The 56,002-nt window shown below is 44.8% G+C and carries 67 protein-coding genes and 4 tRNA genes (2 of these 71 only partly in view); 8 read left to right on the top strand and 63 right to left on the bottom strand.

The window, feature by feature from the left end; genetic code table 11:
* Positions 1–742 carry the 3' portion of an Ldh family oxidoreductase gene (locus tag GC130_RS09105; RefSeq protein ID WP_151997973.1) on the top strand. The gene continues 326 nt to the left of window position 1, outside the view, so only the last 742 of its 1,068 coding nucleotides appear in the window; the start codon falls outside the window, past its left edge; its stop codon occupies positions 740–742.
* Here the strand turns inward: GC130_RS09105 and GC130_RS09100 are convergent.
* The 51 genes from GC130_RS09100 to GC130_RS08850 all read right to left on the bottom strand — a co-directional run bounded on the left by GC130_RS09100 (position 739) and on the right by GC130_RS08850 (position 37,619).
* The gene (locus GC130_RS09100) at positions 739–1,266 is read right to left on the bottom strand and encodes a hypothetical protein (RefSeq protein ID WP_151997972.1); all 528 of its coding nucleotides are present in this window, start codon (positions 1,264–1,266) and stop codon (positions 739–741) included. The two genes, GC130_RS09105 and GC130_RS09100, sit on opposite strands and share 4 nt — an antisense overlap.
* Positions 1,267–1,302: 36 nt before the next feature.
* A complete protein-coding gene (locus GC130_RS09095) occupies positions 1,303–1,608 on the bottom strand; it encodes a septum formation initiator family protein (protein ID WP_151997971.1) in 306 nt (101 codons plus the stop codon).
* An 89-nt stretch (positions 1,609–1,697) separates the two neighbouring features.
* Positions 1,698–2,978: a phosphopyruvate hydratase gene (gene eno / locus GC130_RS09090; protein ID WP_151997970.1), complete on the bottom strand. Its 1,281-nt coding sequence runs from the start codon at positions 2,976–2,978 to the stop codon at positions 1,698–1,700.
* Between the two features lie 7 nt (positions 2,979–2,985).
* Entirely contained in the window at positions 2,986–4,083 is a 1,098-nt protein-coding gene (carA, locus tag GC130_RS09085; RefSeq protein ID WP_151997969.1) for a glutamine-hydrolyzing carbamoyl-phosphate synthase small subunit, read from the bottom strand.
* A 199-nt stretch (positions 4,084–4,282) separates the two neighbouring features.
* Positions 4,283–4,876, bottom strand: coding sequence for a 50S ribosomal protein L17 (gene rplQ, locus GC130_RS09080; RefSeq protein WP_151997968.1), 594 nt, complete (start codon positions 4,874–4,876; stop codon positions 4,283–4,285).
* A gap of 6 nt (positions 4,877–4,882) precedes the next feature.
* Positions 4,883–5,875 carry a DNA-directed RNA polymerase subunit alpha gene (locus tag GC130_RS09075; RefSeq protein ID WP_151997967.1) on the bottom strand — a complete coding sequence of 331 codons (993 nt, stop codon included), beginning with the start codon at positions 5,873–5,875 and terminating at the stop codon, positions 4,883–4,885.
* Positions 5,876–5,903: 28 nt separating this feature from the next.
* Complete coding sequence (gene rpsD, locus GC130_RS09070; protein ID WP_151997966.1) at positions 5,904–6,509, bottom strand: 30S ribosomal protein S4; 606 nt, start codon at positions 6,507–6,509, stop codon at positions 5,904–5,906.
* 19 nt (positions 6,510–6,528) lie between these two features.
* Positions 6,529–6,921 (bottom strand): 30S ribosomal protein S11, encoded by a 393-nt coding sequence (rpsK, locus tag GC130_RS09065; RefSeq protein WP_151997965.1) that lies wholly within the window; start codon positions 6,919–6,921, stop codon positions 6,529–6,531.
* 12 nt (positions 6,922–6,933) lie between these two features.
* Complete coding sequence (gene rpsM / locus GC130_RS09060; protein ID WP_151997964.1) at positions 6,934–7,311, bottom strand: 30S ribosomal protein S13; 378 nt, start codon at positions 7,309–7,311, stop codon at positions 6,934–6,936.
* 2 nt (positions 7,312–7,313) lie between these two features.
* On the bottom strand, positions 7,314–7,430 hold the full coding sequence (gene rpmJ / locus GC130_RS09055; protein ID WP_151997963.1) for a 50S ribosomal protein L36: 117 nt from the start codon (positions 7,428–7,430) through the stop codon (positions 7,314–7,316).
* A 6-nt stretch (positions 7,431–7,436) separates the two neighbouring features.
* The gene (gene infA, locus GC130_RS09050) at positions 7,437–7,655 is read right to left on the bottom strand and encodes a translation initiation factor IF-1 (protein ID WP_151997962.1); all 219 of its coding nucleotides are present in this window, start codon (positions 7,653–7,655) and stop codon (positions 7,437–7,439) included.
* 8 nt (positions 7,656–7,663) lie between these two features.
* Positions 7,664–8,983 (bottom strand): preprotein translocase subunit SecY, encoded by a 1,320-nt coding sequence (gene secY, locus GC130_RS09045; RefSeq protein ID WP_151997961.1) that lies wholly within the window; start codon positions 8,981–8,983, stop codon positions 7,664–7,666.
* 4 nt (positions 8,984–8,987) lie between these two features.
* Positions 8,988–9,434 carry a 50S ribosomal protein L15 gene (gene rplO, locus GC130_RS09040; protein ID WP_151997960.1) on the bottom strand — a complete coding sequence of 149 codons (447 nt, stop codon included), beginning with the start codon at positions 9,432–9,434 and terminating at the stop codon, positions 8,988–8,990.
* Between the two features lie 4 nt (positions 9,435–9,438).
* Complete coding sequence (rpmD, locus tag GC130_RS09035; protein ID WP_151997959.1) at positions 9,439–9,618, bottom strand: 50S ribosomal protein L30; 180 nt, start codon at positions 9,616–9,618, stop codon at positions 9,439–9,441.
* A 5-nt stretch (positions 9,619–9,623) separates the two neighbouring features.
* A complete protein-coding gene (rpsE, locus tag GC130_RS09030; RefSeq protein WP_151997958.1) occupies positions 9,624–10,142 on the bottom strand; it encodes a 30S ribosomal protein S5 in 519 nt (172 codons plus the stop codon).
* A gap of 6 nt (positions 10,143–10,148) precedes the next feature.
* Positions 10,149–10,499 (bottom strand): 50S ribosomal protein L18, encoded by a 351-nt coding sequence (rplR, locus tag GC130_RS09025; RefSeq protein WP_151997957.1) that lies wholly within the window; start codon positions 10,497–10,499, stop codon positions 10,149–10,151.
* Between the two features lie 5 nt (positions 10,500–10,504).
* Positions 10,505–11,059, bottom strand: coding sequence for a 50S ribosomal protein L6 (gene rplF, locus GC130_RS09020; RefSeq protein WP_151997956.1), 555 nt, complete (start codon positions 11,057–11,059; stop codon positions 10,505–10,507).
* Positions 11,060–11,071: 12 nt separating this feature from the next.
* Complete coding sequence (gene rpsH, locus GC130_RS09015) at positions 11,072–11,470, bottom strand: 30S ribosomal protein S8 (RefSeq protein ID WP_151997955.1); 399 nt, start codon at positions 11,468–11,470, stop codon at positions 11,072–11,074.
* Between the two features lie 84 nt (positions 11,471–11,554).
* Positions 11,555–11,824 carry a 30S ribosomal protein S14 gene (rpsN, locus tag GC130_RS09010; RefSeq protein ID WP_151997954.1) on the bottom strand — a complete coding sequence of 90 codons (270 nt, stop codon included), beginning with the start codon at positions 11,822–11,824 and terminating at the stop codon, positions 11,555–11,557.
* A gap of 1 nt (position 11,825) precedes the next feature.
* Positions 11,826–12,380 (bottom strand): 50S ribosomal protein L5, encoded by a 555-nt coding sequence (rplE, locus tag GC130_RS09005; RefSeq protein ID WP_151997953.1) that lies wholly within the window; start codon positions 12,378–12,380, stop codon positions 11,826–11,828.
* Complete coding sequence (gene rplX / locus GC130_RS09000; protein ID WP_151997952.1) at positions 12,373–12,717, bottom strand: 50S ribosomal protein L24; 345 nt, start codon at positions 12,715–12,717, stop codon at positions 12,373–12,375. Before rplX ends, rplE begins: the two co-directional genes overlap by 8 nt.
* Before the next feature lie 3 nt (positions 12,718–12,720).
* Positions 12,721–13,089 (bottom strand): 50S ribosomal protein L14, encoded by a 369-nt coding sequence (gene rplN, locus GC130_RS08995; protein WP_151997951.1) that lies wholly within the window; start codon positions 13,087–13,089, stop codon positions 12,721–12,723.
* Position 13,090: 1 nt separating this feature from the next.
* Complete coding sequence (rpsQ, locus tag GC130_RS08990) at positions 13,091–13,348, bottom strand: 30S ribosomal protein S17 (RefSeq protein WP_151997950.1); 258 nt, start codon at positions 13,346–13,348, stop codon at positions 13,091–13,093.
* A gap of 7 nt (positions 13,349–13,355) precedes the next feature.
* Positions 13,356–13,550, bottom strand: a complete 195-nt coding sequence (rpmC, locus tag GC130_RS08985) for a 50S ribosomal protein L29 (RefSeq protein ID WP_151997949.1) — start codon at positions 13,548–13,550, stop codon at positions 13,356–13,358.
* Positions 13,547–13,972, bottom strand: a complete 426-nt coding sequence (gene rplP, locus GC130_RS08980; RefSeq protein WP_151997948.1) for a 50S ribosomal protein L16 — start codon at positions 13,970–13,972, stop codon at positions 13,547–13,549. The genes rpmC and rplP overlap by 4 nt, the downstream gene beginning before the upstream one ends.
* Before the next feature lie 22 nt (positions 13,973–13,994).
* Positions 13,995–14,762, bottom strand: a complete 768-nt coding sequence (gene rpsC / locus GC130_RS08975) for a 30S ribosomal protein S3 (RefSeq protein WP_151997947.1) — start codon at positions 14,760–14,762, stop codon at positions 13,995–13,997.
* Between the two features lie 5 nt (positions 14,763–14,767).
* Positions 14,768–15,160: a 50S ribosomal protein L22 gene (rplV, locus tag GC130_RS08970; RefSeq protein ID WP_151997946.1), complete on the bottom strand. Its 393-nt coding sequence runs from the start codon at positions 15,158–15,160 to the stop codon at positions 14,768–14,770.
* A gap of 4 nt (positions 15,161–15,164) precedes the next feature.
* A complete protein-coding gene (gene rpsS / locus GC130_RS08965; protein WP_151997945.1) occupies positions 15,165–15,443 on the bottom strand; it encodes a 30S ribosomal protein S19 in 279 nt (92 codons plus the stop codon).
* 3 nt (positions 15,444–15,446) lie between these two features.
* Entirely contained in the window at positions 15,447–16,271 is an 825-nt protein-coding gene (gene rplB / locus GC130_RS08960) for a 50S ribosomal protein L2 (protein WP_151997944.1), read from the bottom strand.
* A gap of 12 nt (positions 16,272–16,283) precedes the next feature.
* Complete coding sequence (gene rplW / locus GC130_RS08955; RefSeq protein ID WP_151997943.1) at positions 16,284–16,571, bottom strand: 50S ribosomal protein L23; 288 nt, start codon at positions 16,569–16,571, stop codon at positions 16,284–16,286.
* A gap of 5 nt (positions 16,572–16,576) precedes the next feature.
* Positions 16,577–17,203: a 50S ribosomal protein L4 gene (rplD, locus tag GC130_RS08950; protein WP_151997942.1), complete on the bottom strand. Its 627-nt coding sequence runs from the start codon at positions 17,201–17,203 to the stop codon at positions 16,577–16,579.
* A gap of 1 nt (position 17,204) precedes the next feature.
* Complete coding sequence (rplC, locus tag GC130_RS08945) at positions 17,205–17,837, bottom strand: 50S ribosomal protein L3 (protein ID WP_151997941.1); 633 nt, start codon at positions 17,835–17,837, stop codon at positions 17,205–17,207.
* Positions 17,838–18,020: 183 nt separating this feature from the next.
* On the bottom strand, positions 18,021–18,326 hold the full coding sequence (rpsJ, locus tag GC130_RS08940) for a 30S ribosomal protein S10 (RefSeq protein WP_151997940.1): 306 nt from the start codon (positions 18,324–18,326) through the stop codon (positions 18,021–18,023).
* A 7-nt stretch (positions 18,327–18,333) separates the two neighbouring features.
* Positions 18,334–20,442, bottom strand: coding sequence for an elongation factor G (gene fusA / locus GC130_RS08935; RefSeq protein WP_151997939.1), 2,109 nt, complete (start codon positions 20,440–20,442; stop codon positions 18,334–18,336).
* Positions 20,443–20,455: 13 nt separating this feature from the next.
* Entirely contained in the window at positions 20,456–20,923 is a 468-nt protein-coding gene (gene rpsG, locus GC130_RS08930; RefSeq protein WP_151997938.1) for a 30S ribosomal protein S7, read from the bottom strand.
* A 9-nt stretch (positions 20,924–20,932) separates the two neighbouring features.
* A complete protein-coding gene (gene rpsL, locus GC130_RS08925; protein WP_151997937.1) occupies positions 20,933–21,310 on the bottom strand; it encodes a 30S ribosomal protein S12 in 378 nt (125 codons plus the stop codon).
* A 94-nt stretch (positions 21,311–21,404) separates the two neighbouring features.
* A complete protein-coding gene (locus GC130_RS08920; RefSeq protein ID WP_151997936.1) occupies positions 21,405–21,734 on the bottom strand; it encodes a DUF3467 domain-containing protein in 330 nt (109 codons plus the stop codon).
* Positions 21,735–21,740: 6 nt separating this feature from the next.
* Positions 21,741–26,063, bottom strand: a complete 4,323-nt coding sequence (rpoC, locus tag GC130_RS08915; RefSeq protein WP_151997935.1) for a DNA-directed RNA polymerase subunit beta' — start codon at positions 26,061–26,063, stop codon at positions 21,741–21,743.
* A gap of 46 nt (positions 26,064–26,109) precedes the next feature.
* Positions 26,110–29,976: a DNA-directed RNA polymerase subunit beta gene (gene rpoB / locus GC130_RS08910; protein WP_151997934.1), complete on the bottom strand. Its 3,867-nt coding sequence runs from the start codon at positions 29,974–29,976 to the stop codon at positions 26,110–26,112.
* 144 nt (positions 29,977–30,120) lie between these two features.
* Positions 30,121–30,507: a 50S ribosomal protein L7/L12 gene (gene rplL / locus GC130_RS08905; RefSeq protein WP_151997933.1), complete on the bottom strand. Its 387-nt coding sequence runs from the start codon at positions 30,505–30,507 to the stop codon at positions 30,121–30,123.
* A gap of 33 nt (positions 30,508–30,540) precedes the next feature.
* Positions 30,541–31,074 (bottom strand): 50S ribosomal protein L10, encoded by a 534-nt coding sequence (gene rplJ / locus GC130_RS08900; protein ID WP_151997932.1) that lies wholly within the window; start codon positions 31,072–31,074, stop codon positions 30,541–30,543.
* Between the two features lie 2 nt (positions 31,075–31,076).
* The gene (gene rplA / locus GC130_RS08895) at positions 31,077–31,775 is read right to left on the bottom strand and encodes a 50S ribosomal protein L1 (protein ID WP_151997931.1); all 699 of its coding nucleotides are present in this window, start codon (positions 31,773–31,775) and stop codon (positions 31,077–31,079) included.
* 10 nt (positions 31,776–31,785) lie between these two features.
* Positions 31,786–32,229, bottom strand: a complete 444-nt coding sequence (gene rplK, locus GC130_RS08890; RefSeq protein ID WP_151997930.1) for a 50S ribosomal protein L11 — start codon at positions 32,227–32,229, stop codon at positions 31,786–31,788.
* A 4-nt stretch (positions 32,230–32,233) separates the two neighbouring features.
* Positions 32,234–32,785: a transcription termination/antitermination protein NusG gene (nusG, locus tag GC130_RS08885; protein WP_151997929.1), complete on the bottom strand. Its 552-nt coding sequence runs from the start codon at positions 32,783–32,785 to the stop codon at positions 32,234–32,236.
* Between the two features lie 24 nt (positions 32,786–32,809).
* Complete coding sequence (gene secE / locus GC130_RS08880) at positions 32,810–33,001, bottom strand: preprotein translocase subunit SecE (protein ID WP_151997928.1); 192 nt, start codon at positions 32,999–33,001, stop codon at positions 32,810–32,812.
* 21 nt (positions 33,002–33,022) lie between these two features.
* Positions 33,023–33,093, bottom strand: a tRNA-Trp gene (locus GC130_RS08875).
* Positions 33,094–33,198: 105 nt separating this feature from the next.
* Positions 33,199–34,386: an elongation factor Tu gene (gene tuf, locus GC130_RS08870; RefSeq protein ID WP_151997927.1), complete on the bottom strand. Its 1,188-nt coding sequence runs from the start codon at positions 34,384–34,386 to the stop codon at positions 33,199–33,201.
* 60 nt (positions 34,387–34,446) lie between these two features.
* Positions 34,447–34,518, bottom strand: a tRNA-Thr gene (locus GC130_RS08865).
* Between the two features lie 155 nt (positions 34,519–34,673).
* Positions 34,674–34,746: transfer RNA gene (locus GC130_RS08860), tRNA-Gly, on the bottom strand.
* An 82-nt stretch (positions 34,747–34,828) separates the two neighbouring features.
* A tRNA-Tyr gene (locus GC130_RS08855) sits at positions 34,829–34,911 on the bottom strand.
* Between the two features lie 149 nt (positions 34,912–35,060).
* On the bottom strand, positions 35,061–37,619 hold the full coding sequence (locus GC130_RS08850) for a M1 family metallopeptidase (RefSeq protein WP_201568292.1): 2,559 nt from the start codon (positions 37,617–37,619) through the stop codon (positions 35,061–35,063).
* Positions 37,620–37,662: 43 nt separating this feature from the next.
* Here GC130_RS08850 and GC130_RS08845 point away from each other — a divergent pair, with 43 nt between their 5' ends.
* The 3 genes from GC130_RS08845 to frr all read left to right on the top strand — a co-directional run bounded on the left by GC130_RS08845 (position 37,663) and on the right by frr (position 39,527).
* Positions 37,663–38,166, top strand: coding sequence for a biotin/lipoyl-containing protein (locus GC130_RS08845; protein ID WP_151997925.1), 504 nt, complete (start codon positions 37,663–37,665; stop codon positions 38,164–38,166).
* Positions 38,167–38,247: 81 nt separating this feature from the next.
* Positions 38,248–38,952, top strand: coding sequence for a UMP kinase (gene pyrH, locus GC130_RS08840; RefSeq protein WP_151997924.1), 705 nt, complete (start codon positions 38,248–38,250; stop codon positions 38,950–38,952).
* An 11-nt stretch (positions 38,953–38,963) separates the two neighbouring features.
* Positions 38,964–39,527, top strand: coding sequence for a ribosome recycling factor (gene frr / locus GC130_RS08835; protein ID WP_151997923.1), 564 nt, complete (start codon positions 38,964–38,966; stop codon positions 39,525–39,527).
* Between the two features lie 63 nt (positions 39,528–39,590).
* Here the strand turns inward: frr and nadD are convergent, their stop codons facing one another.
* From nadD to GC130_RS08810, 6 genes are all read right to left on the bottom strand, one after another.
* Complete coding sequence (gene nadD, locus GC130_RS08830; RefSeq protein WP_151998054.1) at positions 39,591–40,163, bottom strand: nicotinate (nicotinamide) nucleotide adenylyltransferase; 573 nt, start codon at positions 40,161–40,163, stop codon at positions 39,591–39,593.
* Positions 40,164–40,224: 61 nt separating this feature from the next.
* Positions 40,225–40,785 (bottom strand): guanylate kinase, encoded by a 561-nt coding sequence (gene gmk, locus GC130_RS08825; RefSeq protein ID WP_151997922.1) that lies wholly within the window; start codon positions 40,783–40,785, stop codon positions 40,225–40,227.
* Positions 40,785–41,054: a zf-HC2 domain-containing protein gene (locus GC130_RS29220; RefSeq protein WP_339787116.1), complete on the bottom strand. Its 270-nt coding sequence runs from the start codon at positions 41,052–41,054 to the stop codon at positions 40,785–40,787. The genes gmk and GC130_RS29220 overlap by 1 nt, the downstream gene beginning before the upstream one ends.
* Positions 41,055–41,091: 37 nt before the next feature.
* Positions 41,092–41,670 (bottom strand): sigma-70 family RNA polymerase sigma factor, encoded by a 579-nt coding sequence (locus GC130_RS08820; RefSeq protein WP_151998053.1) that lies wholly within the window; start codon positions 41,668–41,670, stop codon positions 41,092–41,094.
* A 225-nt stretch (positions 41,671–41,895) separates the two neighbouring features.
* Complete coding sequence (ahcY, locus tag GC130_RS08815) at positions 41,896–43,203, bottom strand: adenosylhomocysteinase (RefSeq protein ID WP_151997921.1); 1,308 nt, start codon at positions 43,201–43,203, stop codon at positions 41,896–41,898.
* An 85-nt stretch (positions 43,204–43,288) separates the two neighbouring features.
* Positions 43,289–44,050 (bottom strand): biotin--[acetyl-CoA-carboxylase] ligase, encoded by a 762-nt coding sequence (locus GC130_RS08810; protein WP_193217813.1) that lies wholly within the window; start codon positions 44,048–44,050, stop codon positions 43,289–43,291.
* A gap of 40 nt (positions 44,051–44,090) precedes the next feature.
* Here GC130_RS08810 and rsfS point away from each other — a divergent pair, with 40 nt between their 5' ends.
* The 4 genes from rsfS (at position 44,091) to GC130_RS08790 (ending at position 48,261) form a co-directional block, all read left to right on the top strand.
* Positions 44,091–44,483: a ribosome silencing factor gene (rsfS, locus tag GC130_RS08805; protein ID WP_226940416.1), complete on the top strand. Its 393-nt coding sequence runs from the start codon at positions 44,091–44,093 to the stop codon at positions 44,481–44,483.
* A 67-nt stretch (positions 44,484–44,550) separates the two neighbouring features.
* Positions 44,551–46,647 carry an ATP-dependent zinc metalloprotease FtsH gene (gene ftsH / locus GC130_RS08800; protein ID WP_151997918.1) on the top strand — a complete coding sequence of 699 codons (2,097 nt, stop codon included), beginning with the start codon at positions 44,551–44,553 and terminating at the stop codon, positions 46,645–46,647.
* Positions 46,648–46,712: 65 nt separating this feature from the next.
* The gene (locus GC130_RS08795; RefSeq protein ID WP_151997917.1) at positions 46,713–47,480 is read left to right on the top strand and encodes a UDP-2,3-diacylglucosamine diphosphatase; all 768 of its coding nucleotides are present in this window, start codon (positions 46,713–46,715) and stop codon (positions 47,478–47,480) included.
* Entirely contained in the window at positions 47,473–48,261 is a 789-nt protein-coding gene (locus GC130_RS08790; protein WP_193217812.1) for a hypothetical protein, read from the top strand. The genes GC130_RS08795 and GC130_RS08790 overlap by 8 nt, the downstream gene beginning before the upstream one ends.
* Positions 48,262–48,280: 19 nt before the next feature.
* Here GC130_RS08790 and GC130_RS08785 read toward each other — a convergent pair whose 3' ends face one another.
* The 6 genes from GC130_RS08785 to hutH all read right to left on the bottom strand — a co-directional run.
* Positions 48,281–49,621, bottom strand: coding sequence for a TolC family protein (locus GC130_RS08785; RefSeq protein WP_193217811.1), 1,341 nt, complete (start codon positions 49,619–49,621; stop codon positions 48,281–48,283).
* 269 nt (positions 49,622–49,890) lie between these two features.
* Positions 49,891–50,106, bottom strand: coding sequence for a hypothetical protein (locus tag GC130_RS08780; protein ID WP_151997914.1), 216 nt, complete (start codon positions 50,104–50,106; stop codon positions 49,891–49,893).
* A 548-nt stretch (positions 50,107–50,654) separates the two neighbouring features.
* Entirely contained in the window at positions 50,655–51,629 is a 975-nt protein-coding gene (gene hutG / locus GC130_RS08775) for a formimidoylglutamase (RefSeq protein WP_151997913.1), read from the bottom strand.
* Between the two features lie 127 nt (positions 51,630–51,756).
* On the bottom strand, positions 51,757–52,983 hold the full coding sequence (gene hutI, locus GC130_RS08770) for an imidazolonepropionase (RefSeq protein WP_151997912.1): 1,227 nt from the start codon (positions 52,981–52,983) through the stop codon (positions 51,757–51,759).
* 185 nt (positions 52,984–53,168) lie between these two features.
* The gene (hutU, locus tag GC130_RS08765; protein ID WP_151997911.1) at positions 53,169–54,839 is read right to left on the bottom strand and encodes a urocanate hydratase; all 1,671 of its coding nucleotides are present in this window, start codon (positions 54,837–54,839) and stop codon (positions 53,169–53,171) included.
* Positions 54,817–56,002, bottom strand: partial view of a histidine ammonia-lyase gene (hutH, locus tag GC130_RS08760; protein WP_151997910.1) — the 3' portion only. The gene runs 392 nt beyond the window's last position; 1,186 of the gene's 1,578 nt are visible here — the last part of the coding sequence; its start codon lies off the right edge, out of view; the stop codon is at positions 54,817–54,819. Before hutH ends, hutU begins: the two co-directional genes overlap by 23 nt.

Raw genomic sequence — 56,002 nt, 5'->3', positions numbered from 1 at the left:
GGTGAAAGGATCCAACCATTTTGGCATTGCCGGCTATCATAGCATGATGGCACTGGAAAAAGACATGATTGGCATTTCAATGACCAATGCCAGCCCGCTGGTTGCTCCAACATTTAGCACTACCAGGCTGCTGGGCACCAACCCAATTTCGGTGGCCATTCCCGCCAAAACGCAACCGCCATTTGTTGCCGACATGGCCACTACCACCGCTGCCAACGGCAAGCTGGAAATTCTGCAAAGAAAGAACCTTGAGGCCCCTCTCGGCTGGGTGCAGGAAAAAGACGGAACCCCCACCACTAACGCCAATGGTGTGAAAGACGGCGGTGCGCTGCTTCCACTCGGGGGCGACAGGGAACACGGTTCGCACAAGGGCTACTCGCTGGGTGCCATCGTCGATATATTCTCGGCTGTGCTGTCAGGTGCCAACTACGGCCCCTGGGTGCCTCCGTTTGTGGCCTTCCTCTCCCCTCCTGCCGATCCTGTGGGCGAAGGTATCGGGCACTTCTTTGGCGCCATGCGGGTGGACGCTTTCCGTCCGGCTGACGAGTTTAAGGAGCACATGGACAACTGGATCAGCACGTTCAGAAAGGCGGAAACGGTAAAAGGTCAGGAAAAAGTGTTGATACCCGGCGACCCGGAAAGAGAAATGGAAAAGGAAAGAATGGAAAGTGGTATTCCTCTTCTGCCTCCAGTAGAGAAAGATTTAAGAGAGCTGGGCGATAAACTTGGTGTGGCTTTTTAGAAGGTAAAGCCTACCCTTAACACTATAGGGCTGTTATAGGGAGATCGAATGTCGTCGTATAGCAGATTGTATAGAGCACTTATCATAAAGCCGCCGCCACTTCTACCTATTGGTTGAAAAAGCCCACCACCTGCAAACAAACCAGGCACCCATTCCCTTCTTGTTTCGGTGCCTGAATTAAAGAACTCGATGCTGAGATTTTCAAATTCTCCGTGGACGAAAAATTGTCTCCCGATATTCCTCCTTACGAAGGTGCGCCAGCCATAGGTTGAAAAGGAATCATCATAGCTCTTGTACTTGAGATATTGATAAGTAACACCAACGCCAGCCGAAAGCTTTGGCGTAATCATATAGCCTGCCAGCGGAGAAAGATCGACAAACGTTACAGAGCCAAACTGAGCTCCAAAGTTGCCTCCAAGGTACACCCTGTCAAAAAAACTACTGTTCTCCTGATCGTAGTCTTTCTGCGCAAACGATGAAAACGAAATGAAAAATAGGATGAAAGCTGCAACTAATGATTTCATACGGTAAACAACGTTGTATTTCGTAATAACACCTGTCTACTCTTCTGCCACTATGATGTATAAGTCCTCCGTGGGCTTTTTCATCATGTAGCGCTCTCTGGCAAACTTCTCAAGCAGGTCACTATCGCTTAGCAGCTCGTGCCGGTCTTGCCGTACCTCTTCAATTTTCTCCAGATAATACTCCTTCTGAGCCTCCAGATCACTCAACTTCCGGCTTAGGCGCAGTTGCGTAAAAACATCGTTGGAGTCCAGGAAAAGCATCCAGATAAGGAAAAAGAAGGTAAAGAGGAAATAGAAGTTCCTCGTGTAGGGGGGCAGATTCTTGAAAAACCTCGAAATCATACTGGAAATGTAGTCTATTTCCCAAAAATAAAAAAATCCCGGCAACATGCGAAGCGCACGACAGCCGGGATTTCACAAAATGATCTTAATTACTTTTTAACAGGGAAATAAGCTGTTTCTCCCAATTCCTCTTCGATCCTAAGCAACTGATTGTACTTAGCCATCCTGTCGGAGCGTGAAAGAGAACCAGTCTTGATTTGTCCAGCGTTAGTAGCCACGGCAATATCAGCAATGGTAGCATCTTCCGTTTCACCTGAACGGTGAGAAATCACAGCCGTCCAGCCAGCTTTGTGTGCCATTTCAATAGCAGCAAGCGTCTCGGTCAAAGAACCGATTTGGTTTACTTTGATAAGAATGGAGTTACCACACTTCTCGTTGATCGCTCTTTCAAGGAACTTCACGTTGGTCACCAAAAGGTCGTCACCAACGATCTGGCACTTGTGTCCGATTTTCTCGGTCAAAAGTCTCCAGCCTTCCCAGTCGTTTTCAGCACAACCGTCTTCTATGCTGTCAACAGGATATTTCTCTACAAGCTCTGCAAGGTATTCAACCTGCTCAGCGGTTGTTCTTACTTTGCCAGTATCACCTTCAAATTTCTTGTAGTTGTATTTGCCGTCTTCATAGAATTCAGAAGCAGCGCAGTCAAACGCAATCATTACGTCTTTTCCAGCTTTGTATCCTGCCTTCTCAATCGCCTTCAAAATATCAGCAAGTCCTTCTTCTGTTCCACCTGAAAGGTTGGGAGCAAACCCACCTTCGTCTCCTACAGCAGTGCTCAATCCTTTGTCGTGAAGAATCTTCTTAAGGGCATGGAAAATCTCAGCACCCATTCTCAGCGCATCGCTATAAGTAGGGGCCCCTACAGGGCGAATCATAAATTCCTGGAATGCGATGGGCGCATCTGAGTGAGAACCACCATTGATGATGTTCATCATTGGCACAGGCAACGTGCTTGCGTTAGGTCCGCCTAGGTATCTGAACAGAGACTGTCCTGACTCTTGTGCTGCTGCCTTAGCAACTGCCAGAGAAACACCAAGAATAGCGTTGGCACCTAACTTTCCTTTGTTCGGCGTGCCATCAAGCTCAATCATTATCTTATCGATAAGCTTCTGATCGAAAACACTAAGGCCAATCAGTTCGCCGGCTATTTTCTCGTTCACGTTTTCAACAGCCTTGAGCACACCTTTTCCAAGATATTTCGACTTATCACCGTCTCTAAGCTCAACAGCTTCGTGCGTACCTGTAGAAGCACCAGACGGCACCGCCGCTCTGCCCATAATTCCATTTTCAGTGTAGACATCTACCTCAATAGTAGGATTGCCCCTGGAGTCAAGAATCTGCCTTGCGTGAATTCCTTCAATTAAACTCATTATGTTTTTAGTTTAGATGTTCAACGAACTGATCAAATAAATACCTGGAGTCGTGCGGCCCCGGAGAAGATTCCGGATGGTACTGCACAGAAAATACTTTCTTGCCCTTCAATTTCATGCCCGCCACCGAACTGTCGTTCAAATGCATGTGCGTTAGTTCAGCAACGGAAGAGCTTTTCAGCTCGTCCATGTTTACTGCAAACCCATGGTTTTGCGACGTAATCTCGCTCTTCCCCGACACCAGATTCTTCACAGGGTGATTAAGTCCTCTGTGGCCATGGTGCATCTTAAAGGTGCTGATACCACAAGCAAGCGCTAAAATCTGATGACCAAGACATATACCGAACAACGGTTTGTCCGCTGCAAGAATTTCCTTTACTGTGGTGACGGCGTAATCCATCACTGATGGGTCACCAGGGCCGTTTGAAATGAAGTACCCTGTTGGCTTCCATGCCTCCATTTCTTTGAAGGTGGTTTGCGCCGGAAACACTTTACAATATATGCCCCGGGCTGCCATGTTCTTGAGAATCGATTGCTTAATACCAAGATCAAGCACCGCCACTTTCATTTTGTTATTTTCGTCACCGTAGGTATATGCCTCCTTTGTGGTCACTTTAGAAGACAGCTCAAGCTTGTCCATTGACGGCACTTGCTTAAGCTTAGCCATCAACTCCGTTTTGTCAAAAATCTCGGAAGAGATAATTGCGTTCATCGCTCCTTTGCTCCTTATGTGCCTTACGAGGCTCCGGCTATCAAGCCCAGAAATACCGACTGTATTGTGTTTGATAAAATAGTCGTTGAGGCTCGAGTCAGCCGTTTTTCGGCTAAACAACTTCGAAAACTCATTCACAACCACACCGCTGATTTTAGGTGTAGCCGATTCCTGCTCATCCGCATTCACTCCATAGTTCCCAATGTGAGAAGTGGTGTTCACCACAATCTGGCCGAAGTATGACGGATCAGTATAAATCTCCTGATAGCCGGTCATCCCTGTGTTAAAGCAAATCTCCCCTCCGCTCGTTCCAATTTTACCGATAGCGTCGCCCTCGTACAAGGTTCCGTCTTCCAGAAGTAAAACAGCACGTGGATTCGGTGTGTATTTCATGTGTATGCAGCGTTTACCTTTGTATAACTAATGTGATTTATTTGAAAGCCTACCAGCTTTCAAAACTAATTAGCCAGCTTGACATTAGAGGCGAATAAGCAGGCACAAAAATAGAAAGAATTTTCTAAGACCCACCGCTTCAAAACAAAAAAGGGTTGACAAAAGCCAACCCTTTCAATTGAAATATTCTATTTTCTAATTATTTCTTCTCTTCTTCGGCTGAGTCGTCAGCGCTGGCCTCATCAGTACCTTCTTCAGGTGCTTCTTCAGTAGTTTCAGCAGCAACTTCTTCAACAGCCGCTTCGGCTACCGGAGCTTCTTCCACAACTACTGCATCTGTAGCAGACGCTTTAGCTTCGTCAGCACCAGCAGCAGCCTTGCTACGACGGGTTCTCTTAGCCTTAGGCTTCGCAGTAGCTTCTCCAATCAGCAATTCATTGAAGTCAACAAGCTCCATCATACAGATTTCTGCGTTGTCACCAAGTCTGCTACCCAAACGGATAATCCTTGTGTAGCCACCTGGGCGACTCGCAGTTTTTTCAGCCACAGGGCCAAACAGCTCCTGTACAGAATACTTGTTTTGAAGATAAGAGAAAACAATTCTTCTGTTGTGAGTAGAATCGTCTTTTGTCTTGGTGATCAATGGCTCAACATACTTTCTAAGTGCCTTGGCCTTAGCTACAGTAGTTGTTATACGCTTATGAAGAATCAGCGAAGACGCCATGTTAGAAAGGAGCGCCTTTCTGTGGCTTGCTGTCCTGCCTAAGTGATTTATTTTTTTACCGTGTCTCATGATAAATTAATCCTCCTCTAATTTGTACTTACCCAGGTCCATACCGAAAGTAAGCCCTTTCTCCTGTACAAGTTGTTCCAACTCAGCAAGCGACTTCTTACCGAAGTTTCTGAATTTCATCATGTCAGAAATTTCAAGTCTCACCAGATCGCCCAATGATTTAACATCAGCCGCCTTCAGGCAGTTGTAAGCTCTAACAGAAAGATCCAGGTCGTTCAGCGCCGTCTTCAAAAGCTTGCGCATATGAAGTAGCTCCTCATCAACAGCATCTGGCTCCTTAGCATCGGCTGCTTCAAGCACCATGCTCTGATCAGAAAACAACATGAAATGTTGGATAAGTATATTTGCTGCTCCCTTAAGAGCTGCTTCAGGGTGAATAGAACCGTCAGTTTCGATATCAAGAATCAACTGCTCGTAGTCAGTCTTTTGCTCAACCCTGGTATTCTCTACGCTATATTTTACGTTCTTAATAGGAGTAAAAACAGAGTCAATCGGAATATACCCGAAAACCTGATCGCCTGATGGCTTGTTCTCATCAGCGGCTACATAGCCTCTACCCTTTTCGATTGTAACTTCTATCTCGAATTGTGCACTCTGATCAAGGTTACAGATAACCAACTCAGGGTTCAATACTTCGAATGAAGAAGTGAACTTGCCGATGTCGCCAGCTGTAAACTTAGCTTGCTTCGATATAGAGACAGTAACTTTATTGTCTACCATGTCAGCAATCTTCTTGAACCTAACCATTTTGAGGTTCAGAATGATCTCTGTTACGTCTTCCATAACTCCCTCAATTGTAGAGAATTCATGCAAAACTCCTGGTATTTTTATTGCTGTAATTGCATAGCCTTCAAGAGAGGAAAGAAGTATTCTTCTCAGTGCGTTACCAATGGTAACTCCGTATCCTTTCTCGAGCGGTTTAAAGGTGAAAAGCCCATGAAAATCATCGGCCTTTTCCATAACCACTTTCTCGGGCATTTGAAATGCTAGTATTGACATAGCAATAGAAAGTGTTTAATTGATAAAATTATTTTGAATACAATTCGACGATAAGCTGCTCCTTGATGTTTTCAGGAACTTCATCTCTCGATGGAGCTTGAATAAACTTACCAGTCATTTGTGAACCGTCCCACTCTAGCCAGCCAAATTTATTGGAAGAACGTGCTGCAAGACTCTCCGTGATAGCCAATAACGACTTAGATTTTTCACGAACGCCTACAGTATCTCCAGCTGAAAGAGAATAACTTGGGATATTTACTACTTCACCATTTACAGTAATATGCTTGTGAAGGACTAACTGACGTGCTCCTCTTCTTGTTGGGGCAATACCTAAACGGTAAACAGTGTTGTCCAGTCTGCTTTCAAGAAGCTTCAACAGGTTCTCACCAGTGATGCCGTCCTTGCGTTGAGCAGTATTGAATGTCTTAGCAAATTGTCTCTCCAACAATCCGTAGAGGTACTTAGCCTTCTGCTTCTCCAACAGCTGGATAGCATATTCTGACTGCTTACGACGACGGCTTCTGCCGTGCTGTCCTGGAGGATAAGCCTTCTTCTGAAGGGCTTTGCCACCACCCAAAACGGGCTCTCCAAATTTTCTCGAAATCTTGGTTTTTGGACCAGTATATCTTGCCATTTCTTTCTACAGTCTTTAATTAAACTCTACGTCTTTTAGGCGGGCGACATCCGTTGTGAGGAAGCGGGGTCACATCTTTAATCACAGTGACTTCGATGCCAGCATTTTGAATAGTCCTGATAGCAGACTCTCTGCCTGATCCAGGGCCTTTCACAAATACCTCCACCTTGCGGAGTCCTTGATCATATGCCTTAGCTGCACAGTCTTGTGCTGCTACTTGTGCTGCGTATGGAGTGTTCTTCTTCGAACCCCTGAAGCCCATCTTACCTGCTGAAGCCCAAGAAATAACTTGTCCGTTATTATTGGTCATCGCAATGATGATGTTGTTGAATGAAGCCCTTATATGTGCTTGCCCAACTGCTTCAACAGCTACAACACGCTTTTTCGCCTTGTCTTTTCTCTTCTGAGCCATTGCTAAAAGTTATTATTTAGTAGCCTTCTTCTTGTTAGCCACTGTTTTCCTCTTACCTTTTCTAGTACGGCTATTGTTTTTGGTACGCTGACCTCTAACAGGTAACCCTTTTCTGTGACGTAGTCCTCTGTAACATCCAATATCAAGTAAACGCTTGATGCTCAACTGAATTTCAGATTTCAGTACACCCTCAACCTTAATATTCTCAGTGATGATCAAACGAACTGCGTTCGCTTCCTCCTCAGTCCACTCCGACACTTTCTTGTCCCAATTGATCCCCGCCTCAGCAAGTATTTTCTGAGCCGTTCTACGACCAATTCCGAAGATATAGGTCAAACCTATCTCTCCTCTTTTATTATCGGGAATATCAACTCCAGCTATACGAGCCATAATTAACCTTGTCTTTGTTTAAACCTAGGATTCTTCTTATTGATAACGTACACCTTACCATTACGGCGGATTATCTTGCAGTCTACGCTACGTTTCTTTACAGATGCCTTTACTTTCATGACTACTTATTTATATCTGTATACTATTCTTCCTTTTGTCAAATCATAGGGCGACATCTCCATTTTTACTTTATCGCCTGGCAAAATCTTGATGTAGTTCATCCTCATTTTACCTGAAATGTGGGCTACTACCTGATGCCCATTCTCTAACTCCACTCTGAACATCGCATTGGATAGTGCTTCTACTATCGTACCGTCCTGTTCTATAGATGATTGTTTCGCCATATTATAAATTACGCTACAGCCACGTTTTGAGATCTGCCTTTTAATCTACCCGACTTCATCATACCCTCATAATGTCTCATAAGAAGGTAGCTTTCTATTTGCTGTAAAGTATCTAAAATAACCCCCACCATGATCAACAGCGACGTTCCGCCGTAGAACTGTGAAAACTCACGTGTGACGCCTGCCATACTCGCAAATGCTGGCATGATAGCCACCAATGCAAGGAACAAAGATCCTGGCAACGTAATTCTTGTAAGCACTCCATCTATAAATTCAGAAGTTGCCTTTCCTGGCTTAATGCCCGGTATAAAACCTCCGTTTCTCTTCATATCATCACCAATCTGATTAGGATTGATGGTGATGGCTGTGTAAAAGAAGGTGAAAATTATAATCAACGATGCAAACAATGCATTGTACTGCCACGACTGGAAGTCAGAAAACGTAGTCCCTATGTATTGTGCCATGTCACTAGTGTCAGCCCAGATACTTGCAATAAGTGCGGGGAGAAACATAAGCGACTGAGCGAAAATGATTGGCATTACACCAGCTGCATTCACTTTTAGTGGAATGTACTGACGCTGACCGCCATATACCTTATTACCAACTACCTGCTTTGCATATTGGACTGGTATTCTTCTCACAGCCTGTGTCAACATCACAACCGCCATTACTACAAAGAACAATGCAACAATCTCGAGCACAAGGATAAGACCCTGACTCATGCCCCTCGACAGAGATTCAGCAATGATTGCTGCGGGGAACCTCGACACGATGCCTATCATGATAAGCATTGAGATTCCATTGCCTATACCCTTATCAGTAATTTTCTCACCCAACCACATACAGAAAATGGTACCGGCTGTAAGAATAACAATTGAGCTACCTGTAAAGAACGTCCTGTTGGCCATCACAATAGCTTCTGCTGGAATAGTGGCAGTTAAATACCCGATTCCCTGAGCCAGCGTGATAAATATGGTCAATACTCTTGTATACTGATTAATCTTCTTTCTGCCGCTATCACCTTCCTTTTGTAGTCTCTGGAAATAAGGGACAGCCACAGTTAACAGCTGCAAAACGATAGAAGCTGAAATGTATGGCATAATGCCCAACCCAAATATGGAGGCATTACTAAAGGCACCACCTAAGAACGTATCAAGCAAACCAAATATTCCCTGGGCTTCACCAGCAAGTTTAGATGGGTCAATACCTGGAAGGACTATATAAGATCCCAATCTAAAGATCAGTAGAAATCCAACCGTGTTCAAAATTCGAATACGGAGATCCTCAATGCTAAAGATATTCCTTATGGTGCTAATAAATCGCTTCATTCTATTAAAGTACGGTTACCTTACCACCTGCCTTTTCAATTGCTTCCTGAGCAACTTTTGAAAAAGAACTTGCAGATACATCTACTTTTGCTTTCAACTCACCTCTGCCCAATACCTTAACAGTATCGTTCTTAGAAGCCAATCCATGCTCAATAAGCGTGTCAAGAGTCACCTCTTTCACCTTGTAGGTGTCTACAAGTGTCTGAAGCACGTCAAGGTTGATTGGTTTTGAAATAACCTTGTTTCTATTCTTGAAACCAAACTTCGGCACACGGCGCTGAAGTGGCATTTGTCCACCCTCAAATCCTTTTTTCTTGCTATAGCCAGACCTGGATTGAGCACCTTTGTGACCACGAGTGGAAGTACCGCCCATTCCTGAGCCCTGACCTCTTCCTATTCTCTTTCTACTCTGGGTAGACCCCTTTGCAGGTTTTAGTGTACTTAAGTCCATAATCTTAAAGAGCTTTAACTTCAACTAAATGAGTAACCTTAGCAATCATTCCTGCGATTTGAGGAGTAAGTTCCTTTTCGACAGAACGATTTATTTTTGCAAGGCCCAAAGCCTTAATTGTCGCCTTTTGAACTGCAGGACGACCTATTGTGCTTCTTATCTGTGTAATCTGAACTTTTGCCATCAGAATTATCCTTTGTAAACTTTTTCTAGTTCGACACCTCTTTGGTCAGCCACGGTGAACGCATCACGCATTTTTGTCAGAGCGTCAAAAGTTGCTTTTACCACGTTGTGTGGGTTTGACGAACCTTTTGACTTAGCCAAACAATCGTGAACGCCAGCACTTTCTAATACCGCACGCATCGCACCACCGGCAATTACACCTGTACCAGGTGCAGCTGGTTTAATCAAAACCCTGCCGCCGCTGAACTTACCGTTCGATTCGTGTGGAAGCGTTCCTTTCAATATCGGAACCTTAACAAGGTTCTTTTTAGCATCGTCGATACCTTTAGTGATTGCATCGGTTACTTCATTGGCTTTACCCAATCCGTAGCCTACTACTCCATTGCCATCACCTACTACTACGATAGCTGAAAAGCTAAAACGACGTCCACCCTTCACTACTTTCGCTACCCTGTTAATGGCAACTACTCGTTCTTTAAGATCTATTTCGGACGCTTTTACCGATTTTACGTTTGACTGTGTCATGTTCAATTAGAATTTAAGACCACCTTCTCTGGCTCCTTCAGCAAGTGCTTTTACACGTCCGTGGTATGGGTAACCACCACGATCAAAAACACAAGTTGCCAAGCCGCTTTCCTTAGCCTTTTCAGCAATTTTCTTCCCAACCAATTTAGAAACATCATTGTTGATCTTTCCCTTCTGGCCTACATCCTCCGAAGAAGACGCTGCGAGTGTGTGACCACTCAGGTCATCAATTAGTTGAGCATATATTCCCTTGTTGCTTTTGAAAACCGAAAGCCTGGGTCTGTCAGAAGTTCCGCTAATCTTGTTACGGATTCCTCTTTTTATTCTTAATCTTCTGTCTCCTTTACTGGTGGCCATCTTAATTATTTTTTAGCAGCAGTTTTACCAGCTTTTCTACGAACTTGCTCTCCCACAAAGCGAACACCTTTACCTTTGTAAGGCTCTACTTTTCTTAGTGATCTGATCTTGGCAGCAACTTGTCCAATAAGCTGTTTATCGATACTTTCTAGACTTATCGTTGGGTTCTTACCTTTTGGAGTTTCAGTGTTCAACTTAACTTCATCTGGCAGAGCCAAAAATATATTGTGAGAATAGCCAAGGTTTAATTCAAGAACGTTTCCCTGATGTGAGGCTTTGTAACCTACACCTACCAGCTCCAGCTCCGCTTTGTAACCATTACTTACTCCCTCAACCATATTAGCGATCAAAGACCTGTACAAACCGTGCATAGCTTTATGACGCTTTTGTTCAGTTGGTCTTTCAACAACCAATTCTGATCCCTCCAATTTAACCTGGATGTCAGGATCTATATCTTGTGTTAACTGGCCTTTAGGTCCTTTAACCGTAACAACAGTTTTATCTATTGATATGGTTACTCCGGCAGGCACAGTTACTGGTTTCTTTCCTATTCTTGACATGACATCAATATCTTAATAAACGTAACAAAGTACTTCTCCACCAATATTCTGTGTCCTGGCCTCTTTGTCTGTCATTACACCTCTTGAGGTTGAAATGATAGCTACACCCAAGCCATTAAGAACACGAGGAATTTTTTCAACGTGAGCATACTTACGCAAACCAGGCTTACTTATTCTCTCAAGAGATAAAATGGCGTTTTTCTTCGTAACAGCGTTGTATTTCAACGCTATCTTGATAACACCTTGCTTATCATCTTCAACGAACTTGAAGTTCTGGATATATCCCTTATCCATTAGAACCTTGGTGATCTCCTTCTTGATGTTAGAAGCAGGAACCTCAACGATTCTGTGATTTGCTTTTATTGCATTTCTAACTCGTGTTAGATAATCTGCTATAGGATCGGTAACCATACAGTAAAATAATTAAGCCCTTTTTAACAGGGCTGCAAAGGTATAAATTATTTTCTTTCTTAACAATATGCCTTGGGCAAATAATTACCAGCTTGACTTGGTCACGCCTGGTATTTTACCATCAGAAGCCATCTCACGAAATGTTACACGAGAAATACCAAACTTCCTCATATATCCTTTTGGACGACCCGTCAATTTACAACGGTTGTGAAGACGTACCGGAGAAGCGTTCTTGGGCAACTTATCCAGGCCGATGTAATCACCTGCTTCTTTAAGTGCCTTTCTTTTAGCAGCATACTTTGCTACCAAATGCTCTCTTTTTCTCTCCCGTGCTTTAACTGATTCTTTAGCCATGTTATTTATTTTTTGATGCGAATGGCATTCCAAATGCCTTCAGCAATTCATAACTCTCCTCATCACTATTTGCAGTAGTAACAAACGTGATATCCATACCAGATATCTTGTTGATTTTGTCAATACTGATTTCAGGGAAAATGATCTGCTCCTTCACCCCTAATGTGTAGTTCCCTCTGCCGTCGAACCCACTGTCCTTAATTCCTTTGAAGTCACGAACCCTTGGAAGAGCAATTGACATCAAACGGTCAAGAAATTCGTACATCTTGTCACCACGAAGCGTTACTCTCGCTCCAATTGGCATACCTTCACGCAATTTGAAGTTAGATATAGATGTTTTTGCTTTGGTAGGAACTGCCTTCTGGCCAGTGATAGTAGTAAGTTCTTCAACTCCCACATCCACAAGCTTCTTGTCAGCTACAGCTGCACCAATACCCTTGTTTACCGTGATTTTGGTCAGCTTAGGAACCTGCATGATCGACTTGTACTGGAATTTCTCCATCAAGGCTTTCATGATCTCCTCCTGGTATTTCGTTTTTAATCTAGGACTAGCCATTGTTAATTACCTCCCCAGTTTTCTTTGCGTATCTTTGAAGTTTGCCCTTCTTGTCTTCTTTTCTCCCAACTCTTGTTGCATTACCAGTAGATGGGTCTACCACCATCAGGTTACTCAAATGAATAGGAGCCTCTTTCTTTTCGATCCCGCCATTTGGGTTCTGAGCAGAAGGCTTTACGTGCTTCGTAATAATATTACATCCCTCAATAAAGGCCTTGCTATCGCCAGGTACTACTTCCAGCACCTTGCCAGTTTTTCCTCTACTGTTGCCGGCAATCACTTTAACAGTGTCGCCCTTGCGGACATGAAGCTTATTAGGCTTTGAATTAGTTTTCATATGTTATAGTACTTCAGGCGCCAATGAAACGATTTTCATGAATTGTTTTTCACGAAGCTCTCTGGCAACAGGTCCGAAAATACGAGTTCCTCTTGGTTCGTCATTACCTGTCAATAACACAGCTGCGTTATCTTCAAATCTGATATATGAACCATCTTTTCTTCTGATTTCCTTCTTGGTGCGTACAATGACGGCCTTGGAAACAGTACCCTTCTTCAAACTACTTGAAGAAATGGAAGACTTAACGCTCACTACAATCTTATCTCCGATTGAAGCGTAACGCTTACCCGTTCCACCTAGCACACGTATACAAAGTACCTCTTTGGCACCGCTATTATCTGCAACAGATAACCTGGATTCCTGCTGTATCATCTTATTTTGCTCTTTCGATAATTTCTACCAATCTCCAACGCTTCCTTTTACTTAAAGGTCTCGTTTCTGCTATGCGTACAGTATCACCAATGCCACACTCATCCTTCTCATCGTGTGCCAAAAACTTGGTTGTTTTACCTATGAACTTGCCATAGATAGGGTGTTTCACCTTACGAGAAACTGCCACAGTGATAGACTTATTCATCTTATCACTAACAACCTTTCCTGTTTTCTCTTTACGTAGATTTCTGGTCTCCATACTCCAATTATTTTGATAGCTCTCTTGAGTGTAGCTCGGTTTGGATCCTGGCTACAACTCTACGGTTGTGGCGGATCCTCATCGGATTTTCAACAGGAGTAACAGCATGGGCGAACTTCAACTTTTGAAGACTCTCTTTCTCTGCTGCGAGTCGTGCGTTTAGCTCCTCTACAGAAAGCGACTTTAGCTCTGAATTTTTCATTGTATTGCAGCGTAATCTCTTCTGACAATAAATTTAGTTTTTATAGGAAGCTTCTGAGCCGCTAACCTTAGCGCTTCTTTAGCTGTTTCGATGGGCACACCACCCGCTTCGAACATAATAGTTCCCGGCTTTACGATGGCTACCCAATACTCAGGCGCACCTTTACCTTTACCCATACGTACTTCTGCGGGCTTTTTGGTAATAGGCTTATCAGGGAATATGCGGATCCAAACCTGACCCTCCCTTTTCATTGCCCTTGTAACGGCGATCCTCGATGCTTCAATCTGGCGTGAGGTAATAAAACCAGATTCCAATGACTTCAATCCAAAAGTTCCGAAAGAAAGTGTATGACCCCTTTGGGCAATACCTTTTACTCTTCCTTTTTGTTGCTTCCTGAATTTAGTTCTTTTAGGCTGTAACATTTGTCAGCTAATTAACTAGTTATTATTTTCTTTTACGTTTAGGAGCGCCGTCGCCGGGTCCACCTCTTCTTCTACCACCTCCATCACGTCTGTTGCCAGGGCCTCCACCAGAGTTACCACTGTTGGCGTCGTTTGTTATTCCTACGTTAGGGGACAGGTCTCTTTTACCGAAAACCTCACCTTTGAATATCCAAACCTTGATACCAATCTTACCGTAAACAGTCTGCGCTTCAGAAATTGCGTAGTCAATATCAGCACGAAGTGTGTGTAGAGGAATTCTACCCTCCTTGTACATTTCAGTACGTGCCATTTCAGCACCGCCCAAACGTCCTGATACCTTTATCTTAATTCCCTGAGCTCCCACTCTCATTGCAGAAGCAATCGCTTGCTTCATGGCTCTCCTGTAAGAAATACGAGCCTGCAACTGTTGAGCAATTGACTCACCTACCAGAAGTGAATCAAGCTCTGGTCTTTTAATTTCGAATATATTTATCTGGATGTCTTTTCCAGTTATCTTCTTCAGCTCTTCTTTGATCTTGTCGACTTCAGAACCACCTTTTCCAATAACAACACCAGGACGAGCTGTGTGGATAGTCAGCGTTATCCGCTTAAGCGTACGCTCGATAACTATCTTAGCGATTCCACCTTTGGGAATCCTTGCAGTTATGTATTTTCTGATTTTGGTGTCCTCAACCAATTTGTCAGCAAAAGTTTTGCCCCCAAACCAGCTTGAATCCCATCCTTTAATGACTCCGAGTCTAAAACCGACTGGGTTTACCTTCTGTCCCATGCGTTTTACTTTTCTGTGTTTTCGGTTGCTTTCGTTTCAGGCGCAGCTGCCGTAGGTGCCAGGCTGTCCACAATCAGCGTTACGTGGTTCGAACGCTTTCTGATCCTGTGTGCTCTACCTTGTGGCGCTGGTCTCAGTCTTTTCAACATCCGACCTGAATCAACAGATATGGCCTTCACATACAAATCAGCTTCCTCAAGTTTGGCATCTTCGTTGCCCTGCTGCCAGTTGGCAATAGCAGACAACAACAGTTTCTCCAAACGTGCAGCAGGATGCTTTGATTCATGCTTAAGTATAGTCAAAGCCTTATTTACACGTACACCTCTGATAAGATCAACAACCAATCTCATTTTACGTGGAGAGGTAGGAACGTTCTTCAACTTAGCTACTGCTTCCATATCCTTATCTTTTACCTTTATCTTTTTTGGCGATGTGACCCCTGAAATTCCTGGTTGGTGCAAATTCACCTAGCTTGTGACCCACCATGTTTTCAGTAACATACACTGGTATAAACTTGTTTCCGTTGTGAACCGCAAAGGTGTGGCCAACGAAATCCGGTGAGATCATAGATCTTCTTGACCATGTTTTGATTACCGACTTCTTGCCAGCCTCGTTCATGGTTTCCACCTTGTTCTCCAGTCTGAAATCTATATATGGGCCTTTCTTAAGAGATCTAGCCATTACTTATTTCTTTTTATTAGAGATGATTAACTTATCAGAATACTTGTTCGGGCGACGTGTTTTCTTTCCTTTCGCCAACAGACCGTTTCTCGATCTTGGATGACCACCAGAAGCTCTACCTTCACCACCACCCATCGGGTGATCGACTGGGTTCATTACAACACCACGAACCCTTGGACGCCTTCCCAACCATCTGTTACGTCCAGCCTTACCAAGCACGACGTTCATGTGTTCGCCGTTAGATGCCGTTCCAACTGTTGCCATACAGACTGCCAATACCATTCTCATCTCACCAGAAGGCAATTTGATAGTGGCATACTTTCCTTCACGGGCCAATAGTTGACCGTAAGCCCCAGCACTTCTCGCCATAGCTGCTCCCTTACCAGGCTTCAATTCGATAGCGTGAATGATTGTACCAAGAGGAATTTTCGACATTGGCAATGCATTGCCTACTTCCGGAGCTACTGACTCCCCTGAAAACAACGTTTGACCCACCTGAATACCTTCAGGTGCCAAAATGTATCTTTTTTCGCCGTCAGCGTAAGCCAACAAAGCTATGAAAGCTGTTCTGTTTGGATCGTATTCGATTGACTTTACGGTAGCAGGAATATCATGCTTATCACGCTTGAAATCAATCATACGGTACTTCTGCTTATGACCACCACCTAAATAGCGCATAGTCATGCGACCTCCGGCGTTTCTGCCACCACTCTTCTTTCTGCTCGCCACCAACGACTTTTCAGGCACATTGGTTGTAATCGCAGAATAGTCAGGCGCCATTCTGAAACGCTGGCCTGGTGTAATCGGTCTTAATTTTTTTACTGCCATTTTCCCGTTCCTTTATATTCCTGCGTAAAAATCAATTACTTCACCTTCGGCAACGGTCACAATGGCCTTCTTGTAGGCATCAGTTCTGCCTTCAAGCACACGTGACTTTGTATACCTGGTTTTTCTCTTCCCCTGATAGACCATGGTGTTGATATTTTCAACCTTCACACCATACATTTTCTCTATCTCCTTCTTTATTTCTACCTTATTGGCACCCCTCTTCACAACAAAGCCATACTTGCCTTTCTCGTTCATAGAAGACACCTTTTCAGTAACCAAGGGTTTTACTAATACGCTCATGGTCTTTAATTAAGAGTGTTTTCAACTGTTTGAATAGAGCTCTCTACGAAAACTACGTGATCAGCATGAAGCAGATCGTAGGTAGTAACGTCAGCTGCAAGGGCGACCTTTGATCTCTCCAGGTTCCTGCCTGACAAAACAATGTTTTTGTCTACTGCAGGCAACACCACAAGGGTCTTCTTATCAGCAAGCGCCAAAACTTCAAGCATCTTTATGAAGTCTTTTGTTTTAGGAGCGCTGAAAGTGAAATCTTCTATAACAGAAATCGATTCGCCTTTGGCCTTATAAGTCAATGCAGACTTACGGGCAAGTGCTTTTACTTTCTTGTTTAGCTTAAATCCGTACGTTCTGGGTCTTGGTCCGAATATACGACCACCACCAACAAAGACGGGCGATTTGATGCTACCTGCACGGGCAGTACCTGTTCCCTTTTGTTTCTTTATCTTTCTGGTTGAGCCAGAAACTTCGTTACGCTCTTTAGACTTGTGAGTGCCCTGTCTCTGATTAGCTAGAAACTGCTTTACATCTAAATAGATAGCATGGTCATTAGGCTCGATTGCAAATACAGCATCTGAGAGACTAACTTTCCTTCCGGTGTCTTCACCGGTATATTTTTTTACAACTAGTTCCATGTTACTTCTCTAGGATTACGTATGAGTTCTTAGCACCTGGAACGGAGCCACTGACTACAATTAAATTCTTCTCCGGCATGATCTTCATGATCTGAAGGTTAATCACCTTCACTCTGTCACCACCTGTTCTTCCGGCCATTCTAATGCCTTTGAAAACCCTTGATGGAAACGAACATGCACCGATGGAACCGGGAGCACGAAGTCTGTTGTGCTGACCGTGAGTTGCCTCACCAACACCAGCGAAACCGTGGCGCTTAACAACACCCTGGAAGCCTTTTCCTTTTGATGTTCCGATTGCATCAAGAAACTCGGCCTCTTTGAATACTTCGCCGACCATGATCTTGTCCCCTATCTTCACCTGGCCTTCGAATTCCTCACGGAAGTCACGAAACTCAACTACCTTCTTTTTAGGAGTAGTTTTAGCCTTAGCAAAGTGGCCTTTAAGGGCCTTAGGAGTGTTCTTATCCTTCCGTTCGTCATAAGACAACTGGATAGCCTTGTAGCCATCAGTAGCCTCATTCTTCACTTGGGTAACAACGCAGGGACCAGCCTCTATCACCGTGCATGCAACGTTACGTCCATCGGCACCGTAGATACTAGTCATTCCAATTTTTTTTCCAATAATTCCTGACATCGTATTGGTTATAAGTTCTTTATCAACGTTTTCGGCGTTTATCCGCCAAAAAGGACTGCAAAGATAGTAATTTGCTCTGTCCTACAAAACTGTTAACTCTAAATTTTTAAAATATCTATGCACAAAAAAAGAACCAATAACTCTGATCATTATTGGTTCTTTACGAAACAATACTATTAAAGGTCAGACCTTAATTTCAACGTCGACACCGCTTGGCAATTCAAGCTTCATCAAAGCGTCTACTGTTTTTGTACTGTTTGAATAAATGTCTACCAGGCGCTTGTAAGTACAAAGCTGAAACTGCTCTCTCGACTTCTTGTTCACGTGGGGCGAGCGAAGTACAGTAAAGATTTCCTTTTCTGTAGGCAACGGAATTGGACCGCTAACTATAGCACCTGTCGTCTTTACGGCTCTTACGATCTTCTCAGATGATTTGTCAACCAAATTATGGTCGTAAGACTTAAGTTTGATTCTTATTTTCTGTGTCATGATTTTCTTATTTGGCAGCTACACCTTTTGTTTTTGTGATCACGGCATCAGCGATATTCTGAGGCACCTGATCATAATGAGCAAATGTCAAAGAGGCAGTTGCTCTACCTGAACTCATTGTACGAAGGTCGGTTACATAGCCGAACAATTCCGAAAGAGGAACATCTGCTTTGATTACAGACGAAGTACCTTTTGTATCCATGCCCTTCATGATACCTCTTCTTCTGTTCAAGTCACCCGTCAAAGGACCTGTATATTCATCAGGAGTAACTACTTCAACAGCCATTATCGGCTCAAGCAACACTGGCTTAGCCTTTCTTGCAGCCTCTCTGAAACCAATTCTTGCTGCCATCTCAAACGAGAGTGCATCTGAATCGACATCGTGGAATGACCCATGAAATAGTCTTACTTTCATCGTATCGATAGGGTAGCCAGCAAGAGGTCCGTTCTTCATCGAATCGGCAAAGCCTTTCTGAACAGCAGGAATAAATTCTCTTGGGATTACACCACCAACAATACCGTTTACAAACTGTAGACCCTCAGCTGCGTGATCCTCATCTTTTGGTCCAAGCTCAAACACAATATCGGCGAATTTACCACGACCACCAGTCTGCTTCTTGTAGACCTCCTTGTGCTCAACTGTAGATCTAAGTGCTTCTTTGTAAGCCACCTGAGGAGCACCCTGATTAATTTCAACCTTGAATTCCCTCTTAAGACGATCAATGATAATCTCAAGGTGAAGCTCTCCCATACCTCTAAGGATCGTTTGACCTGTTTCCTCATCGGTATTTACCTGAAGAGTTGGGTCTTCCTCAATAAGTTTGGCAATAGCCATTCCCAGTTTATCAACATCTGCCTGAGTTTTAGGCTCAATAGCATAGCCGATAACCGGCTCAGGAAACACCATAGACTCAAGCACTATCTTGTGCTTCTCATCACAAAGCGTGTCGCCGGTCTTAATATCTTTGAATCCAACTACAGCTCCAATATCACCAGCATGAAGCCTTTCGATTTGGTTCTGCTTATTGGCGTGCATTTGGAATATCCTAGAAATCCTCTCTTTGTTGCCTGATCTTGTATTGTAAACATAAGAACCAGACTCAAGCATGCCTGAGTAAGACCTTACGAAACAAAGGCGGCCCACAAAAGGGTCAGTGGCAATTTTAAATGCCAGGCCTGCAAAAGGCTCAGAAACAGAAGGCTTTCTTGAAATCTCAGCATCAGTATCAGGGTTGATACCTTTAATGCTTTCTCTGTCCATCGGCGAAGGAAGAAGTTCCATCACGTAGTTAAGCATTGTTTGAACACCCTTATTCTTGAACGCCGATCCGCAAAGCATTGGCACAAAAGCCAAGTCCACAGTAGCAGCTCTAAGCGCCTTTACCACTTCGTCTCTTGTGATGGACTCAGGGTCTTCAAAGTACTTCTCCAGCAAAGATTCGTCGTACTCAGCAACTGCCTCAAGCAGATGCTCTCTGTACTCCTTCACTTCGTCCTTCATATCTTCAGGAATAGGAACCTCGCTGAAAGTCATGCCGAAGTCATCTTCATTCCATACCATGGCGATGTTTTCAACTAAGTCAACAACACCTTTGAATTTTTCCTCTGATCCGATAGGCAACTGTAACGGAACAGCTTTAGTACCCAATCTTTCTTTCACTTGCTTACATACTGCAAGGAAGTCGGCGCCGGAGCGATCCATTTTGTTTACGAATCCAAGACGAGCAACCTTATAGTTGTCAGCCAGGCGCCAGTTAGTTTCTGATTGAGGCTCAACGCCGTCAACAGCACTGAACAAAAACACAAGACCATCCAATACCCTCAACGACCTGTTTACTTCCACAGTGAAATCCACGTGGCCAGGAGTATCGATAATATTAATGTGGTAATCGTTGTCCTTATATTTCCAGAAAACAGTTGTGGCAGCGGATGTAATTGTAATACCCCTCTCCTGCTCTTGCTCCATCCAGTCCATAGTGGCTGCGCCATCATGAACTTCTCCTATTTTATGATTAACACCTGTATAAAATAGTATACGCTCAGTTGTTGTTGTTTTACCAGCATCAATGTGAGCCGCAATACCAATGTTACGGGTGAATTTAAGATCTCTTGCCATTACGCCTTTTCAATTAAAATCTAAAGTGGGAGAAAGCTTTATTTGCATCAGCCATACGGTGCGTATCATCCTTTTTCTTCACAGCGGCGCCTTCGCCTTTGGAAGCAGCGATGATTTCGCCGGCCAATTTATCAGTCATTGTTTTTTCACCACGAGTTCTGGCGTATTTAATCAGCCATTTGATTCCCAAGGAAACCTTTCTCTCGGGACGTACCTCCAAAGGAACCTGAAAAGTAGCACCACCTACACGGCGGCTTTTTACTTCAACAGCAGGAGTTACATTGTTAAGCGCCTTTTTCCATACTTCAAGACCATCTTCGCTTGTCTTCTTACTAACGGCCTCAATGGCGTCGTAGAAAATGGAATAAGAAACGCTTTTCTTCCCGCTAAGCATTAAATTATTCACAAATTTGGTTACCAAAGTATCCCCAAACTTAGGGTCAGGGAGGATGTATCTTTTCTTAGGTTTTGCCTTTCTCATTGCGATTAATTATTTCTTTTTAGGTCTCTTAGCACCATACTTAGAACGACTCTGAAGTCTTCCTGTTACTCCAGCAGTATCAAGGGCACCTCTAACGATGTGATACCTTACACCAGGAAGGTCTTTCACCCTACCACCTCTGATAAGCACAATTGAGTGCTCCTGAAGGTTGTGACCTTCACCAGGTATGTAGGCGTTCACTTCCTTACTGTTGGTAAGACGAACCCTGGCTACTTTACGCATGGCAGAGTTTGGCTTTTTAGGAGTGGTAGTGTAAACCCTTGTGCACACGCCTCTTCTCTGAGGACATGAATCAAGAGCAGGTGACTTGGATTTCCATGTCACGGCCGTTCTACCTTTTCTTACTAATTGCTGTATAGTGGGCATTTAGACTGTATTTTTCTGTGTTCCAAAAAATGGAACGCAAAGATATGGATTTATAATTTTTAGTGCAAAGAATTGATGGCGAATAATTATTCAACTATGCTTCACCAACTGTGCCTCCAAAATTCATTGGAAACTTGGGTAACTCATTGGTTGTTTTAATTGTGCCAAAGGTATCTTCGTATTTTCGGACATTTTCCTCCAAAGCAGCCAGGAGACGCCTGGCATGCTCTGGAGTAATGACAATTCTCGATTTAACCTTTGCCTTTGGTACACCAGGCATCAGTCTTATAAAATCAATAACGAATTCACTGTTTGAGTGAGCAATCATGGCTAGGTTAGCATAAACGCCTTCAGCAATCTCTTCCGAAAGCTCTATGTTAATCTGATTAGGATTCTTTTTAGGGTCCTTTTCTTCTTTTGCCATAACTACTTACTTGCTGACCTCGAAAGATCTTTCCTCAGTTTGTTGCTCTCTGTCTCTATCCCTTGCAGTCAGCGCCTCGTATTCTTCCTTGGAACCAACAACGTCCCTTTGGAAATTACGCCTTCCTGTACCAGCTGGAATCAGATGACCTACGATTACGTTTTCCTTAAGCCCCTTCAGGTGGTCGGCCTTGCCTCGGATAGAGGCTTCGCTCAATACCTTGGTAGTCTCCTGGAACGATGCAGCTGATATGAAACTTTCCGTATCCAACGACGCCTGAGTAATCCCTTGAAGCGATGGCTTGGAAACAGCAGGTTCAGCGCTACGCACCTCGACGATCTTAAGGTCACGTCTCTTGAGGCTCGAATTCTCATCTCTCAGCCTACGAGAAGAAATGATTTGTCCTGGCTTAAGATTCTCCGAATCACCAGCGTCCATCACTACTTTCTTATCAAGAATGTTATCGTTCTCCTCACGGAAAGCAAACTTGTCGCAAGTTTGTCCAGGTAGGAAACTAGTGTCTCCCGGATCCAGAATCACAACTTTCTGCATCATTTGGCTCACTATGGCCTCAATGTGCTTATCGTTGATCTTCACACCCTGCAGACGATATACTTCCTGTATTTCGTTTACAAGATACTCCTGAACAGCTGTAGGTCCTTTGATGGAAAGAATATCTGCAGGTGTTATAGCACCATCAGACAAGGCATCGCCAGCTCTCACAAAGTCGTTGTCCTGAACAAGGATGTGCTTGGAAAGTGAAACCAGGTAGCGCTTCTTCACTCCGTCCTTAGACTCGATGTAGATTTCACGGTTACCACGCTTAATCCCTCCATAAGTAACCACACCGTCGATCTCGCTCACCACAGCCGGATTGGAAGGGTTACGTGCTTCGAACAATTCTGTTACCCTTGGCAGACCACCGGTAATATCTCTCGACTTAGAAGTCATACGAGGTATCTTCGACAGGATCTGCCCGGCTTTCACCTTCTGGCCTTTTTCAACCGCCAAGTGAGCACCTACCGGAATGTTATAACCTTTCGACTCGTCTCCCTTTCCATTGACAACAATGGCAGGGTTCTTCGTCTTATCCTTTGTATCAATAATTACTTTCTCTCTGTGACCTGTTTGCTCATCAGACTCCTCTTTGAAAGTAATGCCTTCTTCAATTGCATCGAAATCGATAGTACCATCGAATTCTGAAAGAATTACGGCATTATAAGGATCCCAGAAACAAAGCTCCTGGCCTTTTTCTATCTTCTCTCCGTCTTTCACCTTAAGGAATGCACCATAAGGAACGTGGTTACTGATAAATATTTTATCGGTTTTCGGATCCTTTATTTTCATCTCACCGGAACGGCCCATCACCACATTGATGCTTTCTCCTTCATCATTGGTAGTTTTCACTGACCGTAGCCCTTCGAATTCAACGATACCGTCAAACTTAGCCCTTATGCTGGCATCCACAGCAATGTTGGACGCTGTACCACCCACGTGGAAGGTACGTAGTGTCAACTGAGTACCAGGCTCACCAATCGACTGAGCGGCGATTACACCAACAGCCTCCCCTATCTCTACCATGCGGCCAGAGGCAAGGTTACGACCGTAACACTTGGCACAAGCTCCCAGGCGGGTCTCGCAAGTAAGCACTGAGCGAATTTCTACTTCTTCTATGCTGGTAGCATCAATTCTGGCTGCAAGCTCCTCAGTTACTTCATCACCTGCTGACACGATAAGTTCATCAGTGATCGGATCAAACACATCATGTACTGTCACCCTACCAAGAATTCTCTCAGATAAAGGCTCTACTACGTCTTCGTTATCTTTCAAAGCAGTAACAACGATACCTCTCAGGGTGCCACAGTCGTCTTCGTTGATCACGACATCCTGTGCCACGTCAACCAGACGACGGGTAAGATAACCCGCATCCGCCGTTTTAAGGGCGGTATCGGCAAGACCTTTACGAGCACCGTGGGTAGAGATAAAGTACTCGATTACGTCCAGGCCTTCCTTAAAGTTAGAAAGGATTGGGTTTTCGATGATTTCACCAACAGAACCCTGAAGGTTCTTCTGAGGCTTGGCCATCAAACCACGCATACCACCCAGCTGACGAATCTGCTCACGAGATCCACGAGCACCGGAGTGCATCATCATGTAGATCGAGTTGAATCCCTGATCATCTTCTTCCAGTTGCTTAAGCAGTGTGCCGGTCAACTGAGAGTTGATACGAGTCCAGATGTCAATTACCTGGTTGTAACGTTCGTTATCTGTGATAAGACCCATCAGGTAGTTATTCCAAACCACGTCTACTTCTGCTTTCGCAGTTTCGATCATCGTTTCCTTCTCCTCAGGAATCTTAATATCATTCAAACCGATAGACAGACCACCGATATAAGCAGACTTAAATCCAAGCTCTTTGATATCATCAAGGAACTTGGCAGTTCTGGCCATACCAGTGATTTTGAACACGGTACCGATAATCAACTGTAGTTTCTTCTTGGTCAGAAGCTCATCCACATAGCCCACTTCCTCAGGAACGTTCTGGTTAAAAATAACCCTTCCAGCTACTGTTTCGATGACCTTGGTTTCAAGCTCATTGTTCTCGTTAAGAACTTTTGTTCTCACTTTGATATAGGCATGCTTCGAAAGTCTCTCCTCGTTTATAGCGATGATAACTTCTTCGGCATTATAGAAGGTTCTACCTTCTCCCATTACAGGATGATCCTTAGTAGACTTCCGGCCTTTGGTGATGTAGTACAGACCCAATACCATGTCCTGAGAAGGTACAGCAATAGGAGCACCGTTGGCAGGGTTCATAATATTGTGAGAAGCAAGCATCAGCGTTGACGCCTCAAGAATTGCCTCATGGCCAAGCGGCACGTGAACGGCCATTTGGTCACCGTCAAAGTCAGCGTTGAAGGCGGTACAAACCAACGGGTGAAGCTGAATCGCTTTTCCTTCTATCAACTTAGGCTGGAACGCCTGGATACCTAACCTGTGCAGCGTTGGAGCACGGTTAAGGAGCACAGGGTGTCCTTTCAATACGTTTTCAAGAATATCCCAAACAACCGGATCCTTACGGTCAACGATTTTTTTGGCAGATTTAACAGTCTTTACAATACCTCTTTCAATCAGCTTCCTGATAATAAACGGCTTGAAAAGCTCAGCAGCCATGTCCTTGGGCAGACCGCACTCATGCATTTTCAGCTCCGGCCCTACCACAATTACTGAACGACCTGAGTAGTCAACCCTTTTACCAAGAAGGTTTTGACGGAAACGGCCCTGCTTTCCTTTCAGCATGTCTGAAAGTGACTTTAAAGCTCTGTTACCATCCGAACGTACAGCGTTCACTTTTCTTGAGTTATCAAATAGTGAGTCGACAGCTTCCTGAAGCATTCTCTTCTCGTTACGAAGGATTACTTCCGGTGCTTTGATATCAATAAGTCTCTTCAGACGATTGTTTCTGATGATTACCCTTCTGTACAAGTCGTTCAAGTCAGAAGTAGCGAATCTACCACCATCCAATGGAACCAAAGGACGCAATTCAGGTGGGATAACTGGCACCATACGGATCACCATCCACTCTGGGCGGTTTTCAATACGGGTACGAGCATCTCTGAATGCTTCAACCACTTTCAGCCTTTTCAAGGCTTCCGCCTTGCGCTGCTGAGAAGTATCGGTTGATGCCTGGTGGCGAAGATCGTATGAAAGTGAGTCAAGCTCAATTCTTGAAAGAAGCATTTCCAATCCTTCCGCACCCATCTTAGCGATGAACTTGTTAGGATCAGAATCGTCAAGGCTTTGGTTCTCTCTAGGAATTTTATCAAGAATATCGAGGTACTCATCTTCTGTAAGGAAGTCGAGGTAGTTGATACCATCCTCGGCTTTCAAGCCTGGCTGAATAACTACATATCTCTCATAGTAGATGATCTGGTCAAGCTTTTTGGTTGGAAGACCAAGAAGGTAACCGATCTTATTAGGAAGAGAACGGAAATACCAGATATGAGCAACAGGCACCACCAGTTCGATATGGCCCATACGCTCACGGCGCACCTTCTTCTCTGTCACCTCTACACCGCAACGGTCACAGATAATCCCTTTATAACGTATTCTTTTATACTTACCACAGTGACATTCCCAGTCTTTTACAGGTCCGAAAATTCTTTCGCAGAAAAGACCACCCATTTCAGGCTTATAGGTTCTATAGTTGATGGTTTCAGGCTGTGTAACCTCACCATGTGAGCTCTCCAGGATAGATTCAGGAGACGCCAAACTAATAGTAACCTTAGAGAAGTCGCTTGTAATTTTCTTATTTTTTCTGAACGCCATAATGTTATTTATATATGGTTGAGGGGCCTAAGCCCCTTGGGATTTTTTAGTCAAGAGTGATTTCAAGTGCCAAACCACGGAGTTCGTGAACCAATACATTGAATGATTCCGGAATTCCAGGCTTCTGCATGTTCTCACCTTTCACTATCGCCTCATATGCTTTGGCACGGCCAACAACATCATCGGACTTAATGGTAAGGATTTCCTGAAGGATGTTGGATGCACCAAATGCTTCAAGTGCCCAAACTTCCATTTCACCAAATCGCTGACCACCAAACTGCGCCTTACCACCAAGCGGCTGCTGGGTAATAAGAGAGTAAGGTCCGATTGAACGAGCGTGCATTTTGTCATCAACCAGGTGACCAAGTTTCAGTACATAAATCACACCGACTGTAACAGGCTGATCGAAACGAACACCAGTAAGGCCATCGGTCAGGTAAGTTCTACCAAAATCGGGCAAACCTGCTTCCTTCAACTCTGCTGCTACCTGCTCCATGGAAGCACCATCAAAGATTGGTGTGGCATACTTGCGACCCAACTTCAAACCTGCCCAACCAAGTACAGTTTCGTATATCTGACCAATGTTCATACGAGAAGGTACACCCAGTGGGTTGAGAACAACATCCACCGGATTTCCATCCTCAGTGAACGGCATATCCTCTTCACGCACGATCTTTGCAACCACACCTTTGTTACCGTGACGACCGGCCATTTTATCACCTACTTTCAGTTTACGCTTCTTAGCCACGTAAACCTTCGCAAGCTGAACGATGCCAGCAGGCAATTCATCACCTACTTCAAGGGTGAACCTTGCTCTCTTGAAATCGCCAGCAACTTCATTCCTTGCTTTCATGTAGTTCTTAACCATCTTCACGATGTTCTCATTTACATGAGCATCGGTTGTCCAATTGTCAAGATTTACATCAGAAATCAGGTTGGCCTCCTCGGGAACATTGTAGTTACTTTCGTCTCTGTAAACGTTCTTAGGTGGGAACAGATTCTCATCGATGTTACGGCCATTGAACTTCACTCCTTTAGAGATCAATTCGTCACCGAACTTATGCTTAACACCCTGCGAGGTCTTGCCTTCAAGTAGCGTAGTCAGCTTCTTCACCATTCGGTTGCGAAGCTCAAGAAGCTGGTTGGAATACTTACTCTTAAGTACTTCCACTTCCTTCTTAGACTTACTTCTAAGGTCTTTATCCTTCTTGGGGCGAGAGAATAGCTTGGTGTCAATAACAACACCTCTGAGTGATGGTGAAGCTTTCAAAGAAGCATCTTTCACATCACCAGCCTTGTCACCGAAGATTGCTCTGAGGAGTTTCTCTTCAGGAGTTGGATCTGTTTCTCCCTTAGGTGTGATCTTACCAATAAGGATATCGCCTTCTTTTACGTCTGCACCAATCCTGATGATTCCGTTCTCGTCAAGGTTTTTAACAGCCTCTTCGCTAACGTTAGGGATTTCAGAAGTAAGTTCTTCTTCACCACGCTTCGTGTCTCTTACTTCAAGTTCAAACTCTTCGATGTGAATTGAAGTAAAGATATCGTCACGAACTACTTTCTCAGAAATAACGATTGCATCCTCGAAGTTGTATCCCTGCCATGGCATGAATGCCACCTGGAGGTTACGGCCAAGGGCCAATTCGCCTTGTTCGGTAGCAAATCCTTCACACAGTATCTGACCAGTTACCACTTTCTGCCCTTTGAAAACAATAGGCTTCAGGTTGATACAAGTGTCCTGGTTAGTTCTTCTGAACTTAATAAGGTTGTATTCTACGTTTTCGTTATCGAAGCTGATTAGTTCACCTTCGTCGTCTCTATCGTATCTGACAACTATTTTCTTAGCATCTACAAAAACAACCTCGCCATTTCCTTCAGCTGTTACCAGCGTTCTTGAGTCTTTCGCAATTCTTCCTTCGAGTCCGGTACCAACAATTGGCGCCTGTGGACGAAGAAGTGGAACTGCCTGGCGTTGCATGTTCGATCCCATCAGAGCACGGTTGGCATCATCATGCTCAAGGAAAGGAATCATTGACGCCGCAACAGAAACAATCTGGTTAGGAGCAATGTCCATGTACTTAAGAGTAGGTGGTTCCACAACTGGGAAGTCACCTTCAAAACGAGCCTTTACTTTATCGTTCAGATACTTACCCTTGTCATCAATTGGCGCATTGGCCTGGGCAATATAATGTGTATCCTCTTCTTCAGCTGTCAGGTAAAACACATCGTTTCCAACAATACCCCCCTCTACCATACGGTAAGGCGTCTCGATGAATCCCATGCTATTTACTTTCGCATGCACACACAAAGAAGAGATAAGACCAATGTTTGGTCCCTCTGGTGTTTCAATGGTGCAAAGGCGACCGTAGTGTGTATAGTGCACGTCACGAACCTCGAAACCGGCACGCTCTCTTGACAAACCACCGGGCCCGAGGGCAGACATCCTTCTTTTGTGAGTGATCTCAGCAAGAGGATTGGTTTGGTCCATGAACTGTGAAAGCTGGTTGGTACCAAAGAACGAGTTGATTACTGAAGACAGCGTTCTGGCGTTGATCAAGTCAACAGGCTTGAAGTCCTCATTGTCACGCACGTTCATTCTTTCTTTGATGGTACGAGCCATGCGGGCCAAACCAACAGAGAACTGACTGTACAACTGCTCACCTACCGTTCTAACACGACGATTAGAAAGGTGGTCAATATCATCAACTACCGCTTTCGAGTTGATCAACCCGATGAGGTATTTCACAATTCTAACGATGTCCTCGGTGGTTAACACCCGAACGTCGAAAGATATGTCAAGACCTAATTTCTTGTTAATTCTATAACGGCCTACTTCACCCAGGTCGTAACGCTTGTCACTGAAGAACAGGCTCTGGATAATATCCCTGGCAGTTTGTTCATCAGGAGCTTCGGTGTTTCTAAGCTGACGGTAGATTTGCTCCACCGCTTCTTTCTCCGAGTTGGAATTATCCTTCTGAAGCGTGTTATATATAATAGCGTAGTCTGTTACGTTCACATCCTCTCTGTGCAGGATGATCGACTTAGTGCCAGACTCCAATATTGTGTCAAGGTCTTCCTCTCCTATGATTGAATCTCTTTCGAGAACAATCTCATTTCTGTCAATAGAAACAACCTCACCTGTATCTTCATCCACAAAGTCCTCCGTCCAGGTACGCAGCACCCTGGCGGCCAACTTTCTGCCTACAATCTTCTTCAGGTTCTTCTGGTTGGCTTCAACTTCTTCTGACAAACCGAATAGATCCAGAATGTCCTTGTCAGTACCGTATCCGATAGCTCTCAGAAGAGTGGTTACCGGAAACTTCTTCTTCCTATCGATGTAAGAGTACATGACGTTGTTCACGTCAGTGGCAAACTCTATCCAGGAGCCTTTGAAAGGTATGATCCTTGCAGAATAAAGCTTGGTACCATTTGTATGCTTACTCTGAGCGAAGAAAACCCCTGGCGATCTGTGCAGCTGAGAAACGATTACCCGCTCAGCACCATTGATCACGAAAGACCCCTTCTCAGTCATGTAAGGAATATTTCCAAGGAAAACCTCTTGCTCGATAGTCTCGAAGTCTTCGTTGTCTGCATCGTTGCAGGAAAGTCTTAATTTCGCTTTAAGCGGAACCGAATAAGTAAGACCTCTGTCGATACTCTCATCTACAGAATACTTTGGAGGATCTACAGTATAGTCAATGAATTCAAGAACGAAGTTCTCTCTTGAGTCAGAAATAGGGAAGTTTTCAGCAAACACTTTGAAAAGTCCCTCCTGGATTCTCTTTTCTGCGGGCGTCTCCAATTGGAAAAAGTCTTTGAAAGACTGGAGTTGCACGTCAAGAAAATCAGGATAATCTATAACTGGCTTAATGGAAGAGAAATTGATTCTTTCGGATGTCTTTTTATTAGCCAAAGCTTTAAAGATTTAGTTCTTAATAGAAGGATAAACCCTGTTGTAAATTTCTTCCTGTAGCTAAATTAGCACAAACAGGAAAAGACCTGACGCACTAGCCAGGTCTATTATCTTGGAGCCACCACCTAAAAGTGGCAAAGTAAATTATTTCAATTCTACTTCAGCTCCAGCTTCTTCCAGCTGCTTTTTAAGGGCTTCAGCCTCATCTTTAGCAACGCCTTCTTTCACTGCTTTAGGAGCGCCGTCGACTAGTTCTTTAGCTTCTTTCAAGCCAAGTCCAGTAAGGTCCTTCACAAGCTTAACAACTGCAAGCTTAGCAGCTCCCGCTGACTTAAGGATAACATCAAATGAGTTTTTCTCTTCTGCAGCGGCGTCTCCACCACCTGCAGCAGCACCACCTGCAACTGCTACCGGAGCTGCAGCAGCGGCTGGCTCAATGCCATACTCATCTTTAAGAATTGCCGCAAGTTCGTTAACTTCTTTTACAGAAAGATTAACCAGTTGCTCTGCGAATGCTTTCAAATCTGCCATTTTTGAAAATAATTAAATTGTTTCTACGTTCGTTTATGATTCTTTTTCTGACAGGGTCTTTACGATACCTGCCAGTTTGTGCTGACCACTCTGAAGAGCGCCGATCACGTTTTTGGCCGGAGATTGGAGCAATCCAATTACCTCTCCGATCAGTTCGGACTTAGACTTCAAGCTAATAAGCATATCCAGATGCTGTTCACCGATGAATAAATCCTTTTCTATGGAAGCAGCCTTTAATTTAGGTCGACTTTCTTTATCCGCTTTTTTGAAGTCTTTGATAAGTTTCGCAGGAGCCTTTGCGTCTTCTTTTGAGAAAAGAACGCCTGAAAATCCTTTCAAAGCTGTGTCATTGAGTGGTGAGAAATCACCATCAAGTGACTCAAGTGCCTTTCTGATAAGTGAATTCTTGATTACACGGTATTCAACTCCGCTATCAAAGCACTTACCTCTGAAGTTGTTCACTTCAGCAACAGAAAGACCGGAAGCATCAGTAATATAGAAGTGACCATTGTTGGAAAACTTCTCTTTCAGCTCTTCAATGAGCACTGCCTTATCTTCTCTTGTCATGATTAAATCCCTCCTATCGTATTTTTATCAATAGTGATGCCTGCACTCATGGTGCTAGAAAGGTGGATACTTTTGAAGTACGTGCCTTTAGACGAACTTGGCTTCAGACGAGCAATGGTCTGAATCATTTCCATCGCATTGTCCCTGATCTGATCAGCTGGGAAAGACACCTTGCCAATACTGGCATGGATGATACCGGTTTTGTCAACTTTAAAGTCGATTTTACCAGCTTTTACTTCTTTTACAGCTTTTCCAACATCCAAAGTAACAGTACCTGATTTAGGGTTAGGCATCAAACCACGTGGTCCCAGCACTCTTCCCAACTTACCCACTTTAGCCATCACGGTTGGCATGGTAACGATCACATCGATATCCGTCCAACCACCTTCAATTTTCTTAATATAGTCATCAAGACCAACGAAGTCGGCACCTGCGTCTTTTGCTTCCTGCTCTTTGTCAGGTGTGCAAAGCACTAATACCTTCACCTCTTTACCGATACCATGAGGCAGGGCAACTACGCCTCTTACCATTTGGTCAGCTTTACGAGGGTCTACTCCAAGTCTGATGTCAAGATCAACAGAAGCATCAAACTTAGTGAAGGTAATGTCCTTCACCAGTTTAGCGGCGTCATCAACACCATACTCTTTGCTGATATCTATTTTGGCCGCAATGGCCTTTTGATTCTTAGTAAGCTTTGCCATTTCTCTCTGATTAATTATCCCAAGGAGCAGCTCCTGTTACCCTAACACCCATGCTTCTTGCAGTACCAGCCACCATTTTCATGGCAGACTCTACGGTAAATGCGTTCAGGTCAGGCATCTTAGTTTCAGCAATTTGCTTCACCTGATCCCATGTAACTGATCCTACTTTGTCCCTGTTGGGTTCAGCAGATCCCTTTTTAACCTTTGAAGCCTCCATTATCAACACTGGCGCAGGAGGCGTCTTGATTACAAAGTCAAAAGATTTGTCGGTATAGATGGTTACTAATACCGGAAGAACCATACCTTGCTTTTCCTGCGTTCTAGCGTTAAACTGCTTGCAGAACTCCATTATGTTAAGACCCTTGCTACCTAAAGCCGGACCAATCGGGGGTGCAGGGTTGGCTTGTCCACCACGCACTTGAAGTTTCAAGTACCCGCTAATTTCTTTAGCCATTTTATTAATCCTGTTTTTCTACCTGGAAATAATTCAATTCAACTGGTGTGTTCCGGCCAAATATTTTCACCATCACATTAAGCTTTCTTCTTTCTTCGAATACTTCCTCAACCGTTCCTGTGAAACCACTAAATGGCCCATCCATCACCTTCACTATTTCACCTACTATAAAAGGTGTATCTAATTTCTCTTCGGCCTCATCCATCTCGTCTACTTTTCCAAGTATCCGGTTCACTTCATTCTGCCTAAGAGGTACTGGTGCTTTCGTTTTGTCTCTGGAACCCAGAAACCCTATTACACCAGGGATATTCGTTATTGTGTGAAGTATTTCTCCATGCGAAAGGTCAGCGGCGATGATGATGTAACCTGGAAAAAAGTTACGCTCTCTTACACGCTTTTTACCATTACGCATTTCGTATACTTTCTCGGACGGAATTAAAACCTGAGGAATAGTTTCCTCCAGATTTTGTCTGGTAATCTCAGTCTCCAGGTAGGTCTTTACTTTCTTCTCCTGCCCGCTTACCGCTCTTACCACGTACCAATTAATTTCTCCCATCCTTCACTATATTTATACTGCCTATTAAAAGGCGTTATAAAACCATTTCAATGCGTTTTCAAACGCCAAATCTACAACACCGATGAACAAAGCAAATATTAGTGATGCCACCAACACCAGCACGGAGCTACCCTGAAGTTCAGAGTATTTAGGCCAAGTTACCTTGGTTCTCATCTCGTCATAAGACTCCTTTACGAACGCAACCAGTTTATTCATATATTCTTCCGGTTTTTATAGCACGGGTGGAGAGATTCGAACTCCCATCAACGGTTTTGGAGACCGCTATTCTACCCTTGAACTACACCCGTTTAACGAATGCAGCCCGAAAAACGGACTGCAAAGGTATGATAATGTTTTATTATATGCAAATGCGTTTCACCATTAAGATGAAACGCATTTAGCTATTTAAAAACTTAGTCAAGAATTTCAGTTACCTGACCAGAACCAACGGTTCTGCCGCCTTCTCTGATGGCGAATCTTAGACCTTTCTCAAGAGCAACCGGGTTAAGCAGTTTTACCTCGATAGTGATGTTATCACCAGGCATTACCATTTCTACGTTTGCAGGAAGAGTAATCTCACCAGTTACGTCAGTAGTTCTCAAGTAGAACTGAGGTCTGTATCTGTTGAAGAAAGGAGTGTGACGTCCACCTTCTTCTTTAGAAAGAACGTAAACTTCAGCCTTGAAGTGAGCGTGAGGCTTCACAGAACCTGGCTTACAGATGATCATACCACGACGGATTTGAGACTTCTCAATACCTCTAAGTAGCAGACCTACGTTGTCACCAGCTTCACCTCTATCCAAAATCTTACGGAACATCTCAACACCAGTGATGGTAGACTTAAGCCCCTCAGCACCCATACCTATGATGTCAACTGCATCACCTGTGTTGGTTACACCTCTTTCAATTCTACCAGTGGCAACTGTACCACGACCAGTAATTGAGAACACGTCTTCAACAGGCATAAGGAAATCCTTGTCGATCGCTCTTTCAGGAAGTGGAATGTGCTCATCCACAGCGGTCATAAGCTCTTCTACTTTAGCCACCCACTTAGCTTCACCGTTAAGTGCGCCTAGAGCCGATCCCTGAATAACAGGAATAGTATCGCCTGGGAAGTCATAGTAAGTAAGAAGCTCTCTGATTTCCATTTCAACAAGCTCAAGAAGTTCTGGATCATCTACCAAATCGACTTTGTTCATGAAAACCACAAGCGCAGGAACACCTACCTGACGAGAAAGAAGGATGTGCTCTCTAGTTTGCGGCATTGGTCCGTCAGTCGCAGCCACTACGATGATCGCTCCGTCCATTTGCGCAGCACCAGTAACCATGTTCTTCACATAGTCAGCGTGACCAGGACAATCCACGTGAGCGTAGTGTCTCTTTTCAGTTTGGTACTCGATGTGCGAAGTATTGATAGTAATACCTCTTTCTTTTTCTTCTGGAGCGTTATCGATCGCTGAGAAGTCTTTAATTTCGGCCAGTCCTTTACCCGCAAGAACTGCAGAAATAGCAGCCGTCAAAGTGGTTTTACCGTGGTCAACGTGACCGATGGTGCCAATATTTACGTGCGGTTTAGAACGATCAAAGTTTGCTTTTGCCATATTTGATAATCCTCGATTTAGTTATTAATATATCAGTTAATAGATGTTCAAAATACAGAGAGCCGTTGACGGGAATTGAACCCGTGACCTCTTCCTTACCAAGGAAGTGCTCTACCTCTGAGCTACAACGGCAAAAAAGACTTTGGCTTCCACCGCCAATGCCTGACCCGCTGAGCTGCTACCTGAACCAGAAATTATCAGCGTCACAGGTATCCTAGCACTACGGTTCATAAATTAAACAAGAACATAAATGATGAATGACTCCACCTCTTATGTTCTTTGTCTAGAGCGGGCGACCAGGTTCGAACCGGCGACCTACAGCTTGGAAGGCTGTCGCTCTACCAACTGAGCTACGCCCGCATAATGTACTAAGTTTGACGTCCCTCGCTCAGAGGGCGTGCAAGTTATACAATTACACGTCCTAAACAAAGAACTTTCGCTGTGGGGGAAAGAGGATTCGAACCTCTGAAGACATAAGTCAGCAGATTTACAGTCTGCCCCAGTTGGCCGCTTTGGTATTCCCCCATATCAAACAAAATGACTAAGAACAACCGTTAAAAAAAGGCCTGTTAAGGGCCTGTTTCTAAAAGGAAGTGCAAAATTATACGCTTTTTGGTTTTATTCAAATAATTGATTTAAAAAGTAGAAAATATTCCTGGTGAACTTCAACTTCTTTAGTTCCCTTCGGCAGCAAGTAAGCTGTTCATGACGGCTTTCGCTCGCTGGTCTTCCTCCTTTGCAGCGATTGAGGCCAGTATCTTCCTGTTTTCGGGGGTTTCCGGAATCACCAGTGTCATCGACTGGAAAGCCGCAATTCGATTATAATATTCGTTGTCGTTAGTAGCAATATACGTAAGCACCTTCGCTGTTGACTCATCCTTGAAGAGGTCTGTCAACACTACGTACTCTATATAGTACTGCAGAAACATCCAGCGATCCATGCCACGAAAGCTAAGCAGGTTCTTATTGTACCAGTTAAGATGCCCCTCTTTCACCTGCTGATTGTAGTAACCTGCAATGGGTGCTGCTATATTAAGGTGTGTCAAGCCAAGAAACTCCCTGAGCCAAATTGGATCTTCTACATAATCCTGAAGCAGCACCTCAAGACCAGCCCCTATCACACTATAAGAAGAATCAGCAAGTGCCTTCATCATCACCTCATCTATATCGCTCGATTGCGTTTCGCTGTATGCACTGAAAGCTGCGGCCCTCACCAGCGAACGGCTGTCGGTGGTGAGTTTTTGTACAGCCCTTGCCATGTCAGGATTAGTCAGGTGGCCCCGGCCAACCAAATTATCCAGTGTCATCTCTCGCAGGCGTGGGGATACGTCTGCCAAACCGAGCATCGCAGCCTTGCCTATCGTAATGGAGTCGCCTTCAGAGAAGAGGGTTTCCAGCGCTTCTCTTCGAAGAGCAAATGAACTGCCATTAGAAAAGGCCATCAGCAACTCCTGGCTTGTTTTGGGCTGATAAATTTCGGCTAGCAAAACCCTTTCCGGGTCAACCTCCACCAGCGTTGGTTCCTGCGGCAGCGGCAAAGTCACCGTAATCTCTGGAGCATCGACTAGCAATTCATGGGTTGTGCTGGTGGCACCTTCCCAAATTTTAATATCCAGGGGGAAAACAAAGAGCCCAATCGAATCGGACACCTGCAATTGATTGATGTTGATAGTGAGGCTATCATTGGCATAGGATGTCGATACCTCCAAAACCGGATGCCCCGGCAGTTCGAACCACTGCTCGAAGAACCATTGCAAATCTTCACCTGTGACAGCCTCAAAAGATTTTCGCAGATCATCAATTTCGACTGACTGATAGGCATTTGCCTTTAAGTAATGGTTGAGTGAAGCATAGAAAGCCTCATCCCCCGTATAGTTTCGAAGCATGTGCAGCACAAGGCCGGCCTTTGAATAGCGGTGGCTATCAAACAGGTCGTCGGGATTTTCGTAGAAATAGTTAATGATGGGGTCGACCTTGCCGTCGGCTACCTCGGCCAGGTAATTGTCTTTCTCGATCCATAAATTATAGTCCGCTTCTTCCTTTCCGTACTTGTGCTCGTTCCACATGTATTCGCTGTAATTGGCAAAGCCTTCATTCAGCGCCAGGTTGGCCCATGACTCGCAGGTGACCAGGTCACCAAACCACTGGTGAAAGAGTTCATGTGCAATGATGCCGTCCCAATGATCGTCAAGCAGCTCCCTCCTGCTCACCTGAAGGTCTTCCATGAAAACGGATGCCGTTGTATTCTCCATAGCGCCAGAAACATAGTCTCTGACGACAATCTGGTCGTACCTGGCCCAGGGATAAGGATAGCCCAGCACCTGCGAAAAGTAAGCAATCATTTCTGGCGTGTTGCCAAAAATGTCTTTGGCATATTTTTCAAAAGCCGGCTCTACATAATAAGACAGCTGGAGTGAATCGGCCCAATCGTCGACCTTCGCAAAGTTGCCAACCGCAATCATGGCCAGATAAGGCGCATGTGGCTTATCGAGTTTCCAATGGTCTTTCTTAAGGCCGTTTCCCAAATAATCAGAGGATTGAAGCACGCCATTGGATAACGTGGTTAGCGAAGAGTCAACGGTCAGGAAAATCTCCTGAGTAAACCTTTCATTAGGCGCATCTATGGTGGGAAACCAACGGGAATTGAATTGAGTTTCCCCTTGCGTCCATAATTGCCTCGGCTTCAATGTATCAGCACCAGTCGGGTTGACAAAGAACACCCCCCGGTCGGAGGTTACTGCCTGCCCGGTCTGCGCTGCCTGCTCATATGGCTTAGCGATGTACTTTAACCTGATTGACAGTGTGTCCGATCTCTTATAGTCCTTTTCCAAATTGATGTACACAGACTCACCGTCGTACTGGAACTCCAAAGGAGCCGTGGCTGAATTCTGCACTAAATCACACCCGATTATTTCAAAGCTTTTTGCATCCAACATCAGTTGGTTCTGAGGATAGAAGTGCGGCTTGAGGGCGATGTCAGCCTGACCGATCACCCATTTCTTTTCCCAATTGAATTCCAGGTCAAGCCGGGTGTGCAGGATATCGAAAAACCTGGGGCTGGCGGGTTGGTACGGAGGCAAATCTATCTCAACCAACACCTCCTCAGCGCCAGCGACGTTTGACGAAGCCTGATAGGAAGACCTACAGCCAACCATTGTCAATAATAATATACATGCGACTGAGAGCAATGCTGTTCCCGACCCAAGCTTTCCTTCTAAAGTGTTCCTGCCCATATCATCACAAAATATTATGTCGTATTTTGCCAAAAAAGAATTCATGGCGAAGGTACTTATAAAAGGTCAAAAAGAAATCGACGTTGACTACCGAACAAATGGGGAGGTCTACCTGAATGGCGACTTATTTAATCATGAGGTAGTTGAGGTGAAGCCAAATCACTATCATGTAATAAAGAGTGGGAAAGCTTTTGAGATAGAAATAGTTGGCACCGACAAGGCTTCGAAAATAGTTTCGTTGTTGGTAAACGGAAAAAAGGTGGACGTGACTATCAAAGACAAGATGGATATTTTACTTGAAAAACTGGGTATATCAAATACCACGGCAAAAAAAGCCAACGACCTGAAAGCGCCCATGCCAGGGCTTATCCACGAAATAAAGGTGAGTGAGGGCCAGGAGGTTCATCAGGGCGACCCCATCCTGATTCTGGAAGCGATGAAAATGGAAAATGTGCTTAAATCGCCTGGTGATGGAATTATCAAGGCTATCTCTGTTGAAAAAGGGCAAAGCGTTGAAAAAAATCAGGTACTAATTACATTTTCCTAAGGCATAGTCGAAGGCTTTCATTTATATTTGCCTGATTTAACCATTCTTTTACCCCATACAAAAGCACGGAAGACCGGCTCTATGAAATACAAACGAATATTACTAAAACTAAGCGGCGAGGCACTCATGGGTGGTCAGAAATATGGCATTGACCCCGCACAACTTGAACAATATGCCCAGGAAATAAGAAAAGTAAAGGATGAGGGCCTTGAAGTAGCCATTGTTATTGGTGGTGGTAATATCTTCCGTGGCGTACAATCATCTACTATTGGGATTGACAGGGTTCAAGGCGACTATATGGGCATGCTGGCAACAGTGATTAATGCTATGGCACTGCAAAGTGCACTTGAGGCCCATGGTATGTTTACCCGCCTTATGTCAGGTATAAAAATGGAGCAAGTTTGTGAGCCTTTTATCAGGAGAAGAGCCATCAGGCATCTCGAAAAGGGAAGGATCGTGATTTTTGGAGCGGGCATAGGCAATCCCTACTTCACAACGGACTCGACGGCCAGTTTGAGAGCAATCGAAATTGAAGCCGACGTTGTACTAAAAGGCACCCGAGTTGACGGCGTTTACTCAGCTGACCCAGAAAAAGATCCAAATGCCACCAGATACGCTCAGATTTCTTTTCAGGAAGTTTATGAGAAAGGATTGAACGTGATGGACATGACCGCCTTTACGCTATGTCAGGAAAACAATCTACCGATTATTGTATTTGATATGAACAAGCCCGGCAACCTCATTAATGTTGTGAAAGGCGAGGAAGTGGGCACTCTGATAAATTAACGTTTTTAAGAATGAACGAGGAGATACAACTATTTCTAGAGGAAGCAAAAGATTTGATGGACAAGGCGATTGTCCATTTTTCGGCAGAGCTTGCAAAAATAAGGGCTGGAAAAGCGATGCCCAACATGCTTGATGGTATCATGGTCGATTACTATGGCGCCATGACTCCCATACAGCAAGTTGCCTCTGTTAATACGCCCGATGCCAGAACACTTGCCATTAAGCCCTGGGAAAAGAACATGATCTCAGAAATTGAAAAATCGATCATCAATAGCGACCTGGGCCTAAACCCCCAAAACAACGGGGAGATGGTAATGATCAACGTTCCGCCCTTAACAGAGGAAAGAAGAAAAAACCTTGTCAAACAAGTAAAAGCGGAGGCAGAAACTGCCAAAGTGAGTGTGAGAAATATCAGGAAGGATGCCAACGAATCGATCAGAAAGCTGATGAAAGAGGGGGCTGCTGAAGACGATGTGAAAAGGGCTGAGGATGAAGTGCAAAAGCTTACCGATTCGCACTCAGTAAAAATCGACAAACTTGTAGATGCCAAAGAGGTGGAGATCATGACGGTGTAGCACCGCCCGACAATACTCAATCATTGGGGAGCTGTGGTATTCAAACACAGCTCTTTTTTTGCATTATAAATAAAGTTTCTTCCGTCCTATCATTTCATTCACGCTGTCCGGGATCAGGTACTTGACAGACTTGCCCATTTTTATTTGTTTCCGAATAAATGTGGCCGATATGTCTAGCAAAGGAGCATCAACAATTTTTACGTTTGGGTGATCTCTAAGCTCGGACGGATTCGACTGGGGCCGTGGGTACACAAGCAGCCCGTGGTTTTCTAAAATGACATTAAAGTTTTTCCATTTAGGAAAAGAGGTGAGGTTGTCCTCCCCTATTATCAGCTTGAATTTATGCTGCGGGTGCTTGTCCGTTAAATATGCAAGGGTATCCACCGTATAGCTGGGTTTGGGCATGTGAAACTCAACATCAGTAACTTTGAAATGATAATTGTCGTGAATAGCGGCCTGCACCAGGTTGAACCTGTCAAACTCATGCTCCAGGTTGCTTCGTCTCTTCAATGGGTTCTGAGGGCTTACAACAAACCACACCTCTTCAATTTCGGTATTCTCCAACATAGTGTTGGCAATAATGAGGTGCCCAACATGGATAGGATTAAATGAACCAAAATAGAGACCGATATCCAATAGATTGATGTTTTGTTCCTGGCAGTACCTCGTCACACGCCAGCGAAGGTGATTCGAAAGGCTAAGCTAAAAAATCTTTCACAATTTGTAGAGACATGTCTTTCGCCTTCTGCAAGTCGTCATTGAGCACTGTCACGTCCAGTCGTTTTTCGAAGGTCATTTCATATTTAGCCTTCTGAAGGCGTTTTTCGAGTGTGTCTGCAGTTTCAGTATCACGCTTTTGAAGTCTTTCCTGAAGTGTGTTCAAATCAGGCACTCTGACAAATACCGCCAGGGCATCGTCTCCAAAGTATTTCTTAAGGTTCAGCGCACCGTGCACTTCCACATCAAAAATCACATCTTTGCCCAAAGCCCATATCCTGTCAATCTCTTCCTTGAGTGTGCCGTAAAAGGATCCATTGTAAACCTCTTCCCATTCTACAAATTCGTCCCTTTCTATCTTACTCTGGAAATCACTAAACGAGAGGAAGTAATAGTCTTTTCCATTCACCTCATGGTTTCGAGGCTTCCTTGTTGTGGCCGAAATGGAAAAGGCAAGAGAAGGAATATGATCTAAAAGATGTTTTACCAGTGTTGTTTTACCAGAACCTGACGGAGCAGTAAAAATAATTGCTTTGCGCATTAACCTTCAGGGGCAAGAGAAACAGAAATTTTCGATTTTATTGAATTGAGCAAATCTGCAGGGACTTCACGCTTTTCAAGCTTAGTACGCAAAATGTTTCGAATCTCCGTTTCAACTTTATAGTTTTTCAAACAGGGCAGGCAACTGTCGAGGTGACTCCGCAAATAGTCTTCCTGAGTTGGCGATGCCTCATTATCAAGTAGCAGATGCAAAATTTCAATACATTTCACTGACTCCTTGCAGCCTTCCTTTGCAGAACTTTGTTCCATTCTCTGTCAATTTCAATCACGAAAATTACGAAAAAAATTATTTGTAGCCCATTGTCTGAGCATATGATTTTAGCTTCTCCTTGAGTAGATTTCTAGCTCTGTGCAATCTCGATCTCACGGTACCTATTGGAATGTCGAGAATCTTCGCCATCTCTTCGTAGGTAAAACCTTCCAGGTCACAAAGTATGATTACTGTTCTGAAATCGACATCCAGCGCATTCAGCGCATTGGAGACTTCATCACCAATCATGTTTTGCAAAGCGTCTACTCTCAGGTCGACCGTTATATGTTCATCAACATCATCTGAGTTGTAATAAGTTTCAACTTCCTGATAGTCAACTTTCGCAGGCTCCTTGCTTTTCTTCCTGAAGTCGTTGATGAAGCTATTCTTCAAGATTCGGAACAACCACGCCTTGGCGTTGGTTCCTTCCTGAAATGAATCTATAAATCGAAATGCTTTGAAATAAGTTTCCTGCACAAGATCCTTTGCCTCATCGTCGTCAAAAGTAAGACGATAAGCAAAATTGTACATCGAGTCAATATGCGGCAAAAATTCCCCGTTGAAGATCTTCATCTTCTTTGAGTCACTATAGCTGTGCCGCTTTGGCCCTTCCATGGTTTCTGTTACGGTTGTTGACATGTCAATGAATTCAGCAAATTCCTTGCCCAACTGGCGGGCTATTTAGAATCAATCTCTTTTTACATAATACGACAAATCACCCGGGTTTGTTAACCAGCCCAATTTGCGAAATACGGACTGTTTTCGCCTACTTTCGTTCAATATAATAAAAAAAGGCCCTTTTGGGGGCCTTTTCTCTGTCATGAAATTATGTCAGTAATTTTAGTAACGGTAATAATCAGGCTTGTATGGGCCTTCAAGAGAAACGCCGATGTACTCTGCCTGATCTGGGCTAAGTGTGTCAAGCTCGCAGCCAATCTTGGCCAGGTGCAGTCTCGCCACCTTCTCGTCGAGGTGCTTCGGCAATGTGTACACTGCATTTTCGTACTTGTCGGTGTTTGTCCAAAGCTCCAATTGCGCCAACACCTGATTGGTAAAGCTATTTGACATTACAAAAGATGGGTGCCCAGTGGCACAGCCAAGGTTTACCAACCGGCCTTCGGCCAACACAAGTATTTCTGATCCTTCGATATTGTAAAGATCTACCTGCGGCTTGATGACAACTTTAGTCTGACCGTAGTTCCCATTTAACCATGCCATATCAATTTCATTGTCAAAGTGGCCAATGTTACAAACAATAGCCTTGTCCTTCATGCTTCTGAAGTGCTCTTCTTTGATGATGTCCTTGTTGCCTGTAGCGGTTACAATGATATCAGCTTCTTTAACGGCAGTAGCCATTTTCTTCACTTCGTATCCTTCCATCGCCGCCTGCAAAGCGCAGATAGGGTCGATCTCAGACACAATCACCCTCACACCACAGCTCTTAAGCGACTCAGCAGAACCTTTTCCTACGTCACCAAATCCAGCAACAACAGCTACTTTACCAGCCATCATTACGTCGGTAGCTCTGCGAATGGCATCCACCAACGACTCACGGCAACCATATTTATTGTCAAACTTAGACTTGGTCACAGAGTCGTTCACGTTGATTGCAGGCATGGGCAAGGTGCCCTTTTTCATTCTCTCGTACAAGCGGTGAACACCTGTGGTAGTTTCCTCAGAAAGACCTTTAATGCCAGTTACCATCTCAGGGTATTTATCCAATACCATATTAGTAAGGTCTCCGCCATCGTCAAGGATCATATTGAGAGGCTTCCTGTCCTCACCGAAAAATAGTGTCTGCTCGATACACCAGTCAAACTCTTCGGCATTCATGCCTTTCCATGCAAACACCGGGATGCCAGCCTCGGCAATTGCAGCTGCGGCATGATCCTGTGTAGAAAATATATTGCAAGAAGACCAGGTAACATCTGCACCCAGTTCAACCAGCGTTTCAATAAGAACGGCTGTTTGAATGGTCATATGCAAACAACCTGCAATACGGGCTCCTTTAAGAGGCTTGGAAACGCCATATTCTTCCCGAAGTGCCATCAAACCAGGCATTTCGGCTTCTGCCAGACGGATTTCTTTCCTGCCCCAATCGGCCAGTGAAATGTCTTTTACTTTGTAATTAAGACTTGTTTCAATCATTTTATGATAATATTGATTTATAAATCGATACAAAAGTAGCGCATAACTTTTTGTAAGCCAAACGGAAGAAGTTTTTAAGAAGTAGTTACTCCCACAGAAACTCTATCTCTTTCAAGTCATACTCCTTCACTCCCTCTCCCCGCTCAACCCTAAGCTTTCCAAGCGCCGAAACTCCAAGAATTTCTGCTTCAAACGTTTCCTCTTTGTCACGATACAATCTTCGTTCTCCCCACCCAATCATAGACTTCAAATAGTCTGACTGTAGTTTCTCAGAAGCACCACCTTTGAGCTGAAGATATAAAGACTCAATATTCCGGGACAACTTCTCCAGCACAAGCTCCTTGTCCAGGTCGTTTCCCATTTCAAGCGCCATTGAGGTTGCTTTCTCTGAGGTAAATCCCAATTGATTCACGTTTAAGCCTACTCCCACAACTGAAGTTTCGATCATGCTTCCTTTCAGCGTGCTTTCAATCAGGATGCCGGTAATCTTCTTGTTGCCTGCATATATATCGTTGGGCCATTTGACTTTTACATTCTCAAGTCCAAATTCGCTTAGCGTCTTTTTAACTGCAATTGACACAATGATGTTTAAAAAAAACTGCTGCGAGGGTTTTAAGAAAGTGGGCTTTAGCACCACAGACATCATGATATTTTTACCTGGCTCCGATTCCCAGGTGTTGCCTCTTTGGCCCCGGCCTGCCAATTGCTCGTCGGCGATCACAACTGTACCTTCGTTGACATGCTCAATTTCGGCCAATTGTGTAGCTACAGAGTTGGTTGAGTGACATTTTGGCAGGTAAACCACCTTTTTGCCTATAAAGAGATTTTTGGAGAAAATTTTGTGCAATCTTTTTTCGTAGTTTTGTAGACAAAGTAAAATGTTTTGAATGACAGTAAAAAAGGGCAAAATGTCAGTTGAACCTAAAACGGTTGAACTCAACGATTTGGTGGTGCAGGGAATGGCAGAAAAGAAAGCCCACGACATAGTAGTTTTGGATTTGAGAAATGTAAAAAATGCGGTAGCTGATTATTTCATTATCTGTTCTGGCAACTCGGACACTCAAATAGATGCCATTTGTGATTCTGTAGAAGAATTCGTTTATAAAGCTTCAAAACAGTCCCCCTGGAAAAAAGAAGGCAAGCAAAACAAGGAGTGGATCCTTTTGGATTACATAGATGTGGTAGCCCACATATTCAAAAAAGATAAGCGTGATTTCTATTCGCTGGAAGAGCTTTGGGGAGATGCGGTGATCACTCCGGTGGAAAGCTCGCACAACTAAGGAACATTAGCGATAGAAAAGCGTTTTATCAATCTGTACAATGATTTAGATTTAGAAAGATTAAAGAATGGCAAATCAAGATAGACCGAGGAAAAACCTGATTCCAAAGCCTCCCCAGAGACCCAATTATCAAATTTGGGTGATTCTAACTCTTCTGGCGGTAGTGCTGGGAATTACTTATTTCAACAATAGTTCTTCATCAGTAACCATTTCGCAAAAGAGGTTTGAGCAAATGCTGCTTAGCAATGATGTGAAAGGAGTCGTGCTGTTAAGAACGCAAAACCTTGTTGAGGTAACACTAAAGGAAGAAGCACTCAATAACAGTAAGTACAAAGTAGAGTTGGAGCAGAGAAATCCTTTCTCGCTCAGCCAGGGACCACACTACAAATTCAAGATCATTTCGGCCGACAACTTCGATGAGAAGTTTAGGGAGATTGAGAAAGGGTTGCCTGACAACCAGAGAATTGAGTACAAAATAGAGGAAGGATCTGACATCACCAACATTTTCTTTAACTGGGGTTTCTTGTTCCTGATCCTGTTCGGTTTCTGGTTCTTGATGCGCCGGATGACAGGCGGCGGCGGACCGGGCGGACAAATATTCAATATTGGAAAGTCAAGAGCCGCACTGTTTGATGCTGAAAATAAGGTGAAGATCACCTTTGTGGATGTGGCAGGACTTGACGAGGCCAAGGAAGAAGTAAAAGAGATCGTAGACTTTCTTAAGAACCCAGCCAAGTTTACTAAGCTGGGCGGTAAAATACCAAAGGGTGCTTTGCTGGTAGGCCCTCCGGGCACAGGTAAAACACTTTTGGCGAAAGCGGTAGCTGGTGAAGCTGCTGTGCCTTTCTTCTCACTTTCGGGTTCCGACTTTGTGGAAATGTTTGTGGGTGTAGGTGCTGCAAGAGTACGTGACCTATTCAAGCAAGCCAAAGAAAAAGCACCATGTATCGTGTTTATAGATGAGATTGACGCTATTGGTCGGTCAAGAGGCAGAGGCCAGGTGCCTGGCTCCAATGATGAAAGAGAGAATACGCTGAACTCGCTGCTGGTTGAAATGGATGGCTTTGCTACCGACTCGGGTGTGATCATCCTGGCGGCTACTAACCGTCCTGACGTGCTTGACAGTGCACTGCTTAGACCGGGCCGGTTTGACCGCCAAATCAGTATTGATAAGCCAGATGTAATTGGCAGAGAGGCTATTTTCAAAGTGCATTTGAAGCCTATTAAGATGTCGAAAGACGTGGACGTGAAAAAACTGGCTGCACAAACTCCGGGCTTTGCCGGTGCTGAAATTGCCAACGTGTGCAACGAGGCCGCACTTATCGCAGCCAGAAGGGACAAAGAGGCCGTTGACATGCAGGACTTTCAGGATGCCATTGACAGAGTTATTGGTGGTCTGGAGAAAAAGACAAAAATCATTTCGCCCGAAGAGAAGAAAATTGTTGCCTACCACGAAGCTGGTCACGCAGTAGCGGGTTGGTTCCTTGAGCACGCCGATCCTTTGGTGAAAGTATCCATTGTTCCCCGTGGTATTGCTGCGCTCGGGTATGCTCAGTACTTGCCAAAGGAGCAGTTTTTGTATCAAACTGAGCAGTTGCTGGATGAAATGAGTATGGCTCTGGGTGGTCGTGCCGCTGAGGAGATTATTTTTGGTAAAATATCGACAGGCGCTCTAAGCGACTTGGAGAGGGTAACCAAGATGGCCTACAGCATTGTGACGATCTATGGCATGAATGATAAAATTGGCAACGTGTCTTTCTATGACTCAAAGCAGTCAGAATATGCCTTCAATAAGCCCTATTCGGAATCAACTGCTGAAACCATAGACTCAGAAGTGAGAAGCATAATTTCTACTGCCTATGAGCGCACTAAGAAAATGCTAACCAAGCATAAGAAAGAGCTTGAGGTTATAGCCAAAGAGCTTCTGGAGAAGGAAATCATTTTCCAGAATGATTTGGAAAGACTGATAGGCAAGCGTCCTTTTGAAAAGCAAACGACTTACCAGGCTTTTACGAATAACACTACCAACGGAGAAACAGTAGAAGCGCTGACCGAAGAAGCAGAAAAAACAGATGACGAAGTTGAAGCTTTGAAAAAATCGGTAGCAGAGGAAGTTACAAATGAAGAGACCTCAGACGTAGTTGAGGATACAACCAAAAAGTAATCTTCAATAAATAATATTTGATTCAAAGATCAGGTTAACGCCTGATCTTTTTATTTTGTACCCATATGCAGTTTGACAACGGTACCCTCCCGGATGGGAAATTGATCTATTTTGCGAGTGATTTTCACCTTGGGGCTCCCAACCAAACAAAGAGCCGGGAAAGGGAGAACAAAGTGGTAAAATGGCTGGGAAGTATCGAAGACTCTGCCGCCGCCATCTTTCTTGTTGGCGATATTTTTGATTTCTGGTTTGAGTACAACCATGTAATCCCCAAAGGCTTTGCCCGGTTTCAGGGAAAAATTGCTGAGCTGGTCGATAAGGACATTCCAGTCATCTTTTTCTCAGGCAACCACGATATGTGGATGGCCAGCTACTTTACCGAAGAGTTTGGAATACCCGTGTACCATGAAAACAAGAGCTACGTCGTCAATAGTGTAAAGCTGCTGGTGGGTCACGGCGATGGTCTTGGGCCTGGCGACTATCGATATAAATTTCTTAAGAAGATTTTCAGGAACAAGCTTTGCCAGTGGGCATTCAAATGGCTGCACCCCAATGTGGGAATGGCCATCGCTCACAAATGGTCGAGCAACAGCAGGATCAGCAACCTGAAGTACGACGAGGCCTTTCTGGGGGATGACGAATGGCTTTGGACATATTGCAAAGAAGCTGAAGCCAAAGAGCACCACGACTATTATATTTTTGGGCACAGGCACCTTCCGCTTGACCTGGAAGTTGGGAAGAGCAGCAGATACATTAACTTAGGAGAGTGGATCAACCACTGTACTTATGCGGTATTTGACGGGAAAAAAGTTGAGCTCAAAAGGTTTGAATAAGACTGCTGTCTCATGTCTGGCTCTACTCTTATCTGGTTTCTTATGCCGGGCCCAGCCAGTGGTGGAAAAAAATGTGCCCGGGCCAGTTGTTACCGCTCAGTCGGTTGACAGAAGAGGCGACTTCTATCTTGCTTTCACGAACGGTACGGTGGCCAAATACGACACCACAGGCAGACAGATTGTGAACTACTCTCCCAGGAGGCTGGGGCAGGTCACGCTAGTCGATCCCTGGAACCCGCTGAAGACCTTTCTGTTTTACGAAGAGTTTCAATCTATCGTCATACTCGACAGGTTTATGTCGCCTACTACTGAGTATGACCTCACTGGCAAGTCTCAGAGCTTTATACGGCTCGCCTGCCCCTCTCAAGACAACTCGTTCTGGCTGGTTGATGAATCGTACAACGGTCTGATTAAATTTGACCCCATTGATCAAAAAATCCAGTCGAAAATCCCTTTCAATGCATCAATACCTGTTGATGGTAAGATTCTTTTCATCAGGGAATATCAGAATGTGCTGTTTGCTTCTCTGGACAGCGGGGGCATTGTTTATTTTGACAACCTCGGAACTTATCAGGGTATCATCGACAGTCCGCCTTGCGACTTCTTTTGTTTTTCGAAGAATCAGCTCTACCTGACAAGTAGCGGCAGTGTTTTTATCCAGGATCTATACAGTAGCGAGAAAAACGAAATCAGTTTACCTGACACGTATTTAAATGCCCTGCTGACTGGTCATCGTGTGGTTGGGACAAAAAAAGAAGGAGGCTTTGACCTCCTTCGTTAATACCAGTTATAGGGATGAATTATTCTGTAGTGGATGACATACCCCTGAACAAGTCAAGAATTTTATTCCTAAACGCTATGCTATACTTCGCATTTATCAACGTAATCTCTGCATTGTTTTTATTGTTCAGGCTTTCTAGGTATGTATAGAAATCTGTCGCACCAGTATCGAATCGGGTTTGAACGAAATTGAATGTCTGCTCCTGTGCTTCGAAGTTTTCCAAAGCGGATTCATAGGAGGTAATGGATGAAACTAAATCCAGATAGTCCCTCTGAATTCTATTTGTTATATCCAAAATTGCCTGCTTGTAGTTCAGTTCAGCGTTAAACATCCCCACTTTTGCTTGTGCAACCTGGTTCTTAACCAAAAAGTTGTTGAAAATTGGCACACTTATCTGGAATCCATAGTAATTGTTTGTAAAGGTCTTGTACTGAGAGAACAACTCTCCATCATTGTTGGTCGAGTATCGAGTGCCGATTCCGGCGCCAATACCAACGGAAGGATAGTAACTGGTGCGGCTCACCTTCAAGGCATTTTTAGCCGCTTGCATGGTATAAAAAGAGCTCTTGACATTGTAAGAGTTCTCTAAAACTTCCGCCATTACTTGCTGAAATGGTTCCACCTGAGTATCCTCCGCAGAAACCTGCACTTCGATATCCTGAAGCACATAGTTCTCAGGATCATTTAGTTGTAACGTTTGAATCAGCGCTAGAAAATCACTTTTGTACTGGTTTTCGAGGCCCACAAGCGTTAGCTTCTGGTTTGCAACCTGGGATCTGAAGTTGTACACATTCTCCAAGCTGGCTACACCGACAGATTCACGCTTTTCTTCACGCTCAAGCTGCGATTGAAGCAGTTCAAGCCTGCGTTCGGAGTTTTTGATATTTTCTCTATCAAGTGAAACATTAAGAAACCTTAACAAGACATTGGCTCTTACGATTAATTCAGAGTACCTAAGAGCGTAAACAGACGACTCCAGCTCATTCTCCCTTCTATGCAACAAATGATGATTGTAGAAAGCGCTAAACAAGTTCATATTGGAACTTAAAGTAGGGCTTGACTGCTCAAAAGTTGTCGTTACGAACTGGCCGGAGTTATTGTCAAAGTTAGTTCCATTAGAAACAGTATAGCCAATAGAGCCATTAAGATTCGGGAGAAAATTCATCACTGCTTGCCGCTTGTTTGACACGGCTGCAATTACGTTGTTTTGCGCCCTCTTCAAATCTATATTATTCTGAAGCGCCAGCTCCATAGCCCTTTCTAGAGTGAGAACTTCGGGTTCGGCTTGCGAAAAGGCCGGGCTCACCAATATTGAAAATAAGGGCACAAACAAAAGACACCACACATTCACTTTTCTCATTATAAACATATCCATTTTTTCAAGTCCATCTCCTATTTACCAATGAATATGCCACTTATTTAATCATTTGATTATCAGTTAATTAAAGTTGTTCTTTTTTAAAAAATGTGTACGGATACGATACAGTTGTGTTCAGATTTGAACCTGAGTTAGCCGAAGGACGGTCGAGATTTTAGAACATGGTATTTCCGAAAGTAAAAGAGCGAAAAAAAGGCCACCTTTTGGGCAGCCTCTTCAATAATCAGGGTGTAATTTAAGTAGAAAAGGTATTATCCTAGTCTTTTTGAGTAGATGTAGTTGATCTTTTCTTCTACCATCTCCGTTACTTTCTCTTTGCTGAGCTTAGATTTTTTACTCAACTGCTCAACAAACTCGTCCATTGTAATGTCGTGAAGGTTCAGGTCACTCATTTTTATGTTGGCGAAAGTATCTTTCAATTCAGTTTCAAGATCTGCTACAACTGTGTGATTAAGGTGTCGTTCCATATCAATCAATATTTGGGTTAATTCCTATTTCCTCATCAATTATAAGCAGAAGGATTATTATTTCATACAACGGCCTGTTAATCAGTATTTTACAAACAGCCCTTCCCTTGGTTATTTTTTAACCCAAAAAGAGAGGATTTGCAGAAATCAAAATTTTAGTGGGTTGAAATATGCCCGAGTGGTTTGGCGGTGGAATAAATCACGAGGATAGTAAGGGTCAAAAACAGCCGAAAAAAAACTTTTTTTGGGTGTGAAAAAATTTCATTTCTTCAGAGAAATTTAAAATTCCCTCAGTTTGGGGGATTACAAACCTCGAAAGCCTAACCATCTTGCTCTCGGTTTTCGATTGATTGTGACCTTCCCTCAACACACACTTAGGTAGTAGAATCCTCTTCACAGTGTTAGGGAAGGTTCTTTTTTTGCTCCATAAAGTCTCAAAGAAACAAAAAGATGAAAATGAACCTGGCGGTACTAGTACAGCATTGAGGAACAGTGAGCAATTTGGCAGAGGGACGCCACTAAGTCGCCAAGGCACTAAGAAGGGATCGCTACTTTGTAGGTTTTAGTTCGCTCACGATCCGAAATACCAGGTTGGCCGCTAGTTTCGCTGTTCTGTTATCCTGATCGAAGGCCGGGTTCATTTCTGCAACGTCGCAGGTGAGTACTTTACCAGTGCTCATAATGATGCGCACCAACTCTGCTACCTGCTGTGGTGCCAGCCCCATCACAGCCGGAGCACTTACCCCAGGCGCAAATGCGCCATCCATTACGTCGAGGCATATGGTGAGGTAGATATGGTCGAGGGGCTTGGTGAACTTATGAATCACCTTTTCTATCTCTGCTGTGGAAAGCTGAAAGAGCGTTCCTGCCTCCAGGTATTTCACTTTCTTCTGGTGGGCAGTCTTGTAAAGGGCAGCGGTATTGCCAGAGGGTTGAATACCGAGGCACATATAGTCGAAAGGTTTTCCTTCCTGCCCCAGGAAATTAGCAATCTGCAAAAATGGCGTGCCTGATGTGGGTGCATGTGGGTCGTTTCGCAAATCGAAATGCGCATCGAGATTGATGATGCCGATCTTCTTATCGGGACAATGGGCAAATGCTCCCAGAAAATGCCCGTAGGCGATTTCATGCCCACCTCCCAGTAGAATAGGGAAATAGCCAGTGTCTAGTAATGTTGCCACTTTTTGCCCTAATAGCTTTTGAACCGTTTCCAGGTTGCCGTTTGGACAGAGGACATCACCAGCATCGAAAAGGGAAACAGATGGTTGACTATGCCATGGCAAATTAGCTGCCATTTTTCTGATTGTATAGGGCCCTTCAGAAGCCCCTCTCCTGCCAAAGTTCTTTCTTACGCCCTCGTCGGAACAAAAGCCGAGCAGCGCAAATTTCTTTTCACCTGCAACCGACGCAATAGGCCTCGACAGATCGAGCATTTGAATGACATGGTGCCAGCGAGCTCCGTCTGGCCCATCGTATTTGTCAGTTCTTCCTCGCCAAATGTTTCTATCAGGTGATCTGTACATGCCATTCAATCCGAAAGTCAATCGTTTTTTCTGTGGGGCGAAGTTAAAAGATTTAATGAAGGCTTCGATACTGAATATGGTAAGGGATTAAGCAAATAATGTAAATGGGTGGTTGATCGGTAAGCATTTAGTCAACTAGTCGCCCATTTTTCCATACTGCCACTGGCTTCACTTTTCCCTGGTGATATAGCACCTCCCGGTAGTCCCCTGTTTCAAAAGCAATAAAATCCGCCAAATTACCATGCACAAGGGTTCCTCTGTCGTCCAAATCAAGGGCTTTCGCTGCCCGGAAGGTAATACCAGCCCAGGTTTCAGCCATGGAAAGTTTTTGTGAAGCTCCAAGCACAGCCGCTTGCATGAGCAGATCGCCCATAGGAGCGCTGCCGGGGTTCCAGTCGGTGGCGATGGCGAGGCAGCCTCCGTAGTCGAGCAGTTTTCTGGCAGGAGCAAATGGCAAGCCCAAGCCCATAGAAGCTCCTGGCAAAACCACGCCAATGGTGTCGCTCCCGGCCAGGTACTTGATATCTGCATCGGTGGAGGCTTCGAGGTGGTCGGCGCTGAGAGCGCCCATGTCTACTGCCAGTTTACTGCCGCCAGAGCTGAACTGGTCGGCGTGCACAGTCAGTTGGAAGCCCATTTCCCTTGCCCTTGTTAGGTACTTTCTGCTTAGTGCGACATCGAAGGCTCCTTCTTCCACGAAAATATCGACCCTGTTGGAAAGGCCTTCCTGTTTTACCTGCGGCAATAGGTCATTCATCAGGAAATCAAGGTATTCGTCAGCCTTGTCAAATTCACCTGGCTTGACATGAGCTGCCAGACAAGTTGGGATAAGGTCGAGCAAATATTCCTTTGACGTGCGACTGATGGCTTCCAGCATCTTAAGCTCGTCGGCCAGATTGAGGCCGTAGCCACTTTTCACTTCAATGGTTGTCACACCTTCGGTGAGGTGCCGTGTGGCCCGTCCGGCAACCAGTTCTTCTAATTCTGTCAGAGTAGCTGCTCTCGTCTTTTGCACTGTGTCATGGATACCACCTCCGCCTTTGAGTATCTCCTGATAGCCTGCACCTCCCACCTTCAGCTGGTAGTCTTTTGCCCGTGAGCCCGCAAAGCAGATATGGGTATGGCAGTCGATGAGGCCGGGAAGAGCCACATAGTCGCCTTCCATTTCGAAAACATTCTTGTGCCTTTCAGTACCTTCTTCGAAATTGACCACTTCTACAATCCGATCGCCTTGGAGCACGATACCCGCATTGTGTACGATTTGGAGTTGGTCGTCAGTCAATGGCCCTTTGGTTGGCAGGTTGGCCATGGTGACGACTTGTTTGAAAGGGCCGATGAGTTGAGGGGTGTGCATTTTTATGCTGAAATATGTCTTTCCGGTAATTAGCCGCTTTGTCATCATTTTTGCGAAAAGGCAAAAATGCCGCCAAAGCTCTATTCTATTTGCTTATAGCGATGGGTTTAAACCCATCGCTACGAGAAAGCCGCCCCTACAGGGCTAGCATGTTCTCCTAAATTTAACCTTTACGGTACTACAAACTAGAATTTTAAATGGTGAGTAGCTGCGACGTCGCTGGCTGGTTCATAACCGGCGTCCATGTGGCGGAAGACGCCCATGGCCGGGTCGTTGAAGAGCACACGGCGAAGGCATCTTTCGGCTCGCTCTGTGCCATCGGCCAATACCACCATGCCAGCATGCTGCGAATAGCCCATGCCCACACCGCCACCGTGGTGGAAAGAAACCCACGTGGCACCGCCTGCTGTATTGCCCATGAGGTTAAGCAATGGCCAATCGGACACAGCATCCGATCCGTCGAGCATGCCCTCGGTTTCCCTGTTGGGCGACGCCACGGAGCCGCAGTCGAGGTGGTCACGCCCAATGACGATTGGAGCTTTTACTTTACCTGTTTTCACCAGGTCGTTGAAGATCAACCCAGCCTTTTCCCGCTCTCCCATGCCCAGCCAGCAAATACGGCAGGGCAGCCCCTGAAAGGCTATTTTCTCTCTGGCTTGCTGCAACCAGTTGATGAGGTGGGCATTTTCCGGAAAAGCTTCCATCAAAGCCTTGTCGGTGGTGTAAATATCTTCGGGGTCGCCAGAAAGGGCAGCCCAACGGAAAGGGCCTTTGCCTTCACAAAACAGTGGGCGAATATAAGCAGGCACAAACCCGGGAAAATCAAAAGCGTTGGCCTCGCCGCCCTGCCGGGCGAATTCCCGAAGGTTGTTGCCATAGTCAAATACCTGGCTTCCATGTTTCTTCATTTCGAGCATAAAGCCAACGTGGCGAGCCATGCTTTTCAGCGACCGCTCCTTGTATTTGACGGGGTTTTTCATGCGCAGGATCTCCGCATCAGTCAGCGATAGTCCATTGGGTACATAGCCAAAAACTGGATCGTGGGCAGATGTTTGGTCGGTCACCACATCGGGCGTGATATTGTCTTTCAAAAGCCTTTCCAGCACATCGCCAATGTCGCCCACCAAACCGACCGAGATGCTTTCCTTCTTTCCTTTGGCTTCCAGCACCCATCTCACCGCTTCTTCATAGGAGTCGGTCATTTTATCAATGTATCGGGTGTGCAGGCGCTTTTTGATTCTTTCGGGGTCAATATCGACACCCAGGAAAGTAGCCCCTGCCATGGTCGCTGCCAACGGCTGAGCACCTCCCATTCCTCCAAGGCCACCTGAAACCAGCAGTTTCCCTCTGAGGCTGCCTCCAAAGTGCTGCTTCCCGCATTCAACAAAGGTTTCGTAGGTTCCCTGAAGGATGCCCTGAGAACCTATATAAATCCAGCTTCCGGCGGTCATTTGGCCATACATCATCAGCCCCCGCTCCTTCAATTCCTGGAAGTGTTCCCAGTTGGCCCAGGCAGGCACCAAATTGGAGTTGGCGATCAGCACTCTTGGAGCTTCTGGATGCGTTCGAAGCACACCGACTGGCTTGCCAGATTGGATAAGCAGGCTGTGCTCGTCGTCGAGCTGCAGGAGCATCTCAATGATTTTTTTCGCTGCCTCCACATTTCTGGCCGCCTGACCAGTGCCGCCGTACACTACCAGCTCAGCTGGATTTTCAGCCACTTCAGCGTCGAGGTTATTGAGGAACATGCGCAATGGCGCTTCAGTTTGCCACGACCTGGCGTTCAGGGTTGAGCCAGTGGGCGCTTTGTAGCTTGGGTGGCTGGCGTAAGTATCAAGAAAGGCTGAAAGATTCATACAGGTCTCCTTTTAAGTTGATATTGTTTGATTGGGCAACCTCAAGTGCGGCACTGGTGAGTTCCCCCGATGCAACTATCTCCCTTGCTACAGCGATGTCATCGCCAAATATCCTGTCTTCCTCTGCGTGGTCTATTTTTTGTCGCACCAGCTCATGACAGGCGTCCAGGATCACCCCCGACTTCATCGGCTTGCGGTAGTCGAAAGCTTGTGCGGCACATAACAACTCTACGGCCAGAATATTTTCGAGGTTATCAAGCACGGTATTCAGTTTTCTGCCGCTGATGGAGCCCATGCTGACATGGTCCTCCTGACCGAGCGACGTAGGAATGCTGTCGGCGCTGGCAGGGAAACAAAGGTTTTTGTTTTCGCTCACCAGGGCAGCAGACGTGTACTGGGGAATCATGAAACCGGAATTGATGCCGGTATTGCGCATAAGCAATTTGGGCAGGCCTTCGACATCACCCTCCAGCAACTGGTAAGTACGTCGGTCGGAGATACTACCAATTTCGGCGGCAGCCAGTGTAGCGTAATCTAGTGGCATGGCCAGCAGCTGCCCATGGAAGTTGCCTCCGCTGATGGTTTTGTCTGCACTAAAGATGACGGGATTGTCGGTAACGCTGTTGATTTCTATTTCTGTCAGCTCTTTCAAGTGAAGCCATGCGTTGCGGGATGCACCATGCACCTGTGGCATGCAGCGGAAGCTGTACGGATCCTGCACACGGCCACAATTGGCATGTGAAGCGACCATTTCGGAGTTTTGCAGCATTATTCTGAGCCTGTGTGCTACGTGCATTGACCCCTGGAAGGCCCGAAGTTGGTGCAGTGACGGATCGAACGGGCTGGCCGATCCGAGGACTCCTTCGAGGCTCATGGCACCAATGATGTCAGCTGTTTCCAGTAAATTATGAAGGCGGTGCAAACCGAGCACCGCATAGGAGGCAATGAACTGTGTGCCATTGATGAGGGCCAGGCCTTCTTTTGCGCCCAGCTGGATAGGCTCAATGCCTTCTTTTTGGAAGATGATTCCAGTTTCAACCCAGTTGCTTCCGTCCCACACCTTGCCAAGGCCAATTAAGGGAAGGAACATGTGCGCTAACGGTGCCAAATCTCCTGATGCTCCTACCGAACCCTGAGACGGCACATAGGGCAGATAACCACTC

It is taken from the genome of Imperialibacter sp. EC-SDR9 (assembly GCF_902498805.1).
GTDB lineage: Bacteria > Bacteroidota > Bacteroidia > Cytophagales > Cyclobacteriaceae > Imperialibacter.
Note: the sequence above shows the minus strand (reverse complement) of the source record. Positions and strands in the feature narration are given on the sequence as shown.

Coding starts and splice junctions, on each gene's coding strand:
- GC130_RS08785 (WP_193217811.1), bottom strand. CDS start 49,621: ATGAGAAAAGTGAATGTGTGGTGTCTTTTGTTTGTGCCCTTATTTTCA.
- ftsH (WP_151997918.1), top strand. CDS start 44,551: ATGGCAAATCAAGATAGACCGAGGAAAAACCTGATTCCAAAGCCTCCC.
- hutI (WP_151997912.1), bottom strand. CDS start 52,983: ATGCACACCCCTCAACTCATCGGCCCTTTCAAACAAGTCGTCACCATG.
- rpsC (WP_151997947.1), bottom strand. CDS start 14,762: ATGGGACAGAAGGTAAACCCAGTCGGTTTTAGACTCGGAGTCATTAAA.
- rpsH (WP_151997955.1), bottom strand. CDS start 11,470: ATGGTTACCGATCCTATAGCAGATTATCTAACACGAGTTAGAAATGCA.
- GC130_RS08845 (WP_151997925.1), top strand. CDS start 37,663: ATGGCGAAGGTACTTATAAAAGGTCAAAAAGAAATCGACGTTGACTAC.
- rplQ (WP_151997968.1), bottom strand. CDS start 4,876: ATGAGACACGGTAAAAAAATAAATCACTTAGGCAGGACAGCAAGCCAC.
- GC130_RS09075 (WP_151997967.1), bottom strand. CDS start 5,875: ATGTCAATACTAGCATTTCAAATGCCCGAGAAAGTGGTTATGGAAAAG.
- carA (WP_151997969.1), bottom strand. CDS start 4,083: ATGAAATACACACCGAATCCACGTGCTGTTTTACTTCTGGAAGACGGA.
- GC130_RS08795 (WP_151997917.1), top strand. CDS start 46,713: ATGCAGTTTGACAACGGTACCCTCCCGGATGGGAAATTGATCTATTTT.
- rpmJ (WP_151997963.1), bottom strand. CDS start 7,430: ATGAAAGTAAAGGCATCTGTAAAGAAACGTAGCGTAGACTGCAAGATA.
- GC130_RS08920 (WP_151997936.1), bottom strand. CDS start 21,734: ATGGCAAAAGAAGAAAAGGACCCTAAAAAGAATCCTAATCAGATTAAC.
- rpmD (WP_151997959.1), bottom strand. CDS start 9,618: ATGGCAAAAGTTCAGATTACACAGATAAGAAGCACAATAGGTCGTCCT.
- rpsQ (WP_151997950.1), bottom strand. CDS start 13,348: ATGGAGACCAGAAATCTACGTAAAGAGAAAACAGGAAAGGTTGTTAGT.
- rplX (WP_151997952.1), bottom strand. CDS start 12,717: ATGAAAACTAATTCAAAGCCTAATAAGCTTCATGTCCGCAAGGGCGAC.
- GC130_RS08850 (WP_201568292.1), bottom strand. CDS start 37,619: ATGGGCAGGAACACTTTAGAAGGAAAGCTTGGGTCGGGAACAGCATTG.
- rplC (WP_151997941.1), bottom strand. CDS start 17,837: ATGTCAGGAATTATTGGAAAAAAAATTGGAATGACTAGTATCTACGGT.
- GC130_RS08820 (WP_151998053.1), bottom strand. CDS start 41,670: ATGGAAGGGCCAAAGCGGCACAGCTATAGTGACTCAAAGAAGATGAAG.
- secE (WP_151997928.1), bottom strand. CDS start 33,001: ATGAATAAACTGGTTGCGTTCGTAAAGGAGTCTTATGACGAGATGAGA.
- rplO (WP_151997960.1), bottom strand. CDS start 9,434: ATGGACTTAAGTACACTAAAACCTGCAAAGGGGTCTACCCAGAGTAGA.
- GC130_RS09100 (WP_151997972.1), bottom strand. CDS start 1,266: ATGAAATCATTAGTTGCAGCTTTCATCCTATTTTTCATTTCGTTTTCA.
- eno (WP_151997970.1), bottom strand. CDS start 2,978: ATGAGTTTAATTGAAGGAATTCACGCAAGGCAGATTCTTGACTCCAGG.
- GC130_RS08780 (WP_151997914.1), bottom strand. CDS start 50,106: ATGGAACGACACCTTAATCACACAGTTGTAGCAGATCTTGAAACTGAA.
- rpsM (WP_151997964.1), bottom strand. CDS start 7,311: ATGGCTCGTATAGCTGGAGTTGATATTCCCGATAATAAAAGAGGAGAG.
- rplE (WP_151997953.1), bottom strand. CDS start 12,380: ATGGCTAGTCCTAGATTAAAAACGAAATACCAGGAGGAGATCATGAAA.
- rpoC (WP_151997935.1), bottom strand. CDS start 26,063: ATGGCGTTCAGAAAAAATAAGAAAATTACAAGCGACTTCTCTAAGGTT.
- rplW (WP_151997943.1), bottom strand. CDS start 16,571: ATGAGCGTATTAGTAAAACCCTTGGTTACTGAAAAGGTGTCTTCTATG.
- fusA (WP_151997939.1), bottom strand. CDS start 20,442: ATGGCAAGAGATCTTAAATTCACCCGTAACATTGGTATTGCGGCTCAC.
- hutG (WP_151997913.1), bottom strand. CDS start 51,629: ATGTACAGATCACCTGATAGAAACATTTGGCGAGGAAGAACTGACAAA.
- rplB (WP_151997944.1), bottom strand. CDS start 16,271: ATGGCAGTAAAAAAATTAAGACCGATTACACCAGGCCAGCGTTTCAGA.
- frr (WP_151997923.1), top strand. CDS start 38,964: ATGAACGAGGAGATACAACTATTTCTAGAGGAAGCAAAAGATTTGATG.
- pyrH (WP_151997924.1), top strand. CDS start 38,248: ATGAAATACAAACGAATATTACTAAAACTAAGCGGCGAGGCACTCATG.
- GC130_RS29220 (WP_339787116.1), bottom strand. CDS start 41,054: ATGGAACAAAGTTCTGCAAAGGAAGGCTGCAAGGAGTCAGTGAAATGT.
- rpmC (WP_151997949.1), bottom strand. CDS start 13,550: ATGAAAAATTCAGAGCTAAAGTCGCTTTCTGTAGAGGAGCTAAACGCA.
- rplA (WP_151997931.1), bottom strand. CDS start 31,775: ATGGCAAAGCTTACTAAGAATCAAAAGGCCATTGCGGCCAAAATAGAT.
- rpsK (WP_151997965.1), bottom strand. CDS start 6,921: ATGGCTCAGAAGAGAAAAGACAAGGCGAAAAAGCGTGTTGTAGCTGTT.
- infA (WP_151997962.1), bottom strand. CDS start 7,655: ATGGCGAAACAATCATCTATAGAACAGGACGGTACGATAGTAGAAGCA.
- rpsG (WP_151997938.1), bottom strand. CDS start 20,923: ATGAGAAAGGCAAAACCTAAGAAAAGATACATCCTCCCTGACCCTAAG.
- rplN (WP_151997951.1), bottom strand. CDS start 13,089: ATGATACAGCAGGAATCCAGGTTATCTGTTGCAGATAATAGCGGTGCC.
- rpsD (WP_151997966.1), bottom strand. CDS start 6,509: ATGGCAAGATATACTGGTCCAAAAACCAAGATTTCGAGAAAATTTGGA.
- GC130_RS09095 (WP_151997971.1), bottom strand. CDS start 1,608: ATGATTTCGAGGTTTTTCAAGAATCTGCCCCCCTACACGAGGAACTTC.
- secY (WP_151997961.1), bottom strand. CDS start 8,983: ATGAAGCGATTTATTAGCACCATAAGGAATATCTTTAGCATTGAGGAT.
- rplV (WP_151997946.1), bottom strand. CDS start 15,160: ATGGAAGCAGTAGCTAAGTTGAAGAACGTTCCTACCTCTCCACGTAAA.
- rpsL (WP_151997937.1), bottom strand. CDS start 21,310: ATGCCCACTATACAGCAATTAGTAAGAAAAGGTAGAACGGCCGTGACA.
- gmk (WP_151997922.1), bottom strand. CDS start 40,785: ATGCGCAAAGCAATTATTTTTACTGCTCCGTCAGGTTCTGGTAAAACA.
- tuf (WP_151997927.1), bottom strand. CDS start 34,386: ATGGCAAAAGCAAACTTTGATCGTTCTAAACCGCACGTAAATATTGGC.
- rplP (WP_151997948.1), bottom strand. CDS start 13,972: ATGTTACAGCCTAAAAGAACTAAATTCAGGAAGCAACAAAAAGGAAGA.
- rplL (WP_151997933.1), bottom strand. CDS start 30,507: ATGGCAGATTTGAAAGCATTCGCAGAGCAACTGGTTAATCTTTCTGTA.
- rplF (WP_151997956.1), bottom strand. CDS start 11,059: ATGTCAAGAATAGGAAAGAAACCAGTAACTGTGCCTGCCGGAGTAACC.
- rpsJ (WP_151997940.1), bottom strand. CDS start 18,326: ATGACACAGAAAATAAGAATCAAACTTAAGTCTTACGACCATAATTTG.
- rpsE (WP_151997958.1), bottom strand. CDS start 10,142: ATGACACAGTCAAACGTAAAATCGGTAAAAGCGTCCGAAATAGATCTT.
- rplR (WP_151997957.1), bottom strand. CDS start 10,499: ATGGCCACCAGTAAAGGAGACAGAAGATTAAGAATAAAAAGAGGAATC.
- nusG (WP_151997929.1), bottom strand. CDS start 32,785: ATGGGAGAAATTAATTGGTACGTGGTAAGAGCGGTAAGCGGGCAGGAG.
- rsfS (WP_226940416.1), top strand. CDS start 44,091: ATGACAGTAAAAAAGGGCAAAATGTCAGTTGAACCTAAAACGGTTGAA.
- rpsN (WP_151997954.1), bottom strand. CDS start 11,824: ATGGCTAAAGAATCAGTTAAAGCACGGGAGAGAAAAAGAGAGCATTTG.
- rplJ (WP_151997932.1), bottom strand. CDS start 31,074: ATGACAAGAGAAGATAAGGCAGTGCTCATTGAAGAGCTGAAAGAGAAG.
- rpsS (WP_151997945.1), bottom strand. CDS start 15,443: ATGGCTAGATCTCTTAAGAAAGGCCCATATATAGATTTCAGACTGGAG.
- rplD (WP_151997942.1), bottom strand. CDS start 17,203: ATGGAACTAGTTGTAAAAAAATATACCGGTGAAGACACCGGAAGGAAA.
- ahcY (WP_151997921.1), bottom strand. CDS start 43,203: ATGATTGAAACAAGTCTTAATTACAAAGTAAAAGACATTTCACTGGCC.
- rplK (WP_151997930.1), bottom strand. CDS start 32,229: ATGGCTAAAGAAATTAGCGGGTACTTGAAACTTCAAGTGCGTGGTGGA.
- hutU (WP_151997911.1), bottom strand. CDS start 54,839: ATGAATCTTTCAGCCTTTCTTGATACTTACGCCAGCCACCCAAGCTAC.